Origin of the sequence: Deinococcus malanensis, assembly GCF_014647655.1 — a bacterium.
GTDB lineage: Bacteria > Deinococcota > Deinococci > Deinococcales > Deinococcaceae > Deinococcus > Deinococcus malanensis.
Genome location: NZ_BMPP01000001.1, coordinates 427982 through 484894, shown reverse-complemented (window position 1 = coordinate 484894; position 56913 = coordinate 427982). Strand labels below are relative to the sequence as shown.

Below are 56913 nucleotides of genomic sequence, written 5' to 3'. Positions count from 1 at the left end.
TGCACGACATCAGCGAATGGAGCAAGGCCCAGCTCAGCCGCGCGCAGCAGGACAGGGTGCGGACCTACGCTGCCACGGCCCAGTTCCCAGACCTTCTGTGTTTTCACGGCAGCCCCGCCCGGGACAATGAAGAGCTCGTGGCCAGCACCGCAGCGTCTCACTGGGCAACTTTACGCGACTCGTACGGCGTGCAGTCGGCGTGGGCAGGCGGCCACACGCACAAGCCGCTGCATCTTCCATACGAAGGCTGGAGTTATTTCAACCCTGGAAGCGTCGGCCTGCCCTATGAACGACCGAGGGAACGGATGGTCAATGTGGCCCGCGCCGAGTACCTCATCCTTGACCATGCCGGCGCCAGCTGGACGCCGATCTTCCGGGCGGTGCTGTATTCCGTGGAGGACGTGATACGGGGCATCCTGGCCAGCGACATGCCCCATGCGCGCTGGCTGGCCGGCGAATGGGTGGGAGCAGTCTGAGGCGGCCCCGGCTTCCGGGAAATCCCTGGCACGCCTGTTACCCTAGGGGCGATGAGTATTCACCTCAACGCCGAAAAGGGCCAGATTGCCGAGACCGTCCTGCTGCCGGGGGACCCGCTGCGCGCCAAGCACATCGCCGAAACCTTCTTTGACGACCCGCAGCTGCACAACACGGTGCGCGGCATGCACGGCTACACCGGCACGTACAAGGGCAAGCGCGTCAGCGTGCAGGGCACCGGCATGGGCATTGCCAGTTGCATGATCTACGTCAACGAGCTGATCACCGACTATGGCTGCAAGAACCTGATCCGGGTCGGCACAGCCGGCAGCTACCAGGAAGGCGTGCGCGTGCGCGACCTGGTGCTGGCGCAGGCCGCGTGCACCGACAGCAACATCAACCGCATCCGCTTTGGCGAGCGCACCTTTGCCCCCATCGCGGACTTCGAACTGCTGCTGCGCGCCTACCAGATCGCCCAGGAGCGTGGCTTTACCAGCCACGTCGGCAACATCATGAGCAGCGACACCTTCTATACCGATGACCGCAGCGAGTTCAAACGCTGGGCCGACTTCGGCGTGCTGGCTGTCGAGATGGAAGCCGCCGGGCTGTATACCCTGGCCGCCAAATATGGCGTCCGGGCGCTGACCATCCTGACCATCAGCGACCACCTCGTGACCCACGAGGTCACCACCGCTGAGGAGCGTCAGCTCACCTTCAACGGCATGATCGAAGTAGCGCTGGACGCCGCTCTGGGGCTGTAAAACACTGAGGATGTAAAAATTTTGGGCCTGTAGACACCAGGCGAACGAGGCGGCCGGGGATGTGCCCGGCCGCCTCTCTCCTGCTCTTTCAGGCCCTGCGACGCAACCGGGCGATAAAGAAGCCGTCCACACCTTCAAGCGGCACGGTCAGCACACCCGGTCCGGCAGCCACGTGCGGCACCTCCAGGTCCGGAATCGGCTCAGACGTGAACTCAGGGTGACTGGCCAGGAAATCAAAGACCACCTGTGAGCCTTCCTGCGGCGTTACCGAGCACACCGAGTACACCAGCGTTCCGCCGGGTTCGACCAGTGCGGCAGCGTGGGGCAGCATCCGCCCCTGAAGATCAGCCATGGCCTGTGCCGCCTCCGGGGTCAGACGCAGCTTGATTTCGGGGTGGCTGCGCAGGGTACCGCTGCCGGTACAGGGTGCGTCCAGCAGCACCCGGGGAGCCGGGGGCGCGTCCAGCGGCGTGGTCAGGTCGTGCGTAAGGAACTCGGCCTTCAGGCCCAGACGACCCAGGTTGGCGCGGGCGGCGTCATGCTTGCGGGCCATCAGTTCCACGCTGGTCACCTGAGCACCCCGTGCGGCGAGCATGGCCGCTTTCACACCTGCCCCGCCGGCCAGGTCCAGCACCCGCAGACCCTGGACATCGCCCAGCGCATCCACGCAGGCCAGGCTGGCGGGGTTGATGGGCTGGGCCTGACCCTGGCGGTAGGCGCCGGACTCGCGCAATGGCCGGGCCAGTTCCACCCGTTCAACCCCCTGCAGTTCGCCGTTCAGGCGGCTGCCCTCGGCCTCCAGGGCCGCCGCTCCGGCCTCCGAGACACTCAGCCACAGCGGCTGAGGCTCAAGCAGGTCAGCCATCACCGCCGGGGCCTGCTCACCGTAGGCTTCCAGATAGACCTGCCGCAGCCAGTCGGGCAGTTCACTGGCCGCGTTTCCTTCCGGGAGCGCGATTCGCCGCAGCACGGCGTTGATCAGCCCGGGCGGGGCCAGCCGGGCGCCACGCGCCAGATTCACGTACTCGCTGACCACAGCGTGCGGTGGGGTGCCCAGATACAGCTTCTCGAACGCCCCTGCCAGCAGCAGGGTGCGGACCTTGGGGTGCGTGTCCTCGCTCAGCAGCGGCGACAGCGCTGCGCTGAGGCTGAGGTGGTGGCGCAGCGTGCCATACACAATGTGGGTGGCCAGCCCGGAGTCACGGGCGGGCAGGCGGGCACTGTGCAGCGCGGCGTCCAGCGCGGGTGCGGCAAAGGTATCCGCGTGCAGCACGCGAAGAAGCACGCGAACGGCCAGTTCACGGGCGGGATTGTATGGCGCCGGGCGGCGCGGCCGGGTGTCGGTCACCGGTGCAGCATACCTGCCAGACCACACGGCCCGGCGGTGCAGCGGCCAAGTGGCCAACTTGAGGTGCGTTCGTGTGCAGGCTTGTCAGACGTGGGGGACCGGTCGTGCGGGCGCCACCTGGGGACGTAGCACCAGCGTGAGCACCAGCAACCCCACCAGCACGCTGCCGCTCAGCAGGTACGGAGCACTGTGGCTGACCCCCTGATACAGCCCGGTGGCGATCAGCGGTCCGGTCATGCGGCCCAGGGCCAGGGCGCTACTGTTCAGGCCGGCGACTGTTCCCTGTTGGCCGTCGGGCACGCTGAGGCTCAGGGCGGCACTCAGGGTCGGGCCCAGAATGGCGCTGCCCACGCCCACCACAATCATGGCCAGCGTGATGGGCCAGTAGCTCTGCATCTGCGGCAGCAGAAACATCCCGGTGGCCATAACCAGCAACCCGGCAGCCAGCAGGGGCGTAGGCGGAAGGCGACGGCTCAGCGGCCGGATCGCGCCCCCCTGAACCAGCGCGGCCACCAGACCAAACAGCGCCAGCATGCTACCCACTGTCTGCGCCGCCTGCACGGGTGTCAGCTTCAGGGTGTCCTGAACGTAGAACCCAATCGTCTGTTCCAGGCCTACGCTGGCCAGGGTGGACAGCGCGCTGACAGCCAGAAACAGGGGGATAGCCCCACGGCCCAGCAGGGCACGCCGCTCACCCTTGGCGGCCGCCGCGCTTCCGGCGAGTCTGGTTTCGGGCAGGGTACGGGTGGCCGCCAGCGCAGTGATAAGACCCAGAGCGGCACTGAAAAATACAGGGGCCGTCAGGCTGATGGTGCTCAGCAGCGCTCCCAGGGCTGGCCCAAAGACGACGCCCAGCCCAAAAGCGGCCCCGATCAGGCCCATGCTGGCAGCACGGTCCTTTTCGCTGCTCAGGTCGGCCATCATCGCCTGAGCGGTCGGCAGGGTGGCGCTGCTCAGGATGCCCCCAACAACGCGGGTGGCCACCAGCAGCACGAACAGGGCCGATCCCCCTACCATCCCTTCCAGTCCCAGATGGGCCACCAGCCCGAACAGACCGAAACTCAGCGAAAAGCCAACCAGACCGGTGATCAGAATGGGTTTGCGGCCCAGCCGCTCACTGCGGGTTCCCCAGATAGGGCTGAAAATAAACTGCATCAGCGAGTAGGCCGTTGCAAACCAGCCGGTCTGGGTTTCAGTCAGTCCCAGCTGACGGCCCAGCGGCGCGATAATCGGAAACAGCACGCTCAGGCCCAGCATGGCAATAAAAATTGTCAGAAACAAAATGAGCTTGGTGCGTCCGGCGGCGCGGTCTGGGGCGTCCGGTCCGGGAGCAGGCGGGGTGGTCATTCGGCCAGTCTATCATCCGGCACTGACCGACCGGTCAGGAGAGACGTCCCGAACCGTGCGGATGTTCGGATGTCCTGACTCAGCGTTCCAGGCCTGCACAGACTACGAATTCAGGTTCCGGGATCCGGCAGCTTCCTGACGACCACAAGCTCACGGTCCAACCGGTACGTTGTAATTCCTGGCTCGGCTTCTATATACTTCTGGACGCGCACCCTAATATTCCTGTGGCCTTAAGTCCGCACTGTTTTAATCCACGCTTTTCCAGCGCCTCAGGTGCAGGCTGCGCATCATGTCTTTCTCTCCCACTTGTGGAAGCGGTTCATCCGCCCCTAAGGAGTCCCATGAAAAAAGCTCTGACCGTTCTTTCGCTCGCCCTGCTGGGCCACGCCAGCGCCGCCAACCTCACGGTCTGGACCCACTTCGGAACCACCGAACTGGCCTGGCTCAAGTCCCAGGCTGCGGCCTATGAGAAGAAAAGCGGCAACAAGGTCACCGTTGTCAGCGTGCCCTTCGACCAGATTCCGGACAAGCTGATCCAGAGCGCGCCCAAGGGCCAGGGACCTGATCTGGTTGTCAGCCTGCCCCAGGACCGCCTGGGCCAGCTGGCAGCCGCTGGCGTGATCGAGCCGATGGACCGGTACGTGACCAGCAGGACCGACCTGGACCGCACGGCTGTGCAGGCCATGACCTACCAGGGCAAGCTGTTCGCTATCCCCATGTTCGCTGAGGCCGTGGGCCTGGTCTACAACAAGAAACTTGTTTCGACCCCCCCCACGACCTGGGCTTCTTTCCTCAAGACTGCTCAGGCCAACACCGGCAACGGCAAATTTGGCTTCCTGGCTGACCTCGGCAACGCCTACATGAACTACGGCGTGATCAGCGCCTACGGCGGCTACGTGTTCAAGAACACCGGCGGCACCCTGAACCCGAAGGACGTGGGTCTGGCCAACGCCGGCGCCGACAAAGCCAGTGCGTTCCTGAACGACCTGCGCTACAAGTACAACCTCGTGCCCGAGGGTGTGGACGGCGGCGCCGCCCGCAGCGCCTTTGTCGACGGCCGTCTGGCGATGTTCCTGACCGGCCCGTGGGACATGGGCGACATCAAGAAGGCGGGTATCGACTACGGCATCGTGCCCTTCCCGACTCCTCCCGGCGCCACCAGCAAGTGGAGCCCTTTCGTGGGCGTGCAGGGCACCATGATGAATGCCTACAGCAAGAACAAGGCTGCGGCCGGTGCGTTCGCCCGGAGCCTGAGCACCTCCGAGGCCCAGGTCAGCTTCAACAAGGCCGGCGGGCGCATCCCCGTCAGCCTCAGTGCACGTACCAAGCTCAAGTCTGACCCCGTGGTAGCAGGCTTTGGCAAGTCCATCAGCATGGGTACCCCCATGCCCAATATCCCGCAGATGGGCGCTGTGTGGGGCCCCTGGAGCAATGCGATTGCCCAGAGCGTTCAGAAGCCTGGCCAGAACTACGGCCAGATCCTGGACAAGGCCGTGCAGGAAATCAACAGCAACATCAAGTAAGGCGCAGGCCGGAACAGGCGGACGGGCATTTTCCCGTCCGCTTTTTTATGCAGTCCTGTGTAGCCTGAGCTGGGCTTCTGGCCGTCCAGAACATGGTTAAATCAGTTTGAAGTGTTCAGCCTATTACAACCTTTCGAGAAGGAGTGTTGTATCACCCTATGATTGCGTCCCCGCCTCTTCCCTCCCGGCGCCCGGTGAAGCCTCCTGAAGGTGCACGCGGCGTCCTGATGGCCGTACTGGTGCTGGCTGCGCTGATGGGCGTCGCTGCCCTGATCGGCTGGCTGGCCAGTGGCCTGACGGCCCGACTGGCCCCCACCGCCCCTCCCTATCTGCTGCTGGTGTACACGCTGGGCGCCCTGCTGCTGCTGATGCCGCTGGTCGCGCGTCTGTTTCCCTGGATTGTCAACTGGTACTACCTGTTTCCAGCACTGGTGTTCCTGGCGGCCTTCACGGTACTGCCCATCGTGCTGACCGTGAATTACGCCTTTACCAACTACAACGCGGTGAACAGCGGCAATCCGGATTCGGCGGTGCGCACGGCCGCGTCACTGAGCGCCAACCGGCGGGTGGTGACCCTCCAGGAAACACCACAGGCCGGCAGCGTTCAGGAGTACCTGAAGTGCGCGCAGCCCAGCTGTGCCGGGGACACCATCGTGCTGTTCGACGAGGAAGCTTCAGTGCCGGTCCGGGCCAGGATTGCAGCTGTCAACGGCCTGAATGTGACCCTGGCCGCCCCCGTGGCCGAGTCCCTGGTGGTTGCCAACGCCACGCGCATCAACCGCTACGGCTATGTGGGGCTGGCCAATTTCCGGGAAATTTTCGGCAAAGCCAGCCGCGCGCTGCTTCCCGTGTTTGTCTGGACCGTGGTGTTCGCCTTCAGCACGGTGGTCATCAACTCCCTGGCCGGACTGGTGCTGGGCATTCTGCTGTTCAACAAGCGCCTGAAGGGACGCAACTTCTACCGCACGCTGCTGTTCCTGCCGTGGGCGGTTCCCGCGGTGATCAGCGTCCAGATGTGGAAGGCCCTGCTCAATCAGCAGTTCGGGATTGTCAATAAGGGGCTGGGCCTGCTGGGCATTGCGGCCGTACCGTGGCTGGGTGACCCTCTGTGGGCCAAGATCAGCGTGCTGCTGGTCAACCTATGGCTGGGCTTTCCCTACATGATGACGGCCACCATCAGTGCGCTGAGCACCATCAACGAAGACCTGTACGAGGCGGCCAGCATCGACGGTGCCAGCCGCTGGCAGCAGATCCAGAGCATCACCCTGCCGCTGCTGCGCTCGAGTTTCACTCCCATCCTGCTGTCGGGCTTCGCATTCAACTTCAACAACTTCGGCATCATCTACCTGCTGACCCAGGGCGGCCCGCCCCAGGAAGGCCGCGAGGCCACAGCTCAGAGCACCGACATCCTGCTGTCGTGGGGCTTCAATACCGCCTTTGCCAGCAGCGGCGGCCAGAATTTTGCTTTGGCCAGTGCTATCGCCCTGATCATCTTCTTCCTGACCCTGGCCATCAGTCTGGTGAACTTCAAGGCTGCTGGTGTCTTTGAGGAGGCCCGCAGATGACGGCAACTCCGCAAGCTGGTACCAAGGATCTGCCTCCGGGCGGCTATGTGCACCACGAGCCCGGGCTGTTACGGCGCGCACTCCCGTGGCTGTTCCTCGCCTTGGTCGTTGGGGGCTTCGTGGCACTGGGCTATTTCCTCTCCCGCAACATGCAGGGGCGGCCCAAGAGCTTCACTATTTTCTTTGTGGAGCGCGGCTGGGTGCGCTTCCTGCTGTTTCTGCTGGCCGCCAGCGGGGTGCTGGCCCTGACCAGTCTGATCGGCCAGCGCATCGGCCAGGCCCGCACCGGGCGCCGCATCGGCTACGGTGCGGTCCTGGGCGATCAGCTGACCCATCTGTTTCTGATTCTGGTGACCCTGGTCGCGATCTATCCGCTACTGTACGTGCTGATCGCCGCCTTCGACCCGCGCAACAGCCTGTTCGCCTTCCCGGATTTCGGCAGCCCAAATATTCTGTACAAGACGGGTCTGCTGCCCAAGCTGGACGTCCTGAGCATGGACAATTTCCGGCAGCTGTTCGAAGGGGTCACGGTGCCCTCGTGGCAGCTCCTGCTGGCCGGGCTGTCCGGCGCCGCGCTAACGGGTGTGCTGCTGCTGGCCCTGGTGGGCCGCCTGGGACGTGACAGCGAGGGACTGTCGCAGACCCGGACCTGGCTGATGCGCATTCTGATTGCCTCGCTGGCGGTGCTGGTGTTCTTCCTGACGCCAGCCCAATTCCAGGGTGGCACCAACGAGAGCAAGTTCGTCCTGTCGGTACGCAACACGCTGCTGGTCTCCGGCATTACCGGGGTGCTGGCCATTCTGCTGTCCACAACTGCCGGGTACGCCATGGCTCGTTTGCGGTTCCCGGGGCGCTTTCACACCCTGCTGTTCTTCATCTTTATCCAGATGTTCCCGGTCTTCCTGGCGCTGGTGGCGGTCTATACCCTGATGGTGGCGCTGGGCCTGAGCAACACCTTCACCGGTCTGATCCTGGCCTACTCCGGCGGGGCCATCGCGTTTAACACCTGGATCTTCAAGGGCTATGTCGAAAGCCTTCCCGAGTCCCTTGAGGAAGCGGCGATGGTGGACGGCGCCACCCGTTGGCAGACCTTCCTGCGCGTGGTGCTGCCGCTGTCGGGCGGGATGCTGGTGTTTATCTTCCTGAACCAGTTCATCGGGACGTACGCCGAATTCATTCTGGCCAACATCCTGCTGACCGGGGTGGAAAAGTGGACCGTCGGCATCATGCTGCTGTCTTTCACGCAGGGGCAGTTCTCGACGAAGTGGGGGGTCTTCGCAGCGGCTGCCACCCTGGGTGCCCTGCCTATCGTCGCGCTCTTCTACGGCTTCCAGCAGTACTTCGTGGGCGGAGCGACCGCCGGGGGCGTCAAAGAGTAAGCAGCCTGCACGGCAAAGGAAGGCCGCCCGGCTGTCGGGTGGCCTTCCTTCTTATTGACCCCAGCCTCAGGCCTGGGCGACGGCACGCACCACTGCACGCAGCGCCACGCGGAATTCCTCTTCAAAGGGGCTCGCCTGACCGGAGCGCGCGGCGTCCTCGGTCAGCTGCTGCCAGCCGATAGAAAGCGCATGCAGGTGGTGCAGCAGACGCAGCGTGATTTCCGGGGAGAAAGGCAGGCGCTCTACGACGCCTTCGGTCAGGGCCTGGACCTCCTGCTTGAAGCTGGTCACGACTTCGGGCCGCACATTGCGCTCCAGCACAGTCCCTAGCAGTACCAGCAGACGCCGCAGCGGTTCCAGGCCCTGCGAGGTGGCCAGCAGTACATCGGTCACGTCATCGGGTGTCTGGGGCTGCCTTTCATCCAGCTGAGCGGTCAGGTCATGCAGCCACGCGCCGAGGTGCTCGCTGAGAAGGGCCAGAAACAGTTCCTCTTTGGTGTCGAAGTACAGATACAGGGTCCCCTTGGCCAGCTGGGCTTCCCGGGCCACCTGATTCATACTCAGGTCAGCGTACGGCGTGGTCGTCCACAGACGTTCAGCAGCCCTCAGGATGTCGTCGCGGCGCTGATTTTTTTCCTCGGTACTCCGAGCACGGGCGGGTCGGTTGGCAGGCACAAGCACACCAGGGACCCTACCGTCAGACCGGCCGCGCCGCTGTGAAGCAATCCACGGTGCCTTAACATTGAATGACCACCTGGCTGAGCGAATCTTGCATCAGACACCCAGGGAATCAACCGGCGCGTCAGCTTTCAAAGTTCCTGCTCATGCTGCCCGTTTAGCATGCCCTCATATGTCGCTTGTCAAAACCTCCGCCCGCGCCGTGACCCTGCTGCTCACGACCGGTCTTCTTACCCACGCTGCTGCCCAGACGGCGCCGACCACTCCTGCTCCGGCCACCCCGGCTCCGGCCGCCGCACCAGCCCGCCCCGCTGTGACCACCCCCGCTCCGGCCCGGCCCGCTGCCACGACCCCGCGTCCCTCGGCGGCTACCACGCGCGTGGCCAGCTCTCTGGCTGTGGAACTGGGGGCCCTGGTCAAAGGCCAGATCATCCGCTGCCCGGCTGTGCTGAAACTTGGCCCGCAAGCTGTCTGCCTGTACGCCAAGAGCAGCGCGTCGGCCCTCAGGCCGCTGGTCAAGACCAAACTCGGGACCCGTGTGATCGGCGACTGGAAGGCCGGCGGAAAGAGCAGCAGTCTGTTCGTCTCTGACAAGGCGGGAGGAAATGTTGCGGCCTTCGTTCTGCTCAGCGAACTGGCGGCAGCCGAAACCCTGCTGGTGATCGATGGCGTGCAGGCCCCGGCAGCCAGCGCAGCACGCATCACCGTTCCTGCCGGAGTGGTCAAGGGACAGCCCTACGTCCTGGGCAGCGATCTGGTGGGCGTGGTCAATGTCTCGAACCTGGGCGGAGGAAAATTCCGTCTCAGTGTGACCGGACAGACTCCCCTCACGGTCACCGTGGGACAGAAGACCGTTCAGCGTGAAGGCGGCGCCGTGGAACTGCCGCTGGCTCCAGCGACCGACGGAAAGAACCTGATCTTCCCACTGGTCGGCCTGCGTGCCCTGGGATGCACGGTCACGCCCGCCGGCAATAACCTCACGGTGGCCTGCGGCACCGAAAGTGTGGGCCTGCGGCCGATCGTGTTCTGATCCAGACTCCATTGAGGCATCACGCGCGCTCAGCTTCGGGCGCGCGTTTTTCTGTTTTCAGGCGTCCTCATTTGACCTTCAGCAGGTCTTGCGGATCACCCGGCGCGGCAACCCGAAGGCGGGGGCCTGCGTAATCATGCGGCAAGGAGGTTCCACCCATGTCCATTCTTGATCGCCTGTCCCGCCTTCTCCGAGCCAATGTCAACGACATGATCACCAAGGCCGAGGACCCCGGCAAGATTATCGACCAGTCGCTGCGTGACATGCGCAGCGCCTATACGGATGCCCGCAGCGAAGTGGCAGAAGCCATGAGCCAGAACATCAAGCTGGAGCGCGAGGCCACCACCAACCGCAAGCTGGCCACCGAGTACGAGAAGAAGGCGGAAGAGGCCCTGCGCGGCGGCAGCGAGGACTTGGCGCGTGAAGCCCTGCGCCGCGCACAGAACCACAAGGATCTTGCCGCTGGCTTCGACGAACAGCGTGCCACCCAGACCAACACGGTCGACCAGCTGCGGACCCAGTTGCGCGCGCTGGAAGCCAAAATCGACGAAATGGAGTCCAAAAAGACCCTGCTCGCGGCCCGTCAGAAAACGGCGCAGGCCGGCGCCACGCTGGACCGCGTCTCGGGTTTCGATAAGGCGGGCGGCGCGATGGACGCCTTCAACGAGATGGAACAGAAGGTCGCGGGCATGGAGGACCGCAACCGTGCCATGTCAGACCTGCGGCGCGAAAATGACATCGACGCCCAGTTGCGGGACCTGGGCCGCGACAAGGACGTGGACGACGCACTCGCGGCCCTGAAAGCCCGCGTGCAGGGTGAACAGGGCAAACCCGGCTGACCACCCGGCTCAGGGGGAAGGGACGCTTGTGGCGTCCCTTCTTTCTTGGTCGTGCGTCCATGTCCCGCAAGTCAGGGCAAAAGTCAGCCGGTTTTCATGTTAGCTGTGAGCATGCAAGGCGAGTTGAGGTTTACCCTGAGCACCATGTCTGAACGCCTGTTGCTGGTCCGTCTGTCGCTGCTCGTGGCCCTGCTGGGTCTGGGGGCGTGTGCCCCCACCCGTTCGGCGGCTCCCTCGACCGTGCAGGCCAGTACTCCTGTCAGCGGGGTGTCGTTCTACCCGCGCGAGGCCGGGCTGGCCTGGTCCTACCTGCCGGAGGGCGACCCAGCCACTGCCATTCCCTATACGCTGCGCGCCATGGGCCCCTCGGTATTTGCCGGCCAGACCGTGCAGACGTTCGAACTGACGGGCCGCGGCGCCCAGCAGACCTGGTTCCGCACCTTCACGGACAGCGGGGTTTTCTTGCAGGGCATCCGCAAGCCGGGCCTGACCATTCGCCTGGAGCCGCCGATGCAGGAGTATCCGGCCCCGGGGTCCTGGCGCGTAGGCCTGGCCTGGCAGGGCCAGAGTCAGGTCACGGTAGTCGATGACGCCGGCAAAACGCAGGCGCAGGGCAGCGTGACCTACAGCTATCTGGTGCAGCAACAGAGGCGCGTGCAGACGCCGGGCGGCACCTTCAATGTCTGGGTGGTGACCCGGCAGATGAGCGACACCGTCGGGGGGCTGTTCCCCGCCACCCAGCAGCTGTGGTTTACCCCGTTTACCGGCGAGGTCCGCTCCCCCGAAGGCCTGCTGCTCACGGGACGCAACTTCAGCACACCCCGCTCGGGGAGTCAGCCATGACCGCGCAACCTTCCCTGACGCCGCTGCTTGACCGGGTCCAGAGTCCGGAAGACCTCAAGCGTCTGTCCCGTGAGCAGCTTCCCGCGCTGGCCCAGGAATTGCGCGAGGAGATCGTGCGGGTCTGTTCGGTGGGAGGCCTGCACCTGGCGTCCTCGCTGGGAGCAACTGACCTGATCGTCGCACTGCACTACGTACTGAACTCCCCGCGTGACCGCATCCTGTTCGACGTAGGGCACCAGGCCTATGCCCACAAGATGCTCACTGGCCGCCGGCACCTGATGCCTACGGTCAAGAAAGAAGGCGGGCTGTCTGGCTTTACCAAGGTCAGTGAATCCAAACACGACGCCATCACGGTGGGGCACGCCAGCACCTCGCTGGCCAACGCCCTGGGCATGGCGATGGCGCGTGACGCCCTGGCGCAGGACTACAAGGTCGCCGCCGTGATTGGTGATGGTTCGCTGACCGGCGGCATGGCCCTGGCCGCCCTGAACACCATCGGGGACATGAACCGCCGCATGCTGATCGTGCTCAACGACAACGAGATGAGCATCAGCGAGAACGTCGGGGCCATTAACAAGTTCATGCGCGGTCTGCAGGTTCAGAAATGGTTCCAGGAAGGCGAGGGGGCCAGCAAGAAGGCGGTCGAGGCCGTCAGTAAGCCGCTGGCCAACCTGATGAGTCGGGCGAAAAGTTCCACGCGGCATTTTTTCGACCCTGCCAGCGTCAACCCGTTTGCGGCGATGGGCGTGCGGTACGTCGGTCCGGTCGACGGCCACAACGTTCAGGAGCTGGTGTGGCTGATGGAGCGGCTGGTGGATCTTGACGGACCGACCATCCTGCACGTGGTGACCACCAAGGGTAAGGGCCTGAGCTACGCAGAGGCGGACCCGATCTCGTGGCATGGACCCAGCAAGTTCGACCCGGCCACCGGCGAACTCGTCCCCAGCAGTGCCTATTCCTGGAGCGCGGCGTTCGGAGACGCAGTCACCGAACTGGCGCGGCTTGACCCGCGCACCTTTGTGATCACGCCGGCCATGCGCGAGGGCAGCGGTCTGGTGGAATACAGCAGGATTCACCCACACCGCTACCTGGACGTCGGGATTGCTGAAGACGTGGCAGTCACGACGGCCGCAGGTATGGCCCTACAGGGCCTCAAACCCATCGTGGCCATCTACAGTACTTTCCTGCAGCGTGCCTACGATCAGGTGCTGCATGACGTGGCCATCGAGAACCTGAACGTCACCTTCGCCATTGACCGCGCTGGCATCGTGGGGGCCGACGGCGCCACGCACAACGGCGTCTTCGACCTCAGCTTTCTGCGCAGCATTCCTAACGTGAGGATTGGCCTGCCCCGAAATGCCGAGGAGCTTCGGGGGATGCTCCGGGCGGCGCAGTCACAGCCCGGACCCTTTGCCATACGCTATCCACGTGGCACGACCGAGCGTGTTCCGGAAGGCACCTGGCCGGAATTCGAGTGGGGAACGTGGGAGCGGCTGAAGCCCGGAGATGACGTGGTTGTCCTGGCCGGTGGGAAGTCCCTGGAATATGCCCTGAAGGCCGTGGGGGACCTTCCCGGGGTAGGCGTGGTAAACGCCCGGTTCGTGAAGCCGCTGGACGAGAACATGCTCCGAGAGGTCGCGTCGCGCGCCCGCGCCATCGTCACTGTCGAGGACAACACTGTCCTTGGAGGCTTTGGCAGCGCCGTGCTGGAGGCCCTGAACACCATGAATCTTCGTCCCACGGTGCGTGTACTGGGGATTCCGGATGAGTTCCAGGAACATGCCACTGTAGACAGTGTGCACGCCCGGGCCGGGATTGATGCTCCAGCCATCCGCACCGTTATGGCCGAGCTTGGTGTGGACGTGCCCCTGGGTGTGTAAGTCAGCCACATGATGTAGAGAAAGGTCATGCCACGAGTCACATGAGGCTTGACCTTTGTCTGTTCGGAACTGAACTGGGTTCACACCTTATCACCCTGTCAACCCCGGTTGAGCCTAGAAAAGCCGTGGGGGATTCCGAAAAGCCCGGCGCCCAGGAGGCTCACGCTGGGTCAGGCGCATCCGCAAGTGAGGCAGCGAGCACCTCACCACGGAACAGCGGAGTTTCTATAACGACCTCTTATCGTTCACAATTCTTGATCACGTGCCAGTACTGGTCCCCCTGATAGTGCAGGGCCCTGCGTAAACCTGCCATCTACAGGAATGGTGCGCCCGACCCGCCACCGGCTTGTGCCTGAACTTTTAACACCGGCAGCACCATGTGCTCTATGACATTCCAGCAGGGGCGGAAAATCACTGAACGACTTTGGCTTTTGCACGGAACACGGAATATAACTCCCAGAGCAAGAGACACAGAGCATAGGGCGGGTGACCAACAGATCACGGGACCAGCCAGAACTGCCAATATGGGTCCCGCTCAAAATGAAGATCTGCTCATGTCAGGCGACGGCTACACGTGAAGCCGCTGTACCTGCAATTAGATTAATGAACCCTCTCTGCTGGGCACTACCATTTTAATTGCACACAATCTAAGGTTAGAGGGTCACCGGTTGAGATCACTCACGACGGCGCCGAGCCCTTACCGGCTGCTGATGGCGCCAGGAGAATGTATGCCTCTGTACGCCAAAAGTCACATCACTGTCTCGTGGTCAGACCAACCCTCTGTTGGCGGCCAGGAGACGTGTGACTGCGGTGGGTTTGAATTCCCAGAGCCACGGTGTCGACCGCTCCATACACTGACCAAAGATGCAACTTTCACGGCCCTCCACACTGCTGGCTTCCGTTCTGCCCTGCAGCAATCTGGCTGGGTGCCTTCCGACTTCAAACTGTTGCCGTCCCAACTTCCGGAGGCTGTGTGAAAGGTTTGACCTCCATGGTGCGGGCTGATGCACAAGCAGAATCCGCTTCAACCGGGATGGGCGCGTTATCGGACGCCGATCTGTTGTGTGCGCTGGCTCAAAATGATCTGGAGGCCCTGAGAGAGCTCCACCGGCGCTACGCCCCGCTGCTGTATGCCATGGCCGAGCGTTCAAAACTGCCTGACCCTGACACCCGTGTACAGGATGCGTGGCTCCTGATCATGCGTCAGGCCCATTGCCACGCCAGCACCTCACTCGAAGCGCGCCTGTGGTTGATCGGCATGGCCCGGCAGGTTCTGATGCCGCCTGATCAGTACCGGGCCACAGCACCGCTGATCTCAGCCTGAACCAGCCTCCTTTTGCGGCCAGACTGACTCAGCTTTCAAGCAATTGGCATTCAGGCGCGTATATGGCCGTCACCAAGGACTACCCATTTCGTGGTGGTCAGCTCTCGCAGGCCCATCGGCCCGCGCGCATGAAGTTTCTGGGTGCTGATGGCGACTTCGGCACCCAGGCCCAGCTGCCCACCGTCGTTGAACCGGGGGCTGGCGTTAACCATCACGGCCGCACTGTCTACATCCTGCACAAAGCGCTGAGCCTGCGCGGGATCACGGGTCAGGATGACGTCGGTATGGTTGCCGTGAGCGGCGATAAAGTCCAGGGCCTCGTCAAGTCCAGAGACTACCTTGAGACTCATGGTCAGGGCCAGAAACTCCTGCCCGTAATCTGCTGACTGGGCCGGGTGCGCCTGTATCCCTGCTGCGCTGAGGCCGGACAGGACCTCCGGGTCGGCCCGCAGGTCTACCCCCGATGCGGCGAGCTGCTGCGCAATCCGCGGCAGGGCAGGCAGAGCCGCGCGGTCAATAAGCAGCGTATCCAGCGCGTTGCAGGCACTGGGTTTCTGCACCTTGGCGTTCTGGATCACCTCTGCGGCCCGGCGCACATCATCCGGGTCACGGGTGAAGCTGCCGTCCAGGTACAGGTGCACCACCCCGATCCCACCCACAATGACCGGCACGGTAGCGTTCTCGACACAGAACCGGTGCAAGGCCGCGCCCCCCCGCGGAATAATCGCGTCCACCAGATCGTCAAGCCTGAGCAATTCCAGCATGCGTTCGCGTGCAGGGTCACGGACCACCTGCACGGCCTCGCGGGGCAGGCCCTTGGAGTGCAGGGCGGCCTGAATGGCTTCCTCCAGGGCTGCGTTGCTGCGGACCGTTTCCTTGCCCCCCCTCAGTATCACTGCATTGCCGCTCATCAGCGCCAGGGCCGCCACGTCCACCGTGACGTTCGGTCGGCTCTCATAGATCACGCCCAGGACCCCCAGAGGAACCCGGCGGGTCGAGACGCGGATGCCGCTGGGCAACAGCTGTTCAGGTGTGGTCTCCCCTACCGGATCAGAAAGGCTGGCTACCGCTTCGACATCCGAGGCCATGGCCTGAAGCCCAGGCGAGGTCAGCCGCAACCGGTCCACCATGGCTGACGGCAGCCCGGCGGCCTGGGCCGCGGCCACATCCTGGGCGTTCGCCGCCAGGATCTGGCTTTCACGGGCACGTAATTCTGCGGCCAGTGCCAGAAGCCCGTCGACTTTCCGTTCTGTGCTGAGCGAACGCAGGGTACGTGCTGCCGTGCGTGCGTGCTGGGCCACCACACGCAGGGGAGGTTGTGATTCCGGGAACGCGGTGGTCATAGGTCCAGGCTACCAGCCACCTCAGTTTCCCTGCGCCGGGCCGGGTAGGCAGGTTTGTCTGAATGACGCCGGACGCGGATTCAGTGAGGAAACAGGAGTACAGGTGCGCTGACCCGGTCACAGCGCACCTGTGGGCTGGCTGCGATGGAGCTCACGGTGGCACGAACCATCGTGGGCTCCGGCACCTCAACATTTGTCATACGTCGGCTTCCACACCCATCGACTGTCCCGGACCAACTTCAGGCGCTCATCCCTACGCCAGCAGAGGACCTGCCGGACACATCACTTGATCGCTCGTTCCTTTACGACTTCGGATTGCCGCAAGGACATCAGGGCTGCCTTATGCCCCGCCAGGGGTGACGGCCGTAGCGTGTAGGTCAATAGGGCCTGGGCCAGCGCATGCGGGTCATGACGGGCCTGGTTGGGCTGCAGCAGGGGCAGGCTGCGCACCCGGTCGCGGAGGTCCTGGGCGGCTCCATTCAGGTTCAGCAGCCTCGCTCCCTGCTGGGCATAGCGGTCGAGCACATCCTGTGGCGGGGTGGCGCTGTTGACCAGAATATGGTCCGGGGTCCGGCCCAGGTGACGGACAATGGCGCTGACATGATCTTCCAGCGTATGGCCATCTGTCTCGCCAGGTTCAGTCATCAGGCTGGCCACGTAGACCAGCGGCGCCGGCGAGTTGCGGATGCCCACCGCGATCTCCTGCACCAGCAGGGCCGGAATGATGCTGGTGTACAGGCTACCTGGCCCCAGGACAATCAGTTCCGCCTCTTCCAGCGCACGCGGAATGGCGCCCATGACCGGCACGTCGGGCGGGTCGAGCCGCACCTGTTCGATCCGGGCCTCGCCCACAGCGGTCGCGAAATGACTTTCACCCCGGATGACCCGGCCATCGCTCAGCTGCGCAACCAGGGTCGCTGGATGCAGGGTCGCCGGATAGACGTGGCCACGAATCCTCAGGACCTCATGAATGTCCTGCATGGCGGCACCAAGCCCACCCTCCTCCTCGCTGAGGGTGGCAAGCATCAGGTTCCCGAAGGTATGCCCCTGGATGCCGTCTCCACGTGCGAAGCGGTGCAGCATCAGCCGGGCCATCACCGGGCTGTCGGACAGGGCGGCGTAGCAGTCGGTCAGATCGCCTGGAGCGATCATGTCCAGTGATTCACGCAGCCGGCCGCTGCTGCCGCCGTCATCGGAAATGGCCACGATGGCGGTGGTATTTCCGGTGATCTCCCGCAGGCCCTTGAGAAGATTCGACAGGCCGGTGCCGCCTCCCAGGGCCACCACCCGCGGCGCGCGGCCCAGGGTATGCCGGGCATAGATAACGTCCACGGCTGTACTGGGAGCCGTACCCGTTCCCCGCAACACGCTCCGGCTGAGCATGGCGATGCTCCAGAGGGCCCCCAGCAGCGACAGGGCCATGATGATCATGCCTCCCAGGTACAGCGGCATGAATTCCGGCCGCAGAAAGCGGTTGACCCACAGGATCCATTTGGTGGCTGTGAAATGCAGCGGCCCGGTCCAGGTGAAGTGCAGGAAGCCGACCGCACCAATCAGGGTGCAGACCACGAACAGCATCAGCCAGCGCTTGACGCCGATGCCAGGATGCATCCACATGCGGGCGCGCCGGGTCCTGTGATGGCCCGCAGCACCGTTCTCCGCAGGGAAAACCGCGCCAATCTGATCGCGCCGCAGTGGGGGGTCGCTCATTCCCTGGTCCCGGCGTTCATGTCCCGGTGGTCGGTAAGATCCACGTTCAGGTCGCGCAGGTCGGCAGCCAGCCGGCTGGCGACGGCCACGCTGCGGTGCTGCCCTCCAGTACACCCCACCGCGACGGTGTATCCGTGCCGGCCGGTATCGCGGGCCCGTTCGGCGCTGGTGCGCACAAAGTCCCGCAGGTTCATGTAAAAGTCCTCTCCCGCCTGGTCCTGAAACACGTACTGCGCCACCTCACGGTCCAGACCGGTGCGCGGACGCAGGGCCAGGTCGTAGTGTGGGTTGGGAAGCGACCGCACGTCCAGAACCAGATCGGCGTCCCTGGGCGGCGCATGCTTGAAGCCGAACGACAGCAGGCGAAGGTGAAAGTCATGCTCCAGCCGGAACAGCCGCAGCACCCGTTCTCCCAGGTCATTGGCGCTCAGGTCGGTGGTGTCGATCACGGTGTCGGCGATGGCCCTCAGCGGGGCGAGCAATTCGCGCTCGCGGGCAAAATCCACCATCAGGGTCTCCCCCAGCGGATGCTCGCGGCGGGTGAAGTTGTAGCGCTTGAGCAGCACCTCCGAATTGGCCTCCAGATACAGCGTATGAAGGTCCTCCTCACGGCGCGAGAGCCTCATATAGCTGTCGTCCAGCGCACCCAGAAAATCCCGCGTGCGGGCGTCGGTGCTGACCGCCACGCGCGTCAGACCCCGGGCCTTGCTCAGGTCGTACATGGGGCCCCACAACTCCGGGGGGAGGTTATCGGTGATAAAGAAGCCGGCGTCTTCAAGTGCCCGCAACGCGGTACTTTTTCCACTGCCGGAAAGCCCGGACACAACCACGAACGGCATGCCGGCAGTCTAGTACGCGGGGGCGCCGGGACAGTCATCCCGGCGCCCCCGACACCCTCCGTTCGTGATCCCGGGCTGAAGGCCTCAGCGGACCTTGGTGCCGCTGGGCAGGTCCAGACCTGTTCCGACCAGGTCCAGGTTGCCGTCCGCGTCCTCGGCGGCCAGGATCATGCCCTGGGACTCGATGCCGCGCAGCTTGGCGGGCTTCAGGTTGGCGACCAGCACGACCTTGCGGCCCACCAGATCGGCCGGTTCGTACCACTTGCGGATACCGCTGACCACGGTGCGGGTCTCGTCGCCCAGCCTGACGGTCAGTTTCAGGAGTTTATCGGCCTTCTCGACCGCTTCACAGGCCACGACCTCAGCGATACGCAGGTCGATCCGCGCAAAGTCATCGATGCTGATCAGGGCCTCGGTGGATGCAGGGGTGGCAGTGGGGGTGGGCTGGGTGTTGATTTTGGGTTGAGCTACAGCCTGGGTCATGTCTTTTTTCTCGTTTCGGGGAGCAGGTGCTGCCTTGGCCGGTACCGTGGCGGCGGGTGCAGGTTTCGGTTCGGGTTTGGGAAACAGGATCGGGCCGCCCTGCACCCGTGTACCTGCCGGGGTCAGGCCCCAGGCTCCGGTCAGGGCGTAAGTCTGGCCACCCAGCCCAAGCTGGGCGCGCAGCTCGCGGGCCTTGCCGGGGATCACGGCCTCCAGGCACACACTGGCCACGCGCAGGCCCTCGGCAGCGGTGTACAGCACGGTGTCGAGTCTTCCCTGGGTGTCCTCGCTCTTGGCCAGGTTCCAGGGTGCGCTTTCCGCGATGTAGCGGTTGAGGTCGCGCACGAAGTTCATGGCCGCCTCGATGGCCATGTTCACCTTCAGGTCGCCCACAAGGCGCAGGACCTCGCCGGGCAGAGCAATGGCCGCGGCCTCGATCACCCGCTCACGGTCGGCCGGTTGTCCGGGGGCCGGTACGACTCCTTCACGGTACTTCTGGATCATGCTGACCGTGCGCGAAAGCAGGTTACCCAGGTCGTTGGCCAGGTCGCTGTTCAGGCGCGAGACCAGAATGCCCTCACCAAACGGGCTGTCTGCGCTGAGGGTCGCCTCGCGCAGCATCGCGTAGCGGATGGCGTCTACCGGGTAGTCCGCGACCAGTTTTTCGGGGTCGATGGCGTTGCCCAGCGACTTGCCCATCTTGCGGCCGTCCTCGGCCAGGATGTGGCTGTGCACCACCAGCTTGCGGTACACCGGCAGGCCGGCGGCCTTGAGCATGGTGGGCCAAAACACCGCGTGCGGCTTGAGGATGTCCTTCCCGATCACGTGCCACGCCAGCCCGCTGACAGTCTCGTTCACTCCCCGGGTGACCAGCGGCGTGAGGTAGCTGAGCAGCGCATCAAACCACACGTAGGTCACGTGGTCGGCGTCCCAGGGCAGCTCGACCCCCCAGGGCACGCGGTTTTTCGGGCGGCTGATGCTGAGGTCCCCGATGGGCTCCCTGAGCATTTCCAGGACCTCGTTGCGGTAGCCGGAGGGCTGAATCAGGTCCGGGTTCTCGCGCAGGTAGCCCAGCAGCCACTCCTGGTACTTTTCCATGCGGAAGAAGTAGTTGGCCTCGCGCCGCAGTTCGGGCGGGTCCTTGTCTCCGGGAAAGCGGCGCACGCCGTCGGGGCCCTCGACAAGCTCCTTCTCGGTAACGTAACGCTCGGCGCCCACCGAGTACAGACCCTCGTACTCGGCGAAATAGATGTCCCCACTGTCATAGACACGCTGCAGGACGTCCTGCACGAAGCGCTTGTGGCGGCCTTCGGTGGTGCGGATGAACTCGCTGTAACTGATGCCCAGGCGGTCCCACAGGCCTTTGAAGGCGCGCACGCTCAGGTCGTCTACCAGAGCCTGAGGAGTCAGACCCTCTTTCGCGGCGGCCTTGCTGATCTTCTCGCCGTGTTCGTCGGTGCCCATGACGAAGGTGACGTTCTTTCCGGCCAGACGCTGGTAGCGCACGATGGCGTCGGCCAGAATCTTCTCGTACACGTGGCCGATGTGCGGGGCACCGTTGGCGTAGTCAATCGCCGTGGTCAGGAAGAATTCGTTGTTCGCGGTCATGCTGATCTCTCCTCCGGGGCCGGCGCTTACCCTGATGAGAGGCAGGCCGGACAACCTCCCAAGCATACGGAAAAAGCCTGCCATTCAGAAAAGATGGGGCGATTCCACAGTGGAATCGCCCCAGACAGCTCCTGCATGGTTCAGGAGCAGCGGGGCATGCACATCATCTGAATGTCACGAAAAATCATGCCTCTACCCTACCCTGGCGCGCACGGCCAGAAGATCATAGCAATGGCCTAGCGGGCGGCGGCTGGTTCACAATGGGCTGTGACCATCCCCGGCCTGGATCTGCCTGCCCTTCCCGGCGCTGAGCGCGTCACGGTTCCCCTGCCGGACGGCGTCCTGGGCGGTTACGGCTGGGCGCAGCCCCAGCTGGCGCCCGCCGTACTGCTGCTTCATGGCTGGGGCCAGGATGCCAGCGCCATGGCCGGACCTGCGCGCCTGTTTGCCCAGGCCGGATGGCATGCGGTCAGTCTGTCCAGCCGCGGATGGCGAGGGTCCAGCGGCTGTGACGACTACGGACGCAGCGGCGCCCTCCAGACCCGGCTGGCCCTGAACTGGCTTTCCAAGCAAATGGCCGTGCAGGGTCCGGTTGTGATGCTCGGCTTCAGCATGGGGGGCCTGATCGCCCTGTTGACCGCAACGACCCAGGACACCCCTGCCACGCACGTGGTTGCAGTCAGCGCCCCGACTGACCTGCGCCGTGTCTATGAGACTGCTTCCCTGAACATCCTCAGGCGTTATTACGACGCCGTCCTGACACCTGAGCAATGGCAGGACGGCTCGCCGCTGACGCACGCGCACACCCTGAAAGTTCCCGCGCTGCTGGTGGTCGGCACCGAGGACCAGGTCTGTCCCCGGGAAGAAGGGCGCAGTTTCGCGGCGGCATCCGGGGCCCGCCTGCTGGAAATCGGCGGTATGGCCCACGAGCCCCGGGAGCCGGACTGGTCCGCCATCGTGCAGGAGACACTGGCCTGGGCCCGTCTGTCCTGACCAGCGGTTTTACAGCTTCCAGCCCATCACGGCCCCGCCATCGGGCATGGCCTGCAGTTCCTGAAAGCCGATATGACGGTAGAACGCCCGGGCGTTGGTGTTGCGTCCGCCCACGCCCAGATGAACCCCAGGAGACCCGGCCTCGCGCAGCGCCTCGAACAGGGTGAACAGCAGCTGCCGTCCATGGCCCCCACCCTGGGTGCGGGGCAACAGGTCAATGTGCAGGTGTGAAGGGTAGGCCGACGTGATCTCGGGATCGGCCGGGCGCGGGTGATGAATCTGGTGCATGACGGCCTCGTCCCGGCTGCGCTCGGGGGCAGACACGGTCGGGTCGGGGTAGCGTAGACGCAACGCGGACCACCACTCGCGCTCCAGGGTTTCATTGAACGCGGCCGTGTCCAGCGCGCCGATCACATAGCCGCTGGCGCCCAGGTCATCCTCCAGCACAAAGGCGAACTGCGGCTGGTGGGCCAGATACGGCCCGGCGTAGACGTGCCCGATCAGTTCCGGGTCCTGGTACAGGTGGGTCCCGTCCTGGCCGCTGTCCGCTGTTTTGAGGCAGATGTCGTACAGGGCGTCACGGTCCGTGGGGCGCGAAGCGCGGATGAGAGGCACGTACACCATTTCAAAGTGGTGGGGTGCGGGTGTCAACAACAGGCCCCCTCTAGAATGGCGGGCGTGATTGCTTACCTGTCCGGCGTCGTGCGTGAAGTAAGGGACAGCAGCGCCGTGATCGTTGCCGGCGGTGTCGGCTACGAGGTGCAGTGTCCTGCTGGAACTCTGGGCAAGCTGGTGGTCGGACAGACGGCCGAGCTGAGTACCCGCTTCGTGGTGCGTGAAGATGCCCAGCTGCTGTTCGGCTTTTCTGACGCCGACAGCCTCAAGCTGTTTGATCTGGTCACCGGGGTAAGTGGGGTGGGCCCCAAGCTGGGCCTGAGCCTGCTGTCGGCCATGCCGGTCTCGGCCCTGGCCCAGGGCCTGATGGCCGGTGACGCCAAGCTGCTGTCGAGTGTGTCCGGCGTTGGAAAAAAGACTGCCGAGCGGCTGGTCCTGGAGTTGCAGAACAAGGTTCCCGAACATCTGGCCGCGGCGGGCGTTCCAGCCGGCGCCCGGGCGACGCCGGTGTCGAGTACCGCTGGGCGCGACGCCATCGAGGCGCTGCTGGCTCTGGGTTTCCGGGAGGCCCAGGTCCGCGGCGTCGTGGCGGAACTGCTGGGCGCTGACCCTACCCAGAGCGCCGACGCGCTGATCCGCAAGGGTCTGGGGCGCCTGCGCTGATGCGCCCGGCGACTGCCAGGAGGCACCGGTCATGACGCACGGTGAGCCCGATACCATCGATATTCAGGAGCACGAAGCGTCGAGCCGGGCTGGCGCCCCTGCCCACAGCGACCAGAAGGTTACGTGGCTAGAGCTGTTTTTCGACCTGATTTTTGTCGTGGCGTTTGACCAGCTGGCCAAACGTCTGGGTGACTCGCCCCACCTGGAAAATCTCGGTGAGTTCGGGCTGATGTTCACGGCGGTCTGGTGGGCCTGGGCGGGTAACACCATGCTCGCGGCGCGCTACGGCAATGAGACGCGCGCCTATCGCTGGGGGACGGTGGCGCAGCTGGTGTCCATGGGTATGCTGGCGCTAACCCTGCGGGGCGATCTGAAAGACACCGGGCTGGCGTTTGCCCTGGCCTACGGTGCCAACCGCGTCCTGCAGGTGGTGATTCACTTTGCCCTGGCCCGTGAGGTCCCTGGTGGGGCTCCTTTTGCCCAGCAGACCAGCGCTCCTCTGGCACTGGCCGCCGGAGTGTGGCTGGTCTCCGCCTGGCTCCCCGGCGGGTCAACGCTGCAAATCCTCCTGTGGTGTGCCGCGCTGCTGGCTGACCTGATCATTCCGGCCGTGGTTCAGGCTCGGGTAGGCAACGGGCACTCCAGCCTCCCCCATGAAGGGCACCTGCCCGAGCGGGTGGGCCTGCTCCAGATCATTGCGCTGGGGGCCATCGTCACGGAGGTCGTCAATGGCAGCCGGCAGCAGGCCCTGAGTCTGGTCACCCTGGCCCCCGCGCTGAGTGCCATCCTGCTGACGGTGGCCCTCTGGCGCCTTTATTTCGATCAGGCGCGCACCCTTCCGCTGCTGGGCGCCCACCTGGAAGGACAGGTCCAGCGCATGCAGGCGTGGCTCTATGGGCACCTGCCCTTCACCCTGAGTGTGGTCATGCTGGGCGTAGGCCTCGGCCATGGCCTCAGTGCTGTGGATGCCAAGAAGGACGCGCTGAATCAGCAGTTTGTAGCCTGGCCACTGGCCGCAACTCTGCTCACGCTGTCCTTCCTGCGCTGGAATTCGCGGCGCGTCGCGCGTCGCCATGGCCTGGACCGCAGCCTGATCGCCCTGTGGGTCGGGGCTCTGGGATCCGCGGCACTTGGATTTGTTGATCTCGATACTGTGCGCCTGCATGGACTGGTAGCCGCCATAACCGTGGTGGTCAGTGTGATTGTCGCCACTGACCCGGTCACCCGCCGTCTTGGAGAACTTGAAGAAGAAGTTACCGAGCAGCTGGACGAAGGAGAAGCCCCCGAGACCATCGCTCAGGAACTGGACGCCCAGAGCGACGAGACATCTGCGAACCCACCCACGAACAGCAACACGCGCAGTTCCTGAAGGAAGCCGGTCAGCCAGGCTTCTACAGCTTCTGCGCTGTCCATCGCCGGCTCAAGCAGCGGCCGGGCCACCGCGACCACCTGTGCGCCCAGCAGCAGCGCCCGAGCCGCGTCCAGTCCGGTGCGGATTCCGCCTGACGCGATCAGGGGAACGGCTGGCGCCTGCTGCCGGGCGTCGCGCAGGGCCTGGGCCGTGGGCACGCCGATTTCGCACAGGTCCGGGCGCCGTACGACCCCGTGGTAAACCAGTTCCTCGACCCGGGCCCAGCTGGTCCCGCCTGCGCCCGCCACATCCAGGGCACCAAAGCCCATCCCAGCGGCCGCCTGCACGGTGCGGGCATCCAAACCATGCCCGACTTCCTTGAGAATCACCGGAAACGGCAGCGACGGCACCAGGTCAGCCAGCTGCGCCCCCAGGCCCGCCCAGCGGGTATCTCCGCCCACCTGCAGGGCTTCCTGGAGCGGATTGATATGAATGGCCAGGGCATCGGCGCCGACCTGCGCCACAGCCTGCTGCGCCTGCTCGGCGCCGTAGCCCAGGAGAAACTGCGCCCCGCCCAGGTTCCCGACCAGCAGCACGTCCGGCGCGACGTCACGGACCTGGAAGGTGGGGGCCACCTCCGGGCGCTCCAGCATCACACGCTGGGACCCCAGCATCAGGCCAATTCCCAGGCGCTGTGCGGCAATGGCGAGGTTGCGGTTGATCTGCCCGGCGCGCTCAGCCCCGCCGGTCATGGCCCCGATCAGGAGGGGGGCCTGCAGGTGGTGGCCCAGGAAGGTGACCCCCAGATCCACGTCTGCCAGATTCAGCTCCGGCAGGGCCCGGTAAGGCCAGGGCACCGTCTCCAGGCCGGTGGTGACTCCCTGATACTGGCTTTCAGGGAGCAGGCAGGCCTCGATATGCCGCAACTTGCGGACACTCAGGCCAGGGCCGGACGATAGGTGCGTCACTGTGCCAGCCTAACGTGTCAGCACGCCAGGGTCCGGCCACACAGCCACCTCCCTTGCCCGCACCCCCCTTAAAGCGCCACGCCGTCCAGTTTCATCGGAGAAAGGACGGAGCTGCAGACCCAGTTCGCAGGGAACCCCACCCCTTAAGTCACCGCCTGGTGTCCAGAGTACATATCCAAAGCACAGGGCAGCCTGGAAGCCGGCGGCATTAGCGGCCGACCGAGCAACACGGCAGGCCTCTCCTACTCCCCGAAATTCACTGCTTCGGTCATGGGCTGAGGAGGCCATCATGAACAGGACCACCCCAGTCCAGTGTTGACAGAATGGAGACTCCGGGGTACTATTTCTGAGCGCTGGAAACGGCACCCCGCAAGGAAGTGGCCGACACAACGCAAGAATCAGGACCAGAGGAACGCAGGGTAGAGCAGTCTGGTAGCTCGTCGGGCTCATAACCCGGAGGTCGCAGGTTCAAATCCTGTCCCTGCAACCAAATGATCCCCACCGCCAGCCGGTGGGGTTTTCTTATACGTGCAGGAACTGCAGCAACCGCGCCGCCATACTGAAGGGCATGAGTCTGCCATTCCTGATTTTTTTGGCCGCGTGGGTCATTGGCCTGATCGGCACTTTCGTGCCGGTGCTGCCCTCCACACTGGTCATCTTTGCGGGCGCCGCCGTGGCGGCTCTGCTGGACGGCTTCCAGGCCGGGCGCGACCTGCCGTTCCTGCTGGTGTTTCTGGTTATCGCTGTGGCGGCCATGCTGGTCGACAATCTGGCCTCGGCCTGGGGGGCGCGCCGCTACGGCGGCAGCCGCCAGGCGGCCTGGGGGGCACTCATCGGAGGCATTGCCGGTATTTTCCTGGGGCCGATTGGCCTGATCGTGGGGCCTTTGCTGGGCGCCCTGCTGGCCGAGCTGCTGGTTGCCCGCCGCCCCATGCCCGAGGCCATGCGGTCGACCTGGGGAACCATGGTTGGGCTGCTGACCGGGCTGGGCGCAAAGCTGGCGCTGCACCTGCTGCTTGGCGCCTATGGCCTGTGGCATCTCTGGCGCCACGCCGGAGCATAGAAGCGGCCAGGGCCAGGGTCAACTCCAGCGGCGGCTCAGCAGTGGCGCGATGGCAATCAACTGCACTGCCAGAGCTGGCAGGACAGGGAGCAGGGTTCCGGCCAGGGCGCGCGGAAAGGACCCTGTCAGAACGCGCAGGGCCTGATAAACGAGAACAAACTGGACGGCCAGGCCTACCACTGTGACGGTCAGGAGGGCCAGCGCCGCCGGTGTGCGTGCAGCGGCGCGCAGAGCCGCGTTCTCCACACTGGTGCCGTTACCTCCAGCTGGAAGCGCTGCGGGCTCGAATGCAACTCCCGGCGTCAGGAGCGTCCATACGATGACCAGCAGATACAGCGGGACGAACACCGCGAAGGACGCTCCGTACACCTCGCCGCTGCGGCTCTCCCGCCCGCCTCCCAGGCGTCCGAGGGCCCACATCAGTGCAAAGGTCAGCGCCGTCAGGAACATCCCACCCACCACGTTGGTGACATGGGTCAGAACACCGGGCGGGGCCGTGCGCGCCGCCTCGGCTGCCAGATTGGCTGCAGGCCGCACCAGCAGGGCATACGACACCCCAGACAGCACTCCCGACAGCGCCACCACCCCCAGATAGCGCCAGCCCACCGGCTCCGTGGGAGCCAACCGGGCAGCAAATTCGCCCGGTGCGGTCAGCAGTTCAGCCGGCAGCGGGGCGGTGGGCTCTTGGGGCGGAGCGGAAGCGGACTTGCGGGCCATACGAACCCACTCTAACGGCCATATCAGGGCGACAGCTATGCCGTAAAAGTGGAACTCAGTTGCCGTGCTGGAGCGTCCACCAGTGCCACCCCAGCGTCGCCAGCAGGTCGTAAATCAGCATGGTTAGTCCCAGGCCCCAGGCACTTGGGCGCCAGCTTTTGCGGGTGGCAGGCGGCCCGTGCCCGGGCATCGGCCAGGACCTGTGACGGGATCAGGCGCAGGACCAGCTACAGCCCGGCGGGAACCAGCAGCAGGTCATCAAGCAGACCCAGTAACGGAATAAAATCTGGAATCAAATCAATTGGGCTCAGGGCGTACGCCAGCACCAGCAGGGCCAGAGCGCGGGCAGGCCAGGGAGTCTGCGGGTCACGTGCGGCGTGACTGACCGCCAGCAATTCGGCCCTGAGCCGGCGCGCCGCGGCCTGCAGGCGGCGCCAGCCTGTCACGGCTGCGCGCCACGCAGCGTGCTGGAGATCATCAGGCGCACGGCGGGCAGCGTCATGACTGCGGCCATCAGCCCAAACAGCACCACGCCGACGTAGGCCGCACTCAGCCATGGACCACGGCGCGCTGCCTCTATCTGTGGGTCCAGGCGCGGCGTCAGCCACAGATGCATAACCAGCAGCACCACCCCACCAAATAGCAGCGACCCGGCTGCCAGCGGTACACGCAGCGCGGGGTTTTCCAGCAGTTCCGAGGCCTGAGCAGGGTCCGCGAGGGCCCCGCCCAGCCGCTCACGGGTCAGCAGGGCTCCGAGACCTACCGCCAGGGTGTTGTTCAGCACATGAATGATGACGGCGTTCCACAGGCTGCCGCTGTGCTGCACCACCCGTGCCAGGGCGTACGCCAGGGGCAGGATGCCCGCGATACTGGCAGGCACGCCATGTGCGACCGAAAACGCGAAGGACGAGGTGACGGCCGCAATGGTGAACCCGGCGACACGCTCGTGTCCCCGCAGCATCAGGCCACGAAATGCGACTTCCTCCAGGAACGGCACCAGTAACCCAGCCGCCAGCAGCAGCAGCCACAGGTCCGCACCCTTGCTCAGAAATTGCGGAACGCTCTCGGCACTTTCTGGAAACAGCGTCACGAAAAACAGAATCGCCGCGCGCGACGCAAGAAACGCCAGCACGAAGGTACCCAGGGCCAGCCCCCAGGCAGGCGGCGTGCGCCAGCGCGAGTCCTGCACCAGTGCGCGCAGGGCCGGCCGGAACAGCAGCAGTCCCACCAGCACGTTGACGGCGGCCGACGCGAGCAGCGATAGGCCCAGCGGCGCGCCACGCGCGATCAGTACCCCCGAGACCAGATTCTGCACCACCAGCAGGGTCAGAGCCGCGCGGTTACCGTCGACGGCGCGTACGCCACGCACGGGCTCAGGAGCGGCCTCTGGCCAGCTGGTGGTGGGTGGCGTCGGTGCGTCCGGGACGGTCATGCGCGCAGCCTACCGCGCCCCGCTGGAGTGCCGCTTGCTCCCTTGCTTCAGAGATCAGGCGGTCAGGACCCGGATAGCTGTCTCCAGACCGTCGTCAGTCACCTGATGGTGCAGCACGAAACGCACACTGTTAGGGCCCAGGGCGCTGGCTAGCACCCCCTTGGCTGCCCAGGCATCCACGCAGGCCTGGGCCTGTGGCATGCGGGCATAGATGATGTTGGTCTGGACCGCCTGCAGGTCCACATTCAAGCCGGCGTCCACCAGTGCCTGCGCCAGTTGCTGGGTGCGCCGGTGGTCCTGGGCCAGCCGGGTGGGCCCGTCACGCACCGCCACCAGGGCGGCGGCCGCCAGCACACCCGCCTGACGCATCCCGCCGCCCATCATCTTGCGGTAGCGGTGAGCCTGCTTCATGTGCGCCGCACTGCCCAGCAGGACGCTGCCCACCGGGGCGCCGAGCCCCTTGCTGAGGCAGATGCTGACCGTATCGAAGTGCCGGGTGATCTCCCGCAGGGGCACGTCGAGTGCGGCAGCGGCGTTGAAGACCCGGGCGCCGTCCAGGTGCAGCGGCAGTCCTTCCTCCTGCGCCACTCCACGAATGGCCGCCAGCACGTCAAGCGGGATAATGGTGCCGCCCGCCTTGTTGTGGGTGTTTTCCAGGCTGATCATTCCGGTGGGCGACTGGTGAATGCTGCGCCGGATGGCCAGGCGCACGTCCTCCGGGTCCGGGACTCCCAGCGGAGCCGGCACGAAACGCGGCACCACTCCGCTGAATGCGGCCATCATGCCCAGTTCCCACTCGTAAATATGGCTGCCCTCGGCGCACACGACTTCCTCGCCGCGCCGGGTGTGCAGCGCAATGGCCACCTGATTGGTCATGGTGCCCGACGGCATGAACAGTCCGGCCTCGAATCCAGTAATACGCGCCAGTTCGGCCTGAAGGGCATTGACGGTCGGGTCCTCGCCATAGACATCGTCTCCGACGGCCGCCTGGGCCATGGCCTGACGCATCTCGGGAGTCGGAGTGGTCACGGTATCGGAACGGAAGTCGGCCAGAACAGAAACGGACGAAGTCATGCGCGTCAGGGTAAGCCTTTTGCCCTGCCGGGTTGGTGGCGCAGATTAGACCGTCCGTCAGTGAGGGCCGCCTGCTGCTAGGTCTCTTTAGCAGCCCCCTTCGGCGAACCCTCGACGCTCTCCACGACCTGATCGGGCACGTCTGACTTGCTGACAGCCTGGACCGGGGGCGAAGGTTCCAGCGGTGTACTCGCACCGGTCAGCAGCATGTCGCTGACCTGCTTGCGCACCCGCCGCATGGACTGAAAGGAGAAGCGGCGCTGCAGGAACCGCCCGAACAGACGGAACCCCACCCGGTAGAACAGGTTGCTGATGTGGCCGGTCTGAGAGACGGCGTGGATACGAAACATCACCCGGCCCGTGCCCAGGTGCTTGTGAACCGTAAATTCGATCTGTCCGCGCTCGAAGTGCCCTTCCAGGGTGTGGTAGTTGTAGCCCCAGACGGCCTCGCGGCTGCCGTCGGGCAGGGCGCGAGTCTCGTTGACCACCCTGCCGATCCGCACCCCGAACCAGAAGGTAAAGATCAGGAAGCGGCCACGCAGCACCATGACCCGCTGTTCGAGCGGAGTTTCCGGCACGAAGACCCCGGTGATCAGGTCCGGCGGCGGAAAACTGTAGTTGCGCAGAACCTGCTGGGCGGCACGGAACGAGCCGTTCGGCAACGGATCGCCAGGAGGCTCGGCGGGCAGTTCCTGCTCATAGTCGTCAACGCGCCAGCCGCTTTCGGCAGTGTATTCGTGCAGGCGGGTGTCATCAAAATTGGGCCTGGCCTGAGCATAGGCCTCCAGCCGGGCCCGCTGCTGCTCGTGCAGAGGAGGACGGGTGCGTGTCATGGGGTGCCTCCGGTCCCGTCTTCAGCCTCAAAGTCGGTCTCGCTGACGGTCCGCACCTGCACCTCACCGATTTTCTGGCCGCCACTGCGCTGCGCCACACGCTCGCAGAACGTGGTCCAGACCGTTTGCTGCACACGTTTCCCCAGGGCGTCGTAGCTGAGGGCCACCAGACCGTCCCGCGACCTCGCCAGTGAGCAGATTTCAAAGTGGAAGGCGTCCTCGAAGTGTTCGTGCGGCGTGATGGCAAAGCGGATTTTTCCAGCCTCGGGGTGGTCCTCGAGCGTGACCAGTTCAAACGAGGTGTCGCTGACCGCTACCACGCGGACCTCACCGTTCCAGGGTCCCAGAATGCGGATGTGATACTCGTCGCCGCGCCGCAGGGCATCTTCAAGTCCGACCGTCTTTTCGAAACCGGCCAGCAGTTCGGGAGCGTACTCTGGCAGGTTCCGCTGGATGTCGAGCATCAGGTCCTCGGCCGACATTGCCGGCTTCTGAACCTCTACCCAGTAGCGGCGCTCTAGCAGGGCCCCGCGGCCGTCGTCCTCACGCTGGACCGGTTTGCGCATATCCGCAGTGTGGCGCACGCTCCCTCACGCCGGGCGCGCTGTGGGTTGAGCAGTTCCTCATGCCGTGGCCCGCGCGCCGCGCAGCGGTATCCTCCCCTTTCAGATGCCCGAGCCTGATTCGTCCATCCTGGAGACCCCTGACGGTTCACGCACCGCCTACAATGCCCGTTTTGGCGAGGCGTACGGTTCGCGCCACGGCGCGGCGGCTCAGGCCCGCCACGTGTTCGTGGAAGGCAGCGGTACCTACCGGCATCCGGCGCCCCGGGTCCTGGAGGTGGGGTTTGGGGTCGGAGTTAACTTCCGGGCGACGCTGGCGCAGACGGCCGGGCGGGAAGCGGCGCTGGACTATCTGGCCTATGAATTTGATCCAGCCCCGGTCGACATCCTGCAATCCGTAGCCGCTGGCCAGGAGGGAACAGACCACCCCGCCTGGCAGGGCCTTATAGACCTCTGGCCTCAGCCTCCAGTGGAGGTGAATGCCGGGGGCGCACGCGTTCAGGTGGTGATAGGAAACGTCCTGACAGCGAGCCTGCCGGAAGACTGGGCCACCGCGCTGTACCTGGACGGCTTTTCCCCCACCCGCAACCCGGAGGTCTGGACGCCGGAGTTTGCCGCCCGGCTATCGCGCACCCTGGCCCCTGGCGGGGTTCTGGCCACCTACAGCGCGGCCGGGCATGTGCGGCGTGCACTTCAGGCGGCAGGACTGGAGGTCGAGCGGCGCCCGGGCGCTCCGGGCAAGCGGGAATGCCTGCGCGCTGTCCGGACCGCATGACCGCACATGTGGGGATCATTGGCGGCGGCATTGCGGGAGCCTCAGTTGCATACGCCCTGGCCCGTGCAGATCTGCGCGTCACGGTCGTCGATGCCGGGATGCACACGGCCAGTCATGTGCCCTCCGCCCTGATCAATCCGGTGCGGGGGCAGTCAGGCGGGGTGGACACCCGTGCACCAGAAGGAATGGCGCTGACCTGGGCACTTGTGCGTGACGTGGTAGCCCAGGGATATGACGTTCCGCATGCCCAGTCAGGCGTGGTCCGCCCGCTGCCGGACGACCGCACCCGCGCCCGCTTCGAGCGCCACCTGCCAGGGCAGCTGCCCCACGAATGGCTTGCCCACGGTCAGCGCCCTGAGGCCCTCACAGACGGATGGGCACACGCGCTGCAGTTGCCGGGGGGCGGCTGGCTGGACGGGCAGGCCCTGTGCCAGGCACTTCTGGCCGCCTCCGGTGCTGAGGTGGTCCGTGACCGCGCGACGGCGTGGGAGGCGCGGGCCATCTCGCTGCAGGACGGCGGCACGCTGAAAGCAGATGCCGTGGTGTGGTGCGGGGGCTCGGTGGGCTCGACCTGGGCCGGTGAGGACGCCCCCCACCGCATGGGGACGCTGCTGACTCTGAACCGGCCAGCGTCTGAAGTGCCGCTGAGCTTCGGCGCTTACCTTGCCCCGGCTGCACGAGGAGGCGTGCTGGGCGCGACCTTCGAGGCCCCCACACACCGGTGGAGCCTTCCCTGTCTGCCGCTGCTTTCTCTGAGCTGGCTGCTGGGCAAGGGAACGGCGCTGAGCAACCTGGAACATCTCATGGTGACCGGGCAGTGGACCGGTTCACGGCTCTCTGGATTGCAGGCAGGGACAGATGCAAGCGGAGTATGGAGGCTCTCCGGACTGGGGAGCAAAGGGTTTTTGCTTGGGCCACTGCTGGCCTTCGAACTGGCGGGCAGGGTGCAGGCTGCCCTGCAGTCACGCGGCGGGTAACGTTCCTGTACCGGGCACAACTGTGAAGCTGGCCACATGCCTGAACTAGACTGTGGGGCGTTATGGCGAATTACCGCATCTGTTTGATTGAAGGCGACGGCATCGGCCACGAGGTCATTCCCGCCGCGCGGCGCGTGCTTGACGCGGCCGGCTTCAGTGCCGAGTACGTCCACGCCGAGGCCGGCTACGAGTACTACCTCGACCACGGCACCAGCGTGCCCCAGGCCACCTACGACGCCGTGGAGAACACGCACGCCACGCTGTTCGGCGCCGCAACCAGCCCCAGCGGGGAGAAACCCGCCGGCTTTTTCGGCGCGATCCGTCACCTGCGCCAGAAGTATGGCCTGTATGCCAATGTCCGGCCTACCCGCACCCGCCCGGTGCCCGGGGCCTATGAAAACGTGGACCTCGTGATTGTCCGCGAGAACACCCAGGGCCTGTACGTGGAGCAGGAGCGCCGTTACGGCGACACTGCCATCGCCGACACGGTGATCACCAAAGATGCCAGCGAGCGCATCGGCCGCTTCGCCGCCGACCTGGCGATGAAGCGCAGCAAGCGCCTGACGGTGGTGCACAAGAGCAACGTGCTGCCGGTAACGCAGGGACTGTTTATGAACACCATCCTCGACCATACCCGCACGGTCGAGGGCCTGAATACCAGCACCATGATCGTGGACAACGCGGCGATGCAGCTGGTGCGTAACCCCCAGCAGTTCGACGTGCTGGTCATGACCAACATGTTCGGAGATATTCTTTCGGATCTGGCGGCAGGGCTCGTCGGCGGTCTGGGGATTGCGGCCAGCGGCAACGTGGGCGACAAGTTCGGGATCTTCGAAAGTGTGCATGGCTCGGCGCCCGATATCGCCGGTCAGGGCGTGGCCAATCCCACCGCAACGATTCTGGCTGCCGTGCAGATGCTCGACCATCTGGGCGACCACAAAACGGCACGCCGGCTGGACAATGCCGTGAACAAGGTCCTGCTCGAAGGCCCCCGGACCCGCGATCTGGGCGGCACCGCCGGGACACACGGGTTCACGGAGGCTGTGATCCGGGCGCTGGCCTGAAGCAAGAAGACAGGGTGGCCTGGGCAGCAGTCCCAGGCCACCCTGTCCGTTCGTCTCAAGGTGGTAACTACAGCAGATGCTGGTTTCAACTGCCATCTGCTGTGGGGCGAGTGACCGCGGTTAAGGTGGAGTTGGCAGAAGTGCGCTCCTGCCGTTGCTGCAATGGAATACCCTTGTCAGATCACGTCATAAGGATCAACGCTAGGGAGTTCCGACGGCCTGCTCCCCTGACCACATGCCCTGACGGCGCAGCGCGGCGACCAGGTGAGGCTCGCGCTTTTCCATGCCGCCGTCCTGGGCGAAGTAGGCGCCCAGCAACCGCACCCAGTCGCCCGGGTGCCCCCCCCGGGAAGCGATGGGGTTCATGATGGCAACCGCGTCCTGGAGTTCATCGTGATTCGGGTCGTGATAAGTATCCGTGTGCACGACCAGCGGACGCGGCACGCGTGGACGGTACGGCGCTTCCTCTGCTGGCGTGCCTATGGTCAGCGCCGCGAAGGGAAGCACGCCCTCAGGTAGACGCAGCAGGTCAAGCAGGCCATCGATGCCATTCAGAACGCCGCCAATCCAGCAGCCCTGATAGCCCAGCATCTCGGCGGCCGTCAGCAGGTTGGTGCCGGCCATCACAGCGTCTCCTATGCCGAAATGTACGGCCACGGCGGGCCAGTACCCCGGTGTGCGCCCGGAAGCTTCCAGCACCCGCCGGGTGCGGCGCACGTCGGCGCAGACCACAAAGGCTTCGGACGCCGTGGCAATGTGGGCATTGGTGGTCAGGGCGGCGGCCTGGGCGCGGACCTCAGGATCCGTCAGATGAATCAGCGAATACAGCTGGGCCGTCGCGTCGGTCGGGGCCCGTTGCGCGGCGTGCAGAATCACGTCGAGGTGCGCTGGGGGCAAGGGAAGCGGCGTACCGTCGCCAGATGTGACGTACTGGCGCACGGTGCGGTGTGCGTCGTAGAAGGCCCGGACTTCCTCAGGGGTGCGGTAGGTCATGCGGCGGAGAATATCCCGGTGAAGCGCCGGAACGGCTACGGGTGCTTAACGCTGGCTCACGACCGAGAACAGCAGGCCGATCAGGATCAGGTCCACGGCCCAGCTGACCGGCCGGCGCAGTCGCTCGTCAGTCCGGGACCGCAACAGCTGAACCCCCAGCCGGGCCAGCAGCAGCACGCCGATTACGCCCGGATGAGGCGGCTGACCGCCCGACAAGAGCGGCCACAGCAACAGCAGACCCACCAGGGCCAGCAGGCCGAAGCTCAGGGCCGTCAGCAGATCGGGGCGACCGGAAGGGCTGCCGGTCACGCTCGGGGGTTCTCCTCAGGCTGCGGGGCAGTCGCTTGTGCGGGGCCTCCATACTCCAGAACCAGAACGCTGCTGGGCGGCAGATTGAGACGCAGCGAGTGGGGCTGGCCATGCCACCCTTCGCGGTTCGCCATCAGCGACGGCTGCTGCGTGCCGAACCCGCCGTACTCGCCGTCATCCGTGGAAAGCAGCAGGCGGTACTCTCCGGCCTGCGGCACCCCGACCCGATAGTGTTCCCGGTACGTGGGCGTCAGATTGGCCACCACCAGACTCCACTGACCCGTCTCGCTGTCGCGCCGCACGTAGGCATACACGCTGTGCTCGGCGTCGTCGGCACTGACCCAGTACAGGCTGTCGTCACGCTTGTCTCCGCGGTACCAGTCGGGCCGCTCCCGGTAAAGCTGATTGAGCCGCCGCACCAGGGTCATCACGCCGCGGTGGTCCGGTACATCCGTGAGGTGCCAGGGGAGGGAGGCGTCATGGTCCCACTCGGTGGACTGGGCAAATTCCTGGCCCATGAACAGCAGTTTCTTGCCGGGCATGGTCCACATCAGGGCCAGGAATGCCCGGTACTGGGCGCGCTGGGCGTACCAGTCACCGGACATCTTCATGACCAGCGACTTCTTGAGGTGGACGACTTCATCGTGGCTGATGGCCAGCATGTAGTTCTCGCTGGTGCGGTACACGTTGAAGAAAGTTACCTTGTGGTGGTGATGCTTTCGCCACAGCGGGTCCTGCTCAAAGTACGCCAGCGTGTCGTTCATCCAGCCCATGGCCCACTTGTAATCAAATCCCAGCCCGTGGGGCGAGGGCACGGTCACGCCAGGAAATGATGTACTTTCCTCCGCGATGATCATGCACCCCGGGCTCATGTGGTGCGTCACCTCGTTCAGGCGCCTCAGAAACGCGATGGCCTCCAGGTTCTCGCGCCCGCCGTGAACGTTCGGGACCCACTCAGTGCGCGAGAAATCCAGATACAGCATGCTGGCCACCGCGTCCACCCGCAGGCCGTCAATGTGGAAGTCCTGCAGCCATTTGAGGGCCGAACCGATCAGGAACATCACAACCTCGTTGCGGCCGTAGTCGAAGATGAAGGTATTCCAGTCCTGGTGAAAGCCCCGGCGTGGATCGGCGTACTCGTACAGCGGCCCGCCGTCGAAGCGGGCCAGCCCGGAAGGATCGGTCGGGAAATGCCCGGGGACCCAGTCGAGAATCACACCGATGCCCAGGCCATGCAGGTGGTTGACCAGATACTTGAAATCCTCTGGAGTGCCCAGACGGCTGGTCGGAGCGTAGTACCCGGTGACCTGATAGCCCCATGAGCCGTCGAAGGGATGCTCCATGACGCCCAGCAGTTCCACGTGCGTGTAGCCCATGTAGGTCACGTATTCGCCCAGCTTGTGTGCCAGTTCGCGGTAGTTCAGGAACCAGCCGTCGTCACGCCGCATCCACGAGCCCACGTGCACCTCATAGACGCTGACCGGCTGTTCGAAACCGGCGGTGCGCGACGTCATCCAGCGGGTGTCCGTCCACCCGAAGGCGTCCTGCCAGACGACGCTGCCTGTGGCCGGGCGGAGCTCATAAGCGCTGCCGTAGGGGTCCATCTTGTCCTCGGTCTGTCCGGCTGCGGAGGTGACACGGTACTTATAGCGCTGGCCCTGGCGCGCTCCAGGCACGAAAGTGCCCCAGACACCGAAGTCCAGCCGGGTCATGGCATTTTCAAAACCGTTCCAGTCATTAAAATCACCGACAACGCTGACGTGCTGCGCGCCGGGGCCCCAGACCGCGAAGCGCACGCCCTCGACCCCGTCCTGGGTGGCGACATGGGCACCCAGCAGGTGGTCAGGCCGCACAAGGTCGGAGGTCGCCATTTGCTGCAGGTGACCGTAATCCAGCGGCAGAGGCAAGAAGGAGTCGCTCATGCCTGGAGTCTACCGGCCCCGCTGGGGGCTGGTGAAAACCCCATGCAGACCATAAAGGCCAGGACTGAGCGGCAAAGCGCAGGGCCAGGGACAGGTGCTTTTCGGCATGTCCCTGGCCCTGCGGCCGGCCTTTGGCCCCGAAACCTCAGACCTTGACGATCCAGCCCTCTGGAGCTTCGACTGTCCCGAACTGGATACCCGTCAGTTCATCGTACAGGCGTCGCGTCACCGGACCTGTTTCGGTCTCGCTGTGGAACACGTGGAACTGGTCGCCATGCTGAATGCCGCCGATAGGGGTGATGACAGCCGCAGTCCCGCAGGCACCGGCCTCGCCGTACTGGTCAAGCCGGCTGATGTACACGTCGCCTTCCTCGACATTCAGGCCAAGCCGGTGCTCGGCGATGTGCAGCAGGCTGTACTTGGTGATGCTGGGCAGAATGCTGGGGGACTTGGGCGTGACGAAGGTCCGGCCATCCTTCGTGATGGCAAACAGGTTGGCGGCCCCAACCTCCTCAATCTTGGTATGGGTGGCCGGGTCAAGGTAGATGGCGTCGGCAAAGTGGCGGCCCTGCGCCTGTGCATCCTTGGCCTGTGCACCGGGCAGCAGGCTGGCGGCGTAGTTGCCTCCGACCTTGGCGGCGCCGGTGCCGTTGGGCGCGGCCCGGTCAAATTCCGAGACGATGAAGTTGTGCGGAGTCAGTCCGCCCTTGAAATAGGGGCCCACCGGCACGCAGAACACGCTGAAGATGAACTCGGGGGCCGTGCGCACACCGATGTTGTCGCCCACGCCGATCACAAAGGGACGCAGATACAGGCTGCCGCCTGTGCCGAAGGGAGGCAGGAAGTGCTCGTTGGCCTTGACGACCTGACGGCAGGCCTCGATGAACATCTCGGTGGAAGGCGCGGGCATCAGCAGGCGCTCGCAGCTCATCTGCATTCGCGCGGCGTTCTGATCGGGGCGGAACAGGTTGATGCTGCCGTCCTGGGAGCGGTACGCCTTGAGGCCCTCGAAGCACTGCTGGCCGTAGTGCAGGGCCGTCGAGCCCTCGGCAATGTGCAGGACGTTGTCCTCGGTCAGCTGCCCCTCGTCCCAGGCGCCATCTTTCCAGTGAGACAGAAAGCGCAGGTCGGTTCGGATGTAGCTGAAGCCCAGGTTCGCCCAGTCGATGTTCACGTCACGCATGGGGTCCAGCCTATCAAGGCGCAGCCCACACCGGCCGGCTGGGCTGGCCAGTGCTCAGCCCGCCAGCACGTGGAGGCGGAAACGTTCCAGAATGGCCAGCCCCACTGCTCCGCTTTTCTCGGGGTGAAACTGTGTGGCGTGAATATTGCCCTGGCTGAAGGCGGACCAGAACGGTACGCCGTACTCGGAAATGGCACCGGCGTCCACCTCGACCTCCAGCGGTACGTAATAGGAATGCACGAAGTAGGCGTAGGCCGGACAGGCGAGGTCCCTCAGCAGGGGGCTGTCACCGACCTTGTCCAGGCTGTTCCAACCCATCTGCGGCACCTTGCGTTCGGGCACCGCCTCGAACCGGCGCACGGTGCCTGGAACCAGGTTCAGTCCAGGCATGCCGGGGGCCTCCTCTGATCCGGTCAGCAGCATCTGCATCCCCACGCAGATCCCCAGCAGCGGCGTCCCCGCCTGTGCGGCCTGCATGACGGGTGCATGGAATCCGCTGTGCTCGAAGGCTTCCATCACCTGACGGAAGTGGCCCTGACCCGGAACCACGACAGCGGGCGCGTGCGGCACATCTGCCGGGTCCGCGCTGACACGCACCTCCATCCCGGCGCGTTCCAGGGCCTTGGCCGCGCTCCGGACGTTCCCGCCGCCGTAATCCAGCAGCAGCACCTCAGACCGGAGGTTCACAGGCTCCCCTTGGTGCTGGGCAGCTGATCCGAAGTCAGGGCCACCGCGTCACGCAGGGCCCGGGCCAGGGCCTTGACGATGGCCTCGATCACATGGTGCGCCTCGCGGCCTGAAAGCAACCGCACATGCAGCGTAACCCCACCGTGGTTGCACAGACCACGCAGGAATTCACGCAGGTGATAGTGCGTCATGCCGCCGGCATTGCCCCAGACCTCCAGGGCTTCGGGCTCAAAGGCAAGGTGGGCGCGTCCGGACAGGTCCACGACCACGTGAGCGAGCGTTTCGTCCATAGGCACGAAGGCGCTGCCGTACCGCTCGATGCCGCGCCGGTCTCCCAGCGCCTGGGAAAGGGCCTGCCCCAAGGTGATGCCGGCATCCTCGATCAGGTGATGCGGCTCGATATGCAGGTCGCCGCTGGCCCGGACACTCAGCCCCAGGCGGGAATGACGGGCCAGTGCGTCGAGCATGTGGTCCAGAAATCCATGACCGGTCACCGGAGCGTCAAACTCCGGCTGGTCGAGATTCAGGCGGATCTCAATATCGGTTTCTTTGGTGGTGCGCTGCACGGCGGCCAGACGGCTCATAACCGCATCCTATCGCCGTACAAACCGGCACTGGAGAGGTCGTACATGCCAACGTGGCCGTCTTGCATGAAAAGCCTGACATGTTTGTCACAGTAGCGATGGACTTACGCCGCAGGGGGAAGTGCGCCTCATACGATTCAAATCCTGACCACCCGGTCATCATCTTTTTCCTTCCAAAATATGGCAAATGTCTTGCAGATCGCATAAAATTGACATGTCTATACAAGACGAAAATCAGTATTTTCTCATGCGTGGTACAACCTCCCAGTCGGCAAAACACAGTTCAGCACGAGATTTCTGCATCCCACCTGGAGGTTCGGATGAAGGTACGTCTTGCACTTTGCACGTTTGGGCTCACCGCGATGCTCGCCGCTTGCGGTCAGCCACAGTCCTCCACCCCTGATCTCGCTTCTGCGCCCACCAGTCAGCGTAGTCAGCTTGATCTGGCTCCGCTGCTTGGCACCGGCAACCCTGAAGCCATTGCGGGACAGTACATCGTTGTGTTCAGCGACGGCGCCCAGGGCAGCGACCTCAGCGCCCAGGATGCGAACGGCCTGATCAGCAGCCTGAAACTCGACCCGCAGGGCGTCACGGTCCAGCACATCTACACCCAGGCCTTGAGCGGCTTCGCCGCCAAACTCAGCGTCCAGAACCTGGCGATACTCCGTGCAGACAAACGGGTCAAATACATCGAGCAGGACGGCATGATGCACGCCAGCGCCACCCAGAGCGGAGCCACGTGGGGCCTGGACCGTATCGACCAGCGCAGCCTCCCGCTGGACGGAAACTACGTGTACAACTCCACCGCCAGCGGCGTGAAGGCGTACATCATCGACACTGGCATCAACACTAGCCACAGTAACTTTGGTGGACGGGCAGTCTGGGGTACCAACACCACTGGCGACGGCAACAACACCGACTGCCAGGGACACGGTACCCATGTGGCGGGCACGGTAGGCGCAAACACCTGGGGCGTGGCCAAGGGCGTGCAGCTTATCGCCGTCAAGGTGCTGAACTGCAGCGGGTCCGGCACCAACTCAGGCGTGATTGCCGGGGTGAACTGGGCAGTCAGCAACAAAGGCACCGCCACAGCTGTAGCCAACATGAGCCTGGGGGGTGGCGCCAGCCAGGCCGTAGACGACGCCGTCAACAGTGCAGCCAGCAAGAACCTCGTCATGGTGGTCGCCGCCGGCAACGAGAACCAGAATGCCTGCAACGTCTCCCCCGCCCGTGCCGCCAACGCCATCACGGTGGGCAGCACCACCCGCACCGACGCCCGCAGTTCCTTCTCGAACTACGGCTCCTGCGTGGATATCTTTGCCCCTGGCAGCGATATCACCAGCACCTGGATCGGCTCCACGAGTGCGACCAACACCATCAGCGGCACCAGCATGGCTTCCCCCCACGCCGCCGGCGCTGCAGCCCTGCTGATCGCTGCCGGTAATACGACGACCAGCGCTGTAACCAGCGCCATGATCAACAACGCCACGACCAACAAGGTCACCAGTGCCGGCACCGGCAGCCCCAACCGCCTGCTGTACACCGGCAGTGGCACTGGGACTACCCCCGGCACCACCACGACCTACACCGGCAGCGTCAGCTCCGGCACCAGTTCCTTCAAGCCCTCGACCAGCGGGTTCAGCTATGGCGGCGGCACCCTCAAGGGCAACCTGAGTGGCCCCAGCGGCACCGACTTCGACCTGTATCTGCAGAAGTGGAACGGCAGCGCCTGGGCCGATGTGGCCTCCAGTACCGGCGGCACCAGCACCGAAGCAATCAGCTACGCGGCCAACAGCGGCACCTATCGCTGGGAAGTGTATGCCTACAGCGGCAGTGGCTCCTACACCCTGACCGAAACCAAATAATCCCCGTTTCCGCGCTGCCCGTATCACTTCTGGCAGCGGGGTTCAGCTGCCAAATTCATCCTTCTGGAGGTTCTGATGAAAAAGTTTGCTCTTCCGCTGATCGCTCTTGGTTCCCTGCTCTTCACTGCCTGCGGTTCAACTGGTCCTCAGGCGGATGTGCCCCAGCCAACCATCGCCGCGCTGCCCGAAGAAACCGTGACCACCACGGGCACCGAACTCGCCTTTGACAAGCTGAGCAGCCAGATCGTGTACGGCACCGTCACCAGCACCACCTACCGTCCGTACCAGGTCAGCGTCACCCCCTACAACTCCATGAGCGGGTGGTGCGGCGGCACCCTGATCAGCTCCAACTGGATTCTTACTGCCGCCCACTGCGTCCAGGGTTACAGCGCCAGCAGCATGCGGGTACGCGCCGGCATCAACAACCTGACCACCACCAGCGGTCAGCAGCGCACCCCCAGCCAGATCATCATTCATCCCTATTACAGCGACGCCAGCAAGGGCTATGACATCGCTCTGGTCAGGGTTGGCACGGCCTTTACGCTTGGCAGTACGGTACAGACCGCCGCGCTTCCCAACAACACAACCGAGTCCGTGCTGGATGTCAACGGCCGCAGCGCCACCGTCAGCGGCTGGGGCAAGACCGAAACCGGATCGTCGAGCCCCACGGCCCTGCGTGAAGTGACCATCCCGATCACGCCCACCGGCAGTGACTGCGGCACCCGGCCCAGCAACACCATCTGCGGCAAGTACGACGCAGGGAAGGACAGCTGCAATGGTGATAGCGGTGGGCCCCTGGCCTCACGCTACAACAGCAAGTTTTACGTGCTGGGCATTGTGAGCTATGGGCCGTCGGCCTGCCGTGGATACGGGGTTTATACGCGTGTCAACGGATACATCAACTGGATCTACCAGCAGACTGGAATCGGCGCACAGTAAGACACCAACCGGAACTCGTCCCCTGGTTCATGCCAGGGGTTTTTCACGTCGCAATGCGAGAAAACAAGCCCAGGTCTACCTTAGTCGTAAGAGGAATTACGCCTTGACCAGAATGTCATTCTGTTATAAACTAAATCCATGAAGCTGAGCGATGTACAGAAACGACTGCAAGCCCCGTTTCCCGCTCACGCGGTCGCGTGGAAACCCGGCGTGATTACCAAAGACCGCAGCCGCGCGCTGATGCTGGCCCATATCGACGCGCGCAATGTTCAGGACCGCCTCGACGCCGTCTGCCCCGATGCCTGGTCCTTCGAAGTGGAAGTTGTGCCCGGCACCCGTCTGCCCACCGTTAAGGGCCGCCTGACCGTTCTGGGCGTCAGCCGTGAAGACATCGGCGAAGCCCCCGAGGGCGACCTGGGCACCCTGAAAGCCGCCGCCAGCGACGCGCTGAAGCGCTGCGCCGTGCAGTTCGGCATCGGCCGTTACCTGTACGACCTGCCCAAGCAGTGGGTAGCCTGGAACGATGCCAAGCGCGAGCCGGTCAGCCCGCCGGAACTGCCCGAGTGGGCCCGCCCGGACCACGAGCGGAGCCCTGGCGGTGCACACCTTGTTCAGGCTATGGATCAGTTGCGTTACGAAATGCCCGAGGATCTGGAACTGCAGCGTGAAGTGTACAAGCACCTTAAAGCCGCGCTGGGCAGCCTGCACCCCGTCAGCGGGGGCAACCAGGGCCGCGCCGCATGACCCGGCCCACAGCCCGGCAGCTTCAGTTCGCCATGGCGACCGTGCTGCTGCTGATGCTGCTGGGCGGCGCCCTCGCACGGCTGCTGTGATCTGAAACCTTATCAAAAAGCCTGCCATTCCGGCGGGCTTTTTCCGGTTCATCACAGCCTGCAAAGCGAACAGCAGTGGCTTTACCCGGACCAACGCTTCAGCGTCCCAGGACATCCCCTGGACTAAGTTCCTCACGAAGCATCTGTGGGGTCAGCAGCATCAGCACCCTGTGAGCCTTGCCCGCCTTGTCGGAAACCGTGCCCTCACTGACGTACAGGCCCTTGAACATGCCGTTTCCAAGCCGGTACAGGTTCATTTTTTCGGAAGGTCTTTTCGGGCTGACCATGGTCTTGACGAAGGTCAGGCTCGAGGCTCCGACAAATTCACCGGCGCGTCCCCGAGGACCAATCAGCATCACAGCCCAGTGGGCCTGGCTCAGGCGCGGCATGTACAGCACGAACACGCCTTCAGCCGGAACCGAGGGCGGCTTGACCCACATCCGCATCACGATGTCACCCATGATCCGGGAGTCCACCACCGGCGGGGTGGTCGCCTGTCCCAGCACAAAGGACCAGAGGGTCCTGGAATAGTCCGCTGCGGCACTGGCGCTTCCACTCAGCATCAGGAGGCCGGCCAGGATCTGTGTACGCATACCCCAGCTTTTCAGAGATCGACCTTCGCCAGGGCCGCAGGTGCGCCTGCCTGCTGGGGGGAAGCGTACCCCCGGCCTGCACACCCAGCCTACCCTCCGCGTTTCTTGGTGAAACGGGTCGGCAGGTGGGTCCAGGGATCATCCGGCCAGGGATGCTTGGGATAACGGCCCCGCAGGTCCTTGCGCACCTCGAAATAGCTGCTGTTCCAGAAACTGCGCAGGTCCTGCGTGACCTGTACCGGCCGCCCTCCTGGAGACAGCAGGTGGAGCAGCACCGGCGTGCGCCCCGCGTTGACGGTGGGGGTCTGCTCCAGGCCAAACAGTTCCTGCAGTTTGACCGCCAGAATCGGGGGTTCTGCGCCGAGGCGGTACTCCAGCCGCACCCGGCTTCCGCTGGGCACGCTCAGATGCGTAGGCGCCAGGTCGTCAAGCTGCTGGGGCTTCGGCCACTCCAGCAACGCCTGGAAGGCCGGCAGAAGACTCAGCCGCGCCAGATCCTCGCGGGAGCGAGCGCCCCCCAACAAGGGTCCAAGCCAGTCATCCAGGGTGTCCAGCAGCGCCCGGTCTGAGACATCCGGCCAGTTGTCGTCTGGACGCCAATGGCGCAGCGACTCCACCCGGGCCCGCCACTGGGCCGCCTCGGGTGAGAAGGTCAGCAGATGCAGGCCTTCGGCCCGAATGGCGCCCGACAGGGCGTTTATACGCTGCGCCGCCGGAATCTGCCGGAGCGGCCGGGTCTCCAGCACGAGCGCTCCCACCCGGAGTTCCTGCTGGGCAACCAACGTCCCACTGCGCGTATCCCAGCGCACGGAGTCCTCCCAGGTGGCCTGGGCGCGCAGGAGTTGAAGGTCCAGAGGCGCCGCTAGAAACACCCGTCCCTCGGCCTGGGCGGCATCAAGATGCGCCACCGCCAGGGCTGAGGCGCCCGCCAGTGCGTCACCTTCCGGCAGGGCCGCTCCCTGTCCGCCTGCCAGCAGAAACCGTCCCCGGCTCAGCCCTGCCGTGATGGGACGGGCCAGCGCCTCCCGTTCCGGATAGGCCCGGGCCACCAGCGCCCCGACCGCAAAGGGGTCAGGCGCATCGTCGGCAGCACCGACGCCCAACAGCTGGCGCCACTGCCTGGAGAGCCGCTCCACGCGTTCAAGCACAGCCGGGTCTCCCCCACCTGCCCCGACGTCACGCCAGCGCCGCAGGGCGGCTACGCGGTCAGTCAGGTCTGTTCCACTTCCAGAAGGCAGGGGGTCACGCTCCTCAAGCAGGGCAGCCACATCGGCGGCGAGGGCTCCCTGGCCCTGTGCCGCGCCGCCGGTCAGCAGATGCGCGATGCGCGGATGGGTAGGAAAGTCGAGCAGCCGCGCACCTTCCGTCGTGGCCCGGCCCTGCTCATCCAGGGCGTCAAGACCACGCAGCAGGGCACGGGCAGTTTCGATGCGTGGCGGCGGGGGTGCGTCCAGCCATGCCAGGGCCCCAGGGTCCGGGGCTCCCCACTGGGCGAGTTCCAGGGTCAGAGGCGCAAGGTCCGCCTCGAGGATCTCGGCGGGCCGGGCGGCTCCCAGCAAGGGCTGGGTCCGCTCACTCCACAGCCGGTAGGCCACGCCGGGCGCCGTACGGCCGGCCCGCCCGGCCCGCTGGGTGGCGGCGTCCCGGGTGACCCGCCCCGTCACCATGCGGGTCAGTCCGGTGGCCGGGTCGAAGTGCTGGGTGCGGCTCAGGCCACCGTCCACCACCACACGGACTCCTTCAATAGTCAGGGAGGTCTCGGCGATGCTGGTCGAGAGCACGACCTTGCGCTGCCCGACCGGATCAGGCAGCAGGGCCCGGCGCTGTTCGCGCAGCGGCAGGTCACCGTAGAGCGGCAGCACCTGCGCGTCCACTCCTGCCAGCTTGCCCTGCGCCGCACGGATCTCACGCACCCCAGGCAGGAAGGCCAGCACATCTCCCTGGTCCCGGTCCAGCGCGTCGCGGACGGCGCGGGCCACCAGGTCCTCGACACGGCCGACCGGATCGGCCGACAGATAGCGCACCTCCACCGGATACGCGCGGCCCTGACTTTCGACCATGGGGGCGTCCAGACGGGCCGGCAGCTCCGGGTCCAGCGTGGCCGACATGACCAGCACCCGCAGATCGTCGCGCAAGGCTCCCTGAACCTCGCGCAGCAGGGCCAGCGCCAGATCAGCATTGAGGGAACGCTCGTGAAACTCGTCGAGAATCACCAGACCCACGCCCGACAGTTCCGGATCACGTTGCAGGCGCCGGGTCAGGATGCCCTCGGTGACGACTTCAATGCGGGTCCTGCCCGAGGTCCGCGACTCGAAGCGCACACGGTACCCGACCACGCCCCCGGGCTCTTCCCCCAGCCCTTCGGCCAGCCGGGCGGCCACGGCCCGGGCTGCTACTCGCCGGGGTTGCAGCATGATGATCTGCTGGCCGGCCAGCCAGGGTTCGCCCAGCAGCGAGAGCGGCAGGGACGTACTTTTGCCGGCTCCGGGAGGCGCCTGAAGGACCACCAGCCGGTGCAGGGTCAGCGCCCGGCGCAGCGCCGGAATGACCTCATGGATGGGCAGGGTGGCTGCAGTACTCACGCGCCCGATGGTAGTACGGATCGGCACCATGCAAAGCAACAGAAAAGCGCCCGCATCGGGTGCGGGCGCTTTTCTCAAGACAGGTTTTACTTGGAAGCGTTGACGGTCAGGACCGGGGAGGTCCAGGTTTCCTGGTGGTCAGAGTTGCCTTCCTGACCCAGGGCCTTGAGCACGGTGACCCGGATCACGTACTGGCCGTTGGGCACGGCCTTGCGCTTGTTCTGGGCATTGTCGCTCACGCCGCGGCTCCAGCTGACCATGCCGTCCCAGCCGAAGGCGAAGAAGCCGGTGGCCGTCGAGTTCCGGGGCAGGTACTCGTCGGTGCTGGCGTTGAAGAACTGCGTGTTCACCGGCTGCATGGTGCTGGCTTCCAGCACGTCCAGCTTGATCGAGCGCGCGAAGTGGTCCAGGTGCATGCGGAAGTACGGGAAGTCTCCGTCGCGCATGGTGAAGGTGTGGTTGGTGGTCGGAGCGTAGGCATTCTTGGTGGCATCGAAGCGGGCCAGCTGAGGCGCACTGGTCAGCACCTTCAGGTCCTGGTAATCGCCCTGGAAGCCCGCGTAGGGCACACGCAGCGGAGTACCGGCACCCTGGGGCGTGAATACGATGTAACCGCCGTAAATGCTCAGATTTGGTGCCGTGGGGTTGACCGTGACCGTTACCTGAGCGCTGCCACCGGCGGGTACCGTCAGCGTGCCGGCGCTGAAGGTGGCCGTCGCACCGGGGCCGGAGCTCTTCACGGTGTAGTTGCCTTCGGTGGTCCGGGCTCCCGTGTGGCTCAGCGTGTACGTGACCGGCGTGGTGCCGCGGTTGGTCACGGTCAGCGTCTGAGGTGCCACACCAGACTCGCTCTCGCCCAGCGACAGCTTGCCAGGGGTCACGGTGGCCGTGGTGTTAATCGCGTTCACGACGTTCACCATGCCTGCGCCTTGACGGTGGACAACGTCAAGCTGACCCGAGTTGTTGCTCCAGGGCCTGGGCGTCGCGGTGTTCTGGAGCAGGCCGCGCATATCTTCAGCGCGCATGGTCTGGCCTGCTTCTCGCTTGGCCTGCAGCACCAGCGCCGCCACACCAGCCACATGCGGCGAAGCCATGCTGGTACCACTGAGGGTCGCGTAACCGCTGGGCGCCAGGTTCAGGGGGTAGGCAGCGCGGATCAGTCCGCCGGGGGCTCCTAGGTCGGGCTTGAGGCTCAGGTCGGCGGCCAGACCGTAGGAACTGGAGGTATCGAGCAGGTTACCGGTGGGGTTCAGGTAGCTGCCGGCGCCTGCCGTCCAGGTCATGGAAGCGCTCGGGGTGCCAGCGATGAAGGCGTCAATCGTCTTACCAAGAGCGTCGGAGACACCCACGACCGGGATGGTCACGGCCGGAGTCCCGGCGACACTGGCCGCCAGCGGGCCTACAGCGTTGTTGTACAGGATGACGGCCGAAGCGCCAGCGTTCTGGGCGTTGATCGCCTTGGTATGGAACGCACAGGTTCCGCGGCGGATCAGCACAGCCTTGCCGGTCAGCGAGTTGGCAGGCAGAGCCGCGCAGGCGTCGGCAGCCGAGGTCGTGGTGCCGGTTTTCGCCAGGGGCAGGCTGCCGCTGGTGGGTGGGGTCGGCGAGGGCGAAGCGACTTGATAGCCCACCTTGGTGCCGTCGCTCAGCACAAATTCGTTGAGGTATACGTGGCTGTTCATGAAGTTCGCCACGCCGATGACCTTCTCACCCACGCCAGGGGCACCCGCAGCCCACACGCCGCCCGATCCGCTGTTGCCGATGGAGGCCGCCACGACCATGCCCGCGTCCACCAGGTTGCTGCTGGCCACGGCCGTGGGGTATTCGGGCCAGGAGTTGAAGGCTGAACCGATGCTCATGTTCAGCACGTCCATGCCGTCGGCCAGGGCGCGTTCCATGGCCTGAACCATGATGTCGGCCTGGGTGCTGCCGGCGCAGCCAAACACGCGGTACACGCCCAGCGACGCTTCCGGGGCCACGCCCTTGACCGGTCCCCCGGCGGCCGCGATGCCGGCCACGTGCGTTCCGTGACCGCCGCAGTCGTCCACGTTGTCCTTGCCGGGAACAGGGGTGTTGCCACCGGTAAAGGCGTCGCCCACCAGGTCGTACTGGGCCACGACGCGGCCTTTGAACGCCGGGTGGTCAAGGTCGATACCGGTGTCCATGATGGCAATCTTGACGCCCTTACCGGTCAGGCCCATTTCGTTCTGGGCGGTGTCAACGCCGGTTTGGCTGACGGCAGTAGCCATCTCTGGTTCTTCACCAGGGGTCAGTTCAGGCAGCGCGACGTCCATCACTGGGTAGACTGCTTTTACGCCGTCGAGGTCCTTGATCTTGCCGAGGTCGACAGGATCAATCCGGATAGAAATGCCGTTCCACAGCCGCTCAAACTCCAGGCGTTGCTGGAACTTGATGCCTGCAGCGTTGGCCTGTTGACGGAAGATCTGACGCTCCTGCGCAATGGCGGCGCGGTCTCCTCCCTTGGTCGTGGGCTTGCTGCGGAACTCCACGAACCAGTTCTGCGCCGTTTCGTTATCAACCTGAGTGGTCGGCACCGAAAGCCCCTGAATCAGAGGCGTGGGAGCAGCGGCAACGGGCACAGTCACCTGGGGCGTAGATGGAGTACCACAGGCAGCGAGCGTCAGGGAAAGGAGGATCATGGCGGCACTACGCTGGTAAGCTTGAGTCTTCATCAACTACCCTCCGGCAGAAAACCACGCCTCTTCAGTCGCCATTCTGGCGCCGAGTCACAGGCTTCCGCATTGCTTTGTTCGTTGGTGAACTATAGGTACCCGGTTAAGAGCTCAATGTGACCAATGTCGTGGAGTTCCCTCCCACCTTCAGGTCACGTTGCTTTTCGGTTACTCATGTCCTCTTATGCTGGACAAAGTTCAGATAGCTCAATTTATCAGCTGTAAGACGCCGGGCGGACCGGCAGGTGAACCAAGAACAGATTCACTGGGGCGTCATTCTGATCAGCGTATCCGAGCTGCCACCTGATCGAATTCTCAGCCTTTCCGTTTCCCTCAAGTCATTTCGAGGCTCCCACTACAGGCACTGGGATACCGCATGTCGGGTCGCACATCTAAAACCCCCGCACCGCTCCTTTTTGGGCTTTGCCGCTTCTAATCAGTCCAAAGCCAGTACGTCACGCAGGTCACCCAGCACCGTGTCCGGGGTTTCCTCGCCAAGCGCGTGTCCGGTGGGCAGCCAGGCCGCCCGCAGCCCAATCTGCTGTGGGCCCCAGATGTCGTTGCGTGGGGAGTCGCCCACAAACCAGGTGCTCTGGACCTCTGCACCCAGCCGCTCCAGGGCAAGCCGGTAAATGGCCGGGTCGGGCTTGGACAGGCCTACCACCTTGCTGATGACCACATCGTCCGCCAGTCCTTCCAGCTGACACCCCTGCAGGCATCGCGACTGCGCTTCCTGCCACCCGTTGGTCACGATGCCCACACGGATCCCACGATCTCGAAGCTCATTCAGGACCTCGTGCGTATGGGGCATCACCCTGGCGTGGTTCAGGTGGCGCCAGTACGTATCGAGCAATGTGTCCACCGCATGAGGCAGCCCAAGTTCCTCGACCAGCCGGGTCATAACCTCGCGCTTGCCGCGATAGCCGTAGTCGTCGAGTTCCAGAAAGCGGGCAGTGTACGCTTCCGGCAGAGCAAATTCCTGGCGGTGCACCTCCAGCCAGTCCCGGATGGTGGCGTTGCGGTCGTGCAGCGTTCCGTCCAGGTCAAAAAGGACTGCCTTCAAGGTTCGCCTACCCCCACCTGCTCATCCGGGCTCTTGTGAAAGGCGGCGCCACGGGCCCGGACGTTTTCGTGGATCAGGGTGGTGTTGAGGCTTATGGCTGCGATCATGCCGCTGCTGGCCGCGCTCATGACGTACTGGGGCGCCCCGGTCATGTCTCCCGCCGCCCAGATGCCCCGCACGCTGGTCATGCCGTTCTCGTTGACCACGACGCGGCTTTTCTCGTTGAGTTCACAGCCGAGCTGAGCCGGCAGGGTGCTGTTCTGCGCCTGGGTGGGATTCAGGAAGATGGCGTCCAGGGGCAGCTTCTCGCCGTCACTGAAGTGTGCGGTGATGTTCTGCTTGCCCGTCAGGCGGCGCACCGGCGTGGTGATGACCGGTATGTCCACCCGCTTCAGGTCGAGGCGCTGTTCGGGTGTCAGCTCATCGGGGCCATTGGTCAGCAGTATGACGCGGTCGGACCAGGCCCGCACACTCAGGGCCAGGTGATGGCCTTCCTGGTGACTGCCCAGCACCGCAAGATGGGCCTCCCGGTTGGGCCAGCCGTCGCAGTAGGGACAGTGGTGGACCGTTTCGCCCCAGCGCTCGCGCAGACCAGGAATGCGCGGCAGCACGTCGCGGACCCCGGTGGCAAACATCAGCCTCCCGGCCGTGACCCAGGTCTGCCCATGGCGCACCGAGAAGCCGTCGTCCAGAATGCGGACTTCCCGGGCCGGAGTGGACAGCACGGTCACGTCATAGGGCGCCAGATCCGCCAGACCAGCTTCCTTCAGGGCGCCGGGAGGAGTGCAGTCGCGCGTGAACACACCGTGGGCATTCTGGGCCAGAGAATTGCGGGCCGGACCACCGTCGAGCAGCAGCACCCGCCGGCGCGCCCCGCCCAGCACGACAGCAGCGTTCAGACCTGCAGGGCCAGCGCCGATCACCACCGCGTCGTAGTCGTGCCCGGAGTCAGTAAACCTCATGGGCGCGGCCCCGGTCGGACCGTCAGATCCGTCAGTGACGCGTCGCGCGAGGCGTTCAGGGCAAAGGCGATGGTGGCGGCCACGGTTTCAGGCTGAATAAACGTCTCGGGCTGGTAGTCGCCTCCTTCCTGGGTGCGGACCCTGCGCTGCATTTCCGTGGCGGTGCGGCCCGGGTAGACGCTGGTGACCCGGACCCCGTGCGGGGCTTCCTCGTCTCGCAGGGCGTCGGCCAGGGCGCGCAGGGCATGCTTGCTGGCCGCGTAACTGCCCCAGCCAGCGTTGGCGCGCAGTCCGGCGCCGCTGTTGACGAACACCACCGTTCCCTGGGCGGCGCGCAGCCCAGGCAGCAGCAGCCGGGTCAGTTCGGCCGGCGCAACGGTGTTGACCGTCAGGGTGTGGGTCCACAGGTCGTAGGCCTGTGCGGCGACCGGTCCCAGGTCCACCACTCCGGCGTTGTGCACGACGTTGGTTACACGTCCCAGCCCGGCGACGGCCGACTCGAAGGTATCGGGCCGGGTCAGGTCCAGAAGCAGGGGCACAGCGCCCAGTTCGCCGCACAAGGCCTCCAGTGGTCCCGCCGTGCGGCCGCTGAGAATCAGGTCGTGATCTGGGGACAGTTGCTGAGCCAGGGCGCGCCCAATGCCGCCTGCCGCGCCAGTGATCAGGGTGACAGGACGCAGGGTCCCGGGATGCGCGGATGTCATGCGCCGAGGCTAACGCCTCGGTGAGGTCTGAAAGAACCTCTGGCGCAACGAAACCGCCTGCATATTTTCTTCATCCGTCCAGCCGGTTCTGACCCGGGCGGCCAAACGCTCGTTCTCCCGGTCGTTGGTGCGCCGAAACACAGTAATCACTTGGCCCCAGACCACTTCCGTCAGTGTGGTCCACTCCAGCAGTTGCAAGTTTGGCAGGGGCCCGTCCCCATCATCGTGCCAGACAACTCAGCGTGATTGACGGGACCAGACCCGGTCAGATCCAGCCCGTCTGTGTGACGGGTGGCCAGAGGGCCGTCAGCCTGCCCTGGAGATACCGGCGCAGCCCGCACCCACGGATTGCTTGTGCGTGTGCCAAACCCTCAGCGCTGGGCCTGCGCCGCATAGAACGCTGAAACCCCGCTGGCAATGGCCTGCGCGAAGCGTTCCTGTGCTCCTGGATGGTGCAGGGCGCGCAGGTTTCCCGCGTCCGTCAGGTAGGCAAGCTCGACCAGCAGACTGATCTGGGTGCTGGGCCGGGACAACGCCAGATTGGCCCCCGGCTTGAGGCCGGCTCCAGAACCAAGTTCCGGTAGGCCGGCGCGCAGGGCCGCCAGAATCGACGCCGCCACGGGCTGGGCCTGGGGATGGGTGAAATAGACCTCCGGACCGCGCACGCCGCGTGGGTCCCGGCCATCCGGCAGGGCGTTGGCGTGGACTGAGACGAGCAGGTCACTCCGGCTCGCTTCCGCGCTGAGGCCCCGGTCGTACAGGCTGACGGTGACATCGGTGGACCGGGTGAGGTGGACCGTGGCCCCCTGAGCCCGCAGCAGCTCTGCCGCGCGCAGCGTGATGGGCAGCACAAGGCCTTTTTCCGGGATGCGCAGGCTTCCCGCGCCTCCTCCCTGGCTGCCTCCGTGTCCGGGGTCCAGGGTAATGGTCCGGCCTTCGAGGGGCCGGGCCGGATTCAGGGCGGGAGGACGCCGCACCGTCAGCAGCAGGTCGTCGCCGTCATAGCCAGCATGAAAGCCCCAGATCTGCGGAGCGTTCAGGTTCAGCGTCACGCGGGTCACGCCCAGGCCCAGGGTCCGCACCTCCACGCTGGCCAGCAAGGGGTCACGCTCCAGAGGAACCGCCAAGGGCGTGCCCAACGGCCCATACAGCGTCAGCACCAGCCGCTGGGCACTTTCCTGAATCAGCGTGAACGGCAGCCGGGCGCCGCCCAACGGCAGATACAGGGAGAGGTCCGGATTGCTCGCCGGAGCGGGCAAGGCAGAAGCTGGCTGTGCCGGGGTCGCCTGGGTACCTGGAGCCAAGGGAATCACTGGCGCCGCATCAGTACCCGGCGCCGTCAGGGGGCGGAGTCGGATCGGTCCACCCGCGGCCACTGGCAGGGCTCCCGGGGTGACCTGGACCTGAGTCTGGGTAACCAGGGCAGGCACACCGGGCGCCAGGCGCACGCGGAAGTCCCGCCCCTGACGGCCCACCAGGGCAAAGGCCATCTCGTCACGCGGGTACAGGAGGGGGGCGCCCGAGAGGTCAGTCAGCAGCGTCGTGGCCTCGTTCAGGGCCAGCCCCCGGACGCTTCCAGGGTTCTGAATGCCCAGTTGTGCCTGGCCCATGGCGCCGCTGACACGTCCGGTGGCGGTGGCCGTCACCGTGCGGCCATCACGGCCGGTCAGACTGACCGTAACCGGCGCATTGTTCAGTGCCTGGACAGGGAGCATGGTCGTGCCCGAGTACGTTCCGGCGGTCGCCTCACGCATGGGAACGGCCGCCCCCCCGTTGATCCTGAAGCTGGCCCGCCCGCCCGGCGAGCCGACGAACCCTACCTTCACGGTCCGCTCGGCCGGCGAGTCGCCCGCGAGGTCCCAGAATTCCAGGGCCTCACGCGGCGTCAGGGTCTCCCGGTCAATTGCGGTGGGGGACGCTGGCAGGAGGCGCGGCACCGTGCGAATCACCCGGAGGGTCCGCGTGGCGCTTTTGCCTCCCTTGCGGGTCACCATCCGCAGATCGTTGGTCCCCACCTTGAGCGGCCACCAGGCCATGAACAGTCCGTCCGGCCCCACAGGAACAGCCTGCCCACTGACCGTCAGGGTGGCTCCCGGGGTCACACTTCCCTGCAGAATGACGTGGCTGTGGGCGACACGGTGACCAGATTCGGGATAGGACACAAAAATTTCGCTGGCGGTCTGCGCGAGGGCCGGGGACGCGGGCATGGTGCCCAGCGCACCCAGCAGGCTCAGCAGGGCCAGGTGGCGATAACAGCGCATAGCCGGGTTTAGCACGCCAGAATGAGGCCCGCACCCCCACATCAGGGGCGGCCCGCTATGCTGAAGCCACCAACATGGACAATACGCTGGTGACGGCCTACAGCAACGCCCTGCCTGTCTACGAGCAGCAGCGGGAAGCGGTGGTGGCCCTGCTGGGAGACGTCCTGGGGCGCGCAGGGCTGAAAATTCATCACCTCACCGCCCGGGTCAAACGGCCGGCCAGCCTGGCGGACAAGCTGCGGCGCAAACCCGGCCGTTACCGGGTCCTAGAAGACCTGACCGATCTGGTGGGCGTGCGGGTCATCACCTACTTCGAGTCCGACGTGGCGGTGGTTTCACGCCTGCTCGAAGACCATTTCGAGGTGGACTGGGCCAATTCGGTCGACAAGGGCAAGGTGCATGATCCGGACCGCTTCGGCTACATGGGCGTACATTACGTGCTGCGTGTTCCACCGGGCCCAGGGGCGGTGCTGCCGGGCCTGCGCTTCGAGGTGCAGATCCGCAGCATCCTGCAGCATGCCTGGGCCGAAATCGAGCATGACCTGGGCTACAAGAACCGGGAAGCCGTGCCGCGCGAGGTCCGCCGACGCTTTAACCGCCTGTCCGGACTCCTGGAAATGGCCGACGAGGAGTTTATGGCGCTGCACCGACTGTCACGCGACTATGCCGCCGACCTCCCGCAGCGGGTGCTGCAGGCCCCAGACAGCGTGTATATCGATGCCCAGAGCATGAAGCATCTGCTGAGCGTCGCACCGGTGCGAGACCTGGATACGGCTGTCTCCGATGCCCTGAAGGTTCGGCTGCTTGTCGGCTGGCCGGACCCCGACCGCCCGCAGCGACTGGCCCGGCTGCTGCATTACGTGGGGGTGCACTCGGTGGGATTGCTGCAAAAGGAACTGCGGCGCCACGAAGGTGACATCGTGCGCTTCGCAGAGCTGCTGCTGCCGCGGCTCCGGGAGTCCTGGCTGCCCGCCGGCGGGGCCCGGCCGGGTGTCAGTGTCGTGCACTACGCGCTGCTTAAGGTGTGCGCCGCCCCAGGCCTCAATGCGACCGACGTCGCCGCTCTGATTGATATAGGAACCCCGGGCTACGCGGAGCGGTTTGTTCAGGCCGTCAGCGAGGCCTATGGCGAGCTGCGCCAGACCGTCTCCTGACTTCTCTGAGGGACCCGTCAGGGCATCAGCTGCCTTCCCCGCAGGATGAGTACAAGCCGGGGGTGCCCCCATCACCAGCTGACGGCAGGCTGACAGTTCCCTATCACCCTGAAACCACGCACCAACACCGTCCACGACCTCTTTTTTCGTTTCGGAGGATCAGATGACACCGTCCCGCACCTACCCGGATGTTCAGGCCACCGTCAGTCCCCTGGCCCCGCCCTGCCCGGCACTGTCCTATGCCTTTCCAGAGGTACTGGCCGCCCGCCTGGGCCGGGACTACGGCTGGTCACAACCCTTTACCAGTGGCGCGCTGGAAGAGTACCGCCGGTTCCTGCATCTGGCGGTGACTTCCCAGACGCCCGTTACGCCGTCGCAGGTCGTGGACAAGGTCTGGCACCTGCACCTGACCTTTACGCGCGACTACTGGGAGCGCCTGACGCCGGCCCTGGGCAGACCGGTGCATCACGATCCCGGGGGCGCTGATGCAGACGATGATGCCCACTTCGCCGCACAGTACATCGGCACGCTGGACGCCTACCGGGCAACCTTCGGTCCGCCGCCCGCTCTGTACTGGCCGGACCCGCGGCTGCGCAACCAACCTGTATTTATCCAAGCTACACCGCCATCAGAACCAGCTCTGGCAGCGCGCTCTCAGTGGCAGAGCGGCAACGTCCTTGGCTCAACGCTCGTCGTGATCGGGGTAGCAGCGCTGCTCCTCCACTGGACGCCGCTGGCGCTACTGATGGGCACACTCCTGCTCCTGCTGGTGGTGCGCAGCCTGACCCGCCGCGACCGTCGCGGGTATGGACGGTACCAGGGCCACACCAGTCTGTCTTTTGCCGGCCATGGTGACTCCTCGTGCGGACCTTTCGATTCAGGCAGTTGCGGCGACTCAGGCAGCAGTTCCTGTGGTGGAGGCGGCTGCAGCAGCTGACGGGCAAGGGCGGAAAAGGGCGCCTCCAGACGGAAGCGCAACTTTCTGGACAGGTGAACCATGACTGGAGTTGGCTGGACAGTATCTTCCCGCCAACTCCAGTCAATTTGCAACGCCCAGGCCCCATCTCGAACGAAGCGCGGTGGCTGAGGCAGTTTACAGAGTCACGTCCTGCGGCTTGGCGTGCCGTCCCGGAGGGAATTTGGTTCCTCTGTCATCCGCCCGGCTTTTGTGCAGAGCCTCAGCCAGTGCCAGCAGCGCCTGATTGAGCTGTTCCTGGCGTTGACCAGACGCCGCGATACTGACCAGAAGAGGCGCAATGGTTGCCCTGAGCGCTTCCGGAAGAACGTTCTGAAATTGTGCATCCGGCTTCGGCTGCGCGGTGCCCAGAGCCTCCAGGCTGGAGGCAATGTCCGCCAGCATCGGACCCAGACCAGCCTTGAGGGCTTCGGAGAACTGCTCGGAGCTACCCCCAGGAACGGGCGTCTCGCGCACGGCCCCCAGTGATTGCAGGCCGCTGGCGATATCGGCCAGCTGGGCCACCACCCGGCCGCCCACATCCGCATCACCTGCGCCCATCGCCTTGT

At 65.1% G+C, this 56913-nt stretch carries 51 protein-coding genes and 1 tRNA gene (2 of these 52 only partly in view); 23 read left to right on the top strand and 29 right to left on the bottom strand.

Annotation, left to right across the window (positions count from 1 at the left end; translation table 11 throughout):
- Both IEY49_RS02400 and deoD read left to right on the top strand, forming a co-directional pair.
- Positions 1–476 carry the 3' portion of a metallophosphoesterase family protein gene (locus tag IEY49_RS02400; protein WP_189004166.1) on the top strand. The gene continues 253 nt to the left of window position 1, outside the view, so only the last 476 of its 729 coding nucleotides appear in the window; its start codon lies beyond the left edge, outside the window; its stop codon occupies positions 474–476.
- Positions 477–527: 51 nt separating this feature from the next.
- The gene (deoD, locus tag IEY49_RS02395) at positions 528–1235 is read left to right on the top strand and encodes a purine-nucleoside phosphorylase (RefSeq protein ID WP_189004164.1); all 708 of its coding nucleotides are present in this window, start codon (positions 528–530) and stop codon (positions 1233–1235) included.
- Between the two features lie 88 nt (positions 1236–1323).
- Here the strand turns inward: deoD and IEY49_RS02390 are convergent, their stop codons facing one another.
- Positions 1324–2583: an RsmB/NOP family class I SAM-dependent RNA methyltransferase gene (locus IEY49_RS02390; protein WP_189004162.1), complete on the bottom strand. Its 1260-nt coding sequence runs from the start codon at positions 2581–2583 to the stop codon at positions 1324–1326.
- A gap of 84 nt (positions 2584–2667) precedes the next feature.
- Positions 2668–3930, bottom strand: coding sequence for an MFS transporter (locus IEY49_RS02385; RefSeq protein ID WP_189004160.1), 1263 nt, complete (start codon positions 3928–3930; stop codon positions 2668–2670).
- Positions 3931–4271: 341 nt separating this feature from the next.
- On the opposite strand from IEY49_RS02385, the gene IEY49_RS02380 reads away from it, so the two are divergent.
- From IEY49_RS02380 to IEY49_RS02370, 3 genes are all read left to right on the top strand, one after another.
- Positions 4272–5453: a sugar ABC transporter substrate-binding protein gene (locus tag IEY49_RS02380; RefSeq protein ID WP_189004158.1), complete on the top strand. Its 1182-nt coding sequence runs from the start codon at positions 4272–4274 to the stop codon at positions 5451–5453.
- Between the two features lie 158 nt (positions 5454–5611).
- Positions 5612–7018 carry an ABC transporter permease subunit gene (locus tag IEY49_RS02375; RefSeq protein WP_189004156.1) on the top strand — a complete coding sequence of 469 codons (1407 nt, stop codon included), beginning with the start codon at positions 5612–5614 and terminating at the stop codon, positions 7016–7018.
- Positions 7015–8397, top strand: coding sequence for a sugar ABC transporter permease (locus IEY49_RS02370; protein ID WP_189004154.1), 1383 nt, complete (start codon positions 7015–7017; stop codon positions 8395–8397). The genes IEY49_RS02375 and IEY49_RS02370 overlap by 4 nt, the downstream gene beginning before the upstream one ends.
- Positions 8398–8463: 66 nt before the next feature.
- Here the strand turns inward: IEY49_RS02370 and IEY49_RS02365 are convergent, their stop codons facing one another.
- Positions 8464–9072, bottom strand: a complete 609-nt coding sequence (locus IEY49_RS02365; protein ID WP_229780585.1) for a TetR/AcrR family transcriptional regulator — start codon at positions 9070–9072, stop codon at positions 8464–8466.
- Between the two features lie 175 nt (positions 9073–9247).
- Between IEY49_RS02365 and IEY49_RS02360 the strand changes: the two genes are divergently transcribed.
- From IEY49_RS02360 to IEY49_RS02340, 5 genes are all read left to right on the top strand, one after another.
- A complete protein-coding gene (locus IEY49_RS02360; RefSeq protein ID WP_189004150.1) occupies positions 9248–10105 on the top strand; it encodes a hypothetical protein in 858 nt (285 codons plus the stop codon).
- Positions 10106–10263: 158 nt separating this feature from the next.
- A complete protein-coding gene (locus tag IEY49_RS02355) occupies positions 10264–10944 on the top strand; it encodes a PspA/IM30 family protein (RefSeq protein ID WP_189004149.1) in 681 nt (226 codons plus the stop codon).
- Between the two features lie 144 nt (positions 10945–11088).
- On the top strand, positions 11089–11787 hold the full coding sequence (locus IEY49_RS02350; protein ID WP_189004147.1) for a hypothetical protein: 699 nt from the start codon (positions 11089–11091) through the stop codon (positions 11785–11787).
- Complete coding sequence (dxs, locus tag IEY49_RS02345; protein ID WP_189004145.1) at positions 11784–13667, top strand: 1-deoxy-D-xylulose-5-phosphate synthase; 1884 nt, start codon at positions 11784–11786, stop codon at positions 13665–13667. The genes IEY49_RS02350 and dxs overlap by 4 nt, the downstream gene beginning before the upstream one ends.
- A gap of 973 nt (positions 13668–14640) precedes the next feature.
- Positions 14641–14991: a hypothetical protein gene (locus tag IEY49_RS02340; protein WP_189004143.1), complete on the top strand. Its 351-nt coding sequence runs from the start codon at positions 14641–14643 to the stop codon at positions 14989–14991.
- A gap of 50 nt (positions 14992–15041) precedes the next feature.
- Here the strand turns inward: IEY49_RS02340 and IEY49_RS02335 are convergent, their stop codons facing one another.
- From IEY49_RS02335 to metG, 4 genes are all read right to left on the bottom strand, one after another.
- Positions 15042–16334, bottom strand: coding sequence for a glutamate-5-semialdehyde dehydrogenase (locus tag IEY49_RS02335; protein WP_189004141.1), 1293 nt, complete (start codon positions 16332–16334; stop codon positions 15042–15044).
- A gap of 282 nt (positions 16335–16616) precedes the next feature.
- Positions 16617–18044: a gluconeogenesis factor YvcK family protein gene (locus IEY49_RS02330; protein WP_229780584.1), complete on the bottom strand. Its 1428-nt coding sequence runs from the start codon at positions 18042–18044 to the stop codon at positions 16617–16619.
- Positions 18041–18883 carry an RNase adapter RapZ gene (gene rapZ / locus IEY49_RS02325; RefSeq protein WP_189004139.1) on the bottom strand — a complete coding sequence of 281 codons (843 nt, stop codon included), beginning with the start codon at positions 18881–18883 and terminating at the stop codon, positions 18041–18043. Before rapZ ends, IEY49_RS02330 begins: the two co-directional genes overlap by 4 nt.
- An 84-nt stretch (positions 18884–18967) precedes the next feature.
- A complete protein-coding gene (metG, locus tag IEY49_RS02320; RefSeq protein WP_189004137.1) occupies positions 18968–20974 on the bottom strand; it encodes a methionine--tRNA ligase in 2007 nt (668 codons plus the stop codon).
- Between the two features lie 267 nt (positions 20975–21241).
- Here metG and IEY49_RS02315 point away from each other — a divergent pair, with 267 nt between their 5' ends.
- Positions 21242–21967 (top strand): alpha/beta hydrolase family protein, encoded by a 726-nt coding sequence (locus IEY49_RS02315; RefSeq protein WP_189004135.1) that lies wholly within the window; start codon positions 21242–21244, stop codon positions 21965–21967.
- A gap of 9 nt (positions 21968–21976) precedes the next feature.
- Here IEY49_RS02315 and IEY49_RS02310 read toward each other — a convergent pair whose 3' ends face one another.
- Entirely contained in the window at positions 21977–22621 is a 645-nt protein-coding gene (locus IEY49_RS02310; protein ID WP_229780583.1) for a GNAT family N-acetyltransferase, read from the bottom strand.
- A 24-nt stretch (positions 22622–22645) separates the two neighbouring features.
- Here IEY49_RS02310 and ruvA point away from each other — a divergent pair, with 24 nt between their 5' ends.
- Positions 22646–23245 carry a Holliday junction branch migration protein RuvA gene (gene ruvA / locus IEY49_RS02305; protein ID WP_189004133.1) on the top strand — a complete coding sequence of 200 codons (600 nt, stop codon included), beginning with the start codon at positions 22646–22648 and terminating at the stop codon, positions 23243–23245.
- Between the two features lie 31 nt (positions 23246–23276).
- A complete protein-coding gene (locus IEY49_RS02300) occupies positions 23277–24614 on the top strand; it encodes a low temperature requirement protein A (RefSeq protein WP_189004131.1) in 1338 nt (445 codons plus the stop codon).
- Here the strand turns inward: IEY49_RS02300 and fni are convergent.
- On the bottom strand, positions 24542–25564 hold the full coding sequence (fni, locus tag IEY49_RS02295; RefSeq protein WP_189004129.1) for a type 2 isopentenyl-diphosphate Delta-isomerase: 1023 nt from the start codon (positions 25562–25564) through the stop codon (positions 24542–24544). The genes IEY49_RS02300 and fni overlap by 73 nt on opposite strands.
- 413 nt (positions 25565–25977) lie before the next feature.
- Between fni and IEY49_RS02290 the strand changes: the two genes are divergently transcribed.
- Positions 25978–26054, top strand: a tRNA-Met gene (locus tag IEY49_RS02290).
- Positions 26055–26132: 78 nt separating this feature from the next.
- Positions 26133–26627, top strand: coding sequence for a DUF456 domain-containing protein (locus IEY49_RS02285; RefSeq protein WP_189004127.1), 495 nt, complete (start codon positions 26133–26135; stop codon positions 26625–26627).
- Between the two features lie 18 nt (positions 26628–26645).
- On the opposite strand, the gene IEY49_RS02280 is transcribed toward IEY49_RS02285, so the two are convergent.
- From IEY49_RS02280 to IEY49_RS02255, 6 genes are all read right to left on the bottom strand, one after another.
- Positions 26646–27344, bottom strand: a complete 699-nt coding sequence (locus IEY49_RS02280; RefSeq protein WP_189004125.1) for a hypothetical protein — start codon at positions 27342–27344, stop codon at positions 26646–26648.
- Positions 27345–27571: 227 nt separating this feature from the next.
- Entirely contained in the window at positions 27572–27790 is a 219-nt protein-coding gene (locus IEY49_RS02275) for a DUF1232 domain-containing protein (protein ID WP_229780582.1), read from the bottom strand.
- On the bottom strand, positions 27787–28776 hold the full coding sequence (locus IEY49_RS02270) for a CPBP family intramembrane glutamic endopeptidase (RefSeq protein WP_189004121.1): 990 nt from the start codon (positions 28774–28776) through the stop codon (positions 27787–27789). The genes IEY49_RS02275 and IEY49_RS02270 overlap by 4 nt, the downstream gene beginning before the upstream one ends.
- Positions 28777–28830: 54 nt before the next feature.
- Positions 28831–29850 carry a threonine aldolase family protein gene (locus tag IEY49_RS02265; protein WP_189004120.1) on the bottom strand — a complete coding sequence of 340 codons (1020 nt, stop codon included), beginning with the start codon at positions 29848–29850 and terminating at the stop codon, positions 28831–28833.
- A 77-nt stretch (positions 29851–29927) separates the two neighbouring features.
- On the bottom strand, positions 29928–30683 hold the full coding sequence (locus IEY49_RS02260; RefSeq protein ID WP_189004118.1) for a DUF1990 domain-containing protein: 756 nt from the start codon (positions 30681–30683) through the stop codon (positions 29928–29930).
- Positions 30680–31249: a DUF1990 family protein gene (locus tag IEY49_RS02255; RefSeq protein ID WP_189004117.1), complete on the bottom strand. Its 570-nt coding sequence runs from the start codon at positions 31247–31249 to the stop codon at positions 30680–30682. Before IEY49_RS02255 ends, IEY49_RS02260 begins: the two co-directional genes overlap by 4 nt.
- A 103-nt stretch (positions 31250–31352) precedes the next feature.
- On the opposite strand from IEY49_RS02255, the gene mnmC2 reads away from it, so the two are divergent.
- The 3 genes from mnmC2 (at position 31353) to IEY49_RS02240 (ending at position 34062) form a co-directional block, all read left to right on the top strand.
- A complete protein-coding gene (mnmC2, locus tag IEY49_RS02250; protein ID WP_189004115.1) occupies positions 31353–32021 on the top strand; it encodes a tRNA (5-methylaminomethyl-2-thiouridine)(34)-methyltransferase MnmC2 in 669 nt (222 codons plus the stop codon).
- The gene (locus IEY49_RS02245; protein WP_229780581.1) at positions 32018–32998 is read left to right on the top strand and encodes an NAD(P)/FAD-dependent oxidoreductase; all 981 of its coding nucleotides are present in this window, start codon (positions 32018–32020) and stop codon (positions 32996–32998) included. Before mnmC2 ends, IEY49_RS02245 begins: the two co-directional genes overlap by 4 nt.
- A gap of 62 nt (positions 32999–33060) precedes the next feature.
- A complete protein-coding gene (locus tag IEY49_RS02240; RefSeq protein WP_189004112.1) occupies positions 33061–34062 on the top strand; it encodes an isocitrate/isopropylmalate dehydrogenase family protein in 1002 nt (333 codons plus the stop codon).
- A gap of 201 nt (positions 34063–34263) precedes the next feature.
- Here the strand turns inward: IEY49_RS02240 and IEY49_RS02235 are convergent, their stop codons facing one another.
- The 6 genes from IEY49_RS02235 to hisB all read right to left on the bottom strand — a co-directional run bounded on the left by IEY49_RS02235 (position 34264) and on the right by hisB (position 39740).
- Positions 34264–35055 carry a nitroreductase family protein gene (locus IEY49_RS02235; protein ID WP_189004110.1) on the bottom strand — a complete coding sequence of 264 codons (792 nt, stop codon included), beginning with the start codon at positions 35053–35055 and terminating at the stop codon, positions 34264–34266.
- A 45-nt stretch (positions 35056–35100) separates the two neighbouring features.
- Positions 35101–35364, bottom strand: a complete 264-nt coding sequence (locus IEY49_RS02230) for a hypothetical protein (RefSeq protein ID WP_189004108.1) — start codon at positions 35362–35364, stop codon at positions 35101–35103.
- The gene (locus tag IEY49_RS02225; RefSeq protein ID WP_189004106.1) at positions 35361–37286 is read right to left on the bottom strand and encodes a 1,4-alpha-glucan branching enzyme; all 1926 of its coding nucleotides are present in this window, start codon (positions 37284–37286) and stop codon (positions 35361–35363) included. The genes IEY49_RS02230 and IEY49_RS02225 overlap by 4 nt, the downstream gene beginning before the upstream one ends.
- Before the next feature lie 145 nt (positions 37287–37431).
- Positions 37432–38469: a branched-chain amino acid aminotransferase gene (locus IEY49_RS02220; protein ID WP_189004105.1), complete on the bottom strand. Its 1038-nt coding sequence runs from the start codon at positions 38467–38469 to the stop codon at positions 37432–37434.
- Positions 38470–38523: 54 nt separating this feature from the next.
- Positions 38524–39156, bottom strand: coding sequence for an imidazole glycerol phosphate synthase subunit HisH (gene hisH, locus IEY49_RS02215; RefSeq protein WP_189004103.1), 633 nt, complete (start codon positions 39154–39156; stop codon positions 38524–38526).
- A complete protein-coding gene (gene hisB, locus IEY49_RS02210) occupies positions 39153–39740 on the bottom strand; it encodes an imidazoleglycerol-phosphate dehydratase HisB (protein ID WP_189004101.1) in 588 nt (195 codons plus the stop codon). Before hisB ends, hisH begins: the two co-directional genes overlap by 4 nt.
- A 320-nt stretch (positions 39741–40060) precedes the next feature.
- On the opposite strand from hisB, the gene IEY49_RS02205 reads away from it, so the two are divergent.
- The 3 genes from IEY49_RS02205 to IEY49_RS02195 all read left to right on the top strand — a co-directional run bounded on the left by IEY49_RS02205 (position 40061) and on the right by IEY49_RS02195 (position 43288).
- Positions 40061–41605: a S8 family peptidase gene (locus tag IEY49_RS02205; protein WP_189004099.1), complete on the top strand. Its 1545-nt coding sequence runs from the start codon at positions 40061–40063 to the stop codon at positions 41603–41605.
- 75 nt (positions 41606–41680) lie between these two features.
- Complete coding sequence (locus tag IEY49_RS02200) at positions 41681–42544, top strand: serine protease (RefSeq protein WP_189004097.1); 864 nt, start codon at positions 41681–41683, stop codon at positions 42542–42544.
- A 138-nt stretch (positions 42545–42682) separates the two neighbouring features.
- A complete protein-coding gene (locus IEY49_RS02195; protein WP_189004095.1) occupies positions 42683–43288 on the top strand; it encodes a Rad52/Rad22 family DNA repair protein in 606 nt (201 codons plus the stop codon).
- A gap of 187 nt (positions 43289–43475) precedes the next feature.
- Here IEY49_RS02195 and IEY49_RS02190 read toward each other — a convergent pair whose 3' ends face one another.
- The 7 genes from IEY49_RS02190 to IEY49_RS02160 form a co-directional block, all read right to left on the bottom strand.
- Positions 43476–43970 carry a hypothetical protein gene (locus IEY49_RS02190; RefSeq protein WP_189004093.1) on the bottom strand — a complete coding sequence of 165 codons (495 nt, stop codon included), beginning with the start codon at positions 43968–43970 and terminating at the stop codon, positions 43476–43478.
- 89 nt (positions 43971–44059) lie between these two features.
- Positions 44060–46582, bottom strand: coding sequence for an ATP-dependent helicase HrpB (gene hrpB / locus IEY49_RS02185; RefSeq protein ID WP_189004092.1), 2523 nt, complete (start codon positions 46580–46582; stop codon positions 44060–44062).
- 56 nt (positions 46583–46638) lie between these two features.
- The gene (locus IEY49_RS02180; RefSeq protein WP_189004090.1) at positions 46639–49245 is read right to left on the bottom strand and encodes a S8 family serine peptidase; all 2607 of its coding nucleotides are present in this window, start codon (positions 49243–49245) and stop codon (positions 46639–46641) included.
- Positions 49246–49681: 436 nt separating this feature from the next.
- Positions 49682–50308, bottom strand: a complete 627-nt coding sequence (locus tag IEY49_RS02175) for an HAD family hydrolase (protein ID WP_189004088.1) — start codon at positions 50306–50308, stop codon at positions 49682–49684.
- Positions 50305–51270, bottom strand: coding sequence for an NAD(P)/FAD-dependent oxidoreductase (locus tag IEY49_RS02170; protein ID WP_189004086.1), 966 nt, complete (start codon positions 51268–51270; stop codon positions 50305–50307). The genes IEY49_RS02175 and IEY49_RS02170 overlap by 4 nt, the downstream gene beginning before the upstream one ends.
- On the bottom strand, positions 51267–51974 hold the full coding sequence (locus IEY49_RS02165) for an SDR family oxidoreductase (RefSeq protein ID WP_189004084.1): 708 nt from the start codon (positions 51972–51974) through the stop codon (positions 51267–51269). Before IEY49_RS02165 ends, IEY49_RS02170 begins: the two co-directional genes overlap by 4 nt.
- 371 nt (positions 51975–52345) lie before the next feature.
- Positions 52346–54235 (bottom strand): N-acetylmuramoyl-L-alanine amidase, encoded by a 1890-nt coding sequence (locus tag IEY49_RS02160; protein WP_189004082.1) that lies wholly within the window; start codon positions 54233–54235, stop codon positions 52346–52348.
- A 74-nt stretch (positions 54236–54309) separates the two neighbouring features.
- Between IEY49_RS02160 and IEY49_RS02155 the strand changes: the two genes are divergently transcribed.
- Complete coding sequence (locus tag IEY49_RS02155; RefSeq protein ID WP_189004080.1) at positions 54310–55389, top strand: GTP pyrophosphokinase; 1080 nt, start codon at positions 54310–54312, stop codon at positions 55387–55389.
- A gap of 163 nt (positions 55390–55552) precedes the next feature.
- Positions 55553–56326 carry a glycine-rich domain-containing protein gene (locus IEY49_RS02150; protein ID WP_189004078.1) on the top strand — a complete coding sequence of 258 codons (774 nt, stop codon included), beginning with the start codon at positions 55553–55555 and terminating at the stop codon, positions 56324–56326.
- Between the two features lie 156 nt (positions 56327–56482).
- Here the strand turns inward: IEY49_RS02150 and IEY49_RS02145 are convergent, their stop codons facing one another.
- Positions 56483–56913, bottom strand: the final stretch of a protein-coding gene (locus IEY49_RS02145) for a DNA repair ATPase (protein WP_189004076.1). It continues 4840 nt past the right edge of the window; the window shows 431 of its 5271 coding nt (coding positions 4841–5271); its start codon lies beyond the right edge, outside the window — the gene reads right to left on this strand; it ends in the stop codon at positions 56483–56485.

What these genes read in the sequence shown, in the direction of transcription:
- IEY49_RS02330 (WP_229780584.1), bottom strand. Translation starts at nt 18,044, where the DNA reads ATGAGCGACCCCCCACTGCGGCGCGATCAGATTGGCGCGGTTTTCCCT.
- hrpB (WP_189004092.1), bottom strand. Translation starts at nt 46,582, where the DNA reads ATGGTGCCGATCCGTACTACCATCGGGCGCGTGAGTACTGCAGCCACC.
- rapZ (WP_189004139.1), bottom strand. Translation starts at nt 18,883, where the DNA reads ATGCCGTTCGTGGTTGTGTCCGGGCTTTCCGGCAGTGGAAAAAGTACC.
- IEY49_RS02350 (WP_189004147.1), top strand. Translation starts at nt 11,089, where the DNA reads ATGTCTGAACGCCTGTTGCTGGTCCGTCTGTCGCTGCTCGTGGCCCTG.
- mnmC2 (WP_189004115.1), top strand. Translation starts at nt 31,353, where the DNA reads ATGCCCGAGCCTGATTCGTCCATCCTGGAGACCCCTGACGGTTCACGC.
- IEY49_RS02180 (WP_189004090.1), bottom strand. Translation starts at nt 49,245, where the DNA reads ATGAAGACTCAAGCTTACCAGCGTAGTGCCGCCATGATCCTCCTTTCC.
- IEY49_RS02245 (WP_229780581.1), top strand. Translation starts at nt 32,018, where the DNA reads ATGACCGCACATGTGGGGATCATTGGCGGCGGCATTGCGGGAGCCTCA.
- IEY49_RS02360 (WP_189004150.1), top strand. Translation starts at nt 9,248, where the DNA reads ATGTCGCTTGTCAAAACCTCCGCCCGCGCCGTGACCCTGCTGCTCACG.
- IEY49_RS02155 (WP_189004080.1), top strand. Translation starts at nt 54,310, where the DNA reads ATGGACAATACGCTGGTGACGGCCTACAGCAACGCCCTGCCTGTCTAC.
- IEY49_RS02380 (WP_189004158.1), top strand. Translation starts at nt 4,272, where the DNA reads ATGAAAAAAGCTCTGACCGTTCTTTCGCTCGCCCTGCTGGGCCACGCC.
- IEY49_RS02235 (WP_189004110.1), bottom strand. Translation starts at nt 35,055, where the DNA reads ATGACCTACCGCACCCCTGAGGAAGTCCGGGCCTTCTACGACGCACAC.
- IEY49_RS02160 (WP_189004082.1), bottom strand. Translation starts at nt 54,235, where the DNA reads ATGCGCTGTTATCGCCACCTGGCCCTGCTGAGCCTGCTGGGTGCGCTG.
- IEY49_RS02205 (WP_189004099.1), top strand. Translation starts at nt 40,061, where the DNA reads ATGAAGGTACGTCTTGCACTTTGCACGTTTGGGCTCACCGCGATGCTC.
- IEY49_RS02200 (WP_189004097.1), top strand. Translation starts at nt 41,681, where the DNA reads ATGAAAAAGTTTGCTCTTCCGCTGATCGCTCTTGGTTCCCTGCTCTTC.
- IEY49_RS02385 (WP_189004160.1), bottom strand. Translation starts at nt 3,930, where the DNA reads ATGACCACCCCGCCTGCTCCCGGACCGGACGCCCCAGACCGCGCCGCC.
- hisB (WP_189004101.1), bottom strand. Translation starts at nt 39,740, where the DNA reads ATGAGCCGTCTGGCCGCCGTGCAGCGCACCACCAAAGAAACCGATATT.
- IEY49_RS02225 (WP_189004106.1), bottom strand. Translation starts at nt 37,286, where the DNA reads ATGAGCGACTCCTTCTTGCCTCTGCCGCTGGATTACGGTCACCTGCAG.
- IEY49_RS02285 (WP_189004127.1), top strand. Translation starts at nt 26,133, where the DNA reads ATGAGTCTGCCATTCCTGATTTTTTTGGCCGCGTGGGTCATTGGCCTG.
- metG (WP_189004137.1), bottom strand. Translation starts at nt 20,974, where the DNA reads ATGACCGCGAACAACGAATTCTTCCTGACCACGGCGATTGACTACGCC.
- IEY49_RS02220 (WP_189004105.1), bottom strand. Translation starts at nt 38,469, where the DNA reads ATGCGTGACGTGAACATCGACTGGGCGAACCTGGGCTTCAGCTACATC.
- IEY49_RS02170 (WP_189004086.1), bottom strand. Translation starts at nt 51,270, where the DNA reads ATGAGGTTTACTGACTCCGGGCACGACTACGACGCGGTGGTGATCGGC.
- IEY49_RS02270 (WP_189004121.1), bottom strand. Translation starts at nt 28,776, where the DNA reads ATGACCGTCCCGGACGCACCGACGCCACCCACCACCAGCTGGCCAGAG.
- IEY49_RS02150 (WP_189004078.1), top strand. Translation starts at nt 55,553, where the DNA reads ATGACACCGTCCCGCACCTACCCGGATGTTCAGGCCACCGTCAGTCCC.
- IEY49_RS02265 (WP_189004120.1), bottom strand. Translation starts at nt 29,850, where the DNA reads ATGACTTCGTCCGTTTCTGTTCTGGCCGACTTCCGTTCCGATACCGTG.
- IEY49_RS02240 (WP_189004112.1), top strand. Translation starts at nt 33,061, where the DNA reads ATGGCGAATTACCGCATCTGTTTGATTGAAGGCGACGGCATCGGCCAC.
- IEY49_RS02255 (WP_189004117.1), bottom strand. Translation starts at nt 31,249, where the DNA reads ATGCGCAAACCGGTCCAGCGTGAGGACGACGGCCGCGGGGCCCTGCTA.
- IEY49_RS02195 (WP_189004095.1), top strand. Translation starts at nt 42,683, where the DNA reads ATGAAGCTGAGCGATGTACAGAAACGACTGCAAGCCCCGTTTCCCGCT.
- dxs (WP_189004145.1), top strand. Translation starts at nt 11,784, where the DNA reads ATGACCGCGCAACCTTCCCTGACGCCGCTGCTTGACCGGGTCCAGAGT.
- IEY49_RS02190 (WP_189004093.1), bottom strand. Translation starts at nt 43,970, where the DNA reads ATGCGTACACAGATCCTGGCCGGCCTCCTGATGCTGAGTGGAAGCGCC.
- IEY49_RS02370 (WP_189004154.1), top strand. Translation starts at nt 7,015, where the DNA reads ATGACGGCAACTCCGCAAGCTGGTACCAAGGATCTGCCTCCGGGCGGC.
- IEY49_RS02335 (WP_189004141.1), bottom strand. Translation starts at nt 16,334, where the DNA reads ATGACCACCGCGTTCCCGGAATCACAACCTCCCCTGCGTGTGGTGGCC.
- IEY49_RS02165 (WP_189004084.1), bottom strand. Translation starts at nt 51,974, where the DNA reads ATGACATCCGCGCATCCCGGGACCCTGCGTCCTGTCACCCTGATCACT.
- deoD (WP_189004164.1), top strand. Translation starts at nt 528, where the DNA reads ATGAGTATTCACCTCAACGCCGAAAAGGGCCAGATTGCCGAGACCGTC.
- IEY49_RS02375 (WP_189004156.1), top strand. Translation starts at nt 5,612, where the DNA reads ATGATTGCGTCCCCGCCTCTTCCCTCCCGGCGCCCGGTGAAGCCTCCT.
- IEY49_RS02355 (WP_189004149.1), top strand. Translation starts at nt 10,264, where the DNA reads ATGTCCATTCTTGATCGCCTGTCCCGCCTTCTCCGAGCCAATGTCAAC.
- IEY49_RS02280 (WP_189004125.1), bottom strand. Translation starts at nt 27,344, where the DNA reads ATGGCCCGCAAGTCCGCTTCCGCTCCGCCCCAAGAGCCCACCGCCCCG.
- IEY49_RS02300 (WP_189004131.1), top strand. Translation starts at nt 23,277, where the DNA reads ATGACGCACGGTGAGCCCGATACCATCGATATTCAGGAGCACGAAGCG.
- IEY49_RS02260 (WP_189004118.1), bottom strand. Translation starts at nt 30,683, where the DNA reads ATGACACGCACCCGTCCTCCTCTGCACGAGCAGCAGCGGGCCCGGCTG.